The 57,671-nt window shown below is 53.2% G+C and carries 41 protein-coding genes and 1 pseudogene (1 of these 42 running past the window's edge); 32 read left to right on the forward strand and 10 right to left on the reverse strand.

Annotated features, from left to right (window positions below):
• Window positions 1–217 precede the first annotated feature (217 nt).
• Entirely contained in the window at window positions 218–1,213 is a 996-nt protein-coding gene (locus R6H26_RS10840) for a cupin-like domain-containing protein (RefSeq protein ID WP_404790463.1), read from the reverse strand.
• A 118-nt stretch (window positions 1,214–1,331) separates the two neighbouring features.
• Between R6H26_RS10840 and R6H26_RS10845 the strand changes: the two genes are divergently transcribed.
• The 7 genes from R6H26_RS10845 to R6H26_RS10875 all read left to right on the forward strand — a co-directional run bounded on the left by R6H26_RS10845 (window position 1,332) and on the right by R6H26_RS10875 (window position 12,566).
• Entirely contained in the window at window positions 1,332–2,171 is an 840-nt protein-coding gene (locus R6H26_RS10845; RefSeq protein ID WP_404790464.1) for a thiopeptide-type bacteriocin biosynthesis protein, read from the forward strand.
• An 85-nt stretch (window positions 2,172–2,256) separates the two neighbouring features.
• Window positions 2,257–3,780 (forward strand): tryptophan 7-halogenase, encoded by a 1,524-nt coding sequence (locus R6H26_RS10850; protein ID WP_404790465.1) that lies wholly within the window; start codon window positions 2,257–2,259, stop codon window positions 3,778–3,780.
• A gap of 169 nt (window positions 3,781–3,949) precedes the next feature.
• Window positions 3,950–4,483 (forward strand): cyclic nucleotide-binding domain-containing protein, encoded by a 534-nt coding sequence (locus R6H26_RS10855; RefSeq protein ID WP_404790466.1) that lies wholly within the window; start codon window positions 3,950–3,952, stop codon window positions 4,481–4,483.
• 35 nt (window positions 4,484–4,518) lie between these two features.
• Window positions 4,519–6,003, forward strand: a complete 1,485-nt coding sequence (locus R6H26_RS10860) for an NHLP bacteriocin system secretion protein (protein ID WP_404790467.1) — start codon at window positions 4,519–4,521, stop codon at window positions 6,001–6,003.
• A 17-nt stretch (window positions 6,004–6,020) separates the two neighbouring features.
• The gene (locus tag R6H26_RS10865; protein ID WP_404790468.1) at window positions 6,021–8,252 is read left to right on the forward strand and encodes an NHLP family bacteriocin export ABC transporter peptidase/permease/ATPase subunit; all 2,232 of its coding nucleotides are present in this window, start codon (window positions 6,021–6,023) and stop codon (window positions 8,250–8,252) included.
• A 3-nt stretch (window positions 8,253–8,255) separates the two neighbouring features.
• Window positions 8,256–11,174 (forward strand): NHLP bacteriocin export ABC transporter permease/ATPase subunit, encoded by a 2,919-nt coding sequence (locus tag R6H26_RS10870; protein WP_404790469.1) that lies wholly within the window; start codon window positions 8,256–8,258, stop codon window positions 11,172–11,174.
• Window positions 11,175–11,513: 339 nt separating this feature from the next.
• Window positions 11,514–12,566 (forward strand): protein kinase, encoded by a 1,053-nt coding sequence (locus R6H26_RS10875; RefSeq protein ID WP_404790470.1) that lies wholly within the window; start codon window positions 11,514–11,516, stop codon window positions 12,564–12,566.
• A 3-nt stretch (window positions 12,567–12,569) separates the two neighbouring features.
• Here R6H26_RS10875 and R6H26_RS10880 read toward each other — a convergent pair whose 3' ends face one another.
• Window positions 12,570–15,236 (reverse strand): FAD-dependent oxidoreductase, encoded by a 2,667-nt coding sequence (locus tag R6H26_RS10880; protein WP_404790471.1) that lies wholly within the window; start codon window positions 15,234–15,236, stop codon window positions 12,570–12,572.
• 301 nt (window positions 15,237–15,537) lie between these two features.
• On the opposite strand from R6H26_RS10880, the gene R6H26_RS10885 reads away from it, so the two are divergent.
• Genes R6H26_RS10885 through R6H26_RS10895 form a run of 3 tightly spaced genes read left to right on the forward strand, consistent with a single transcriptional unit; the run spans window position 15,538 to window position 21,139 of the window.
• A complete protein-coding gene (locus R6H26_RS10885; RefSeq protein WP_404790472.1) occupies window positions 15,538–17,310 on the forward strand; it encodes an MBL fold metallo-hydrolase in 1,773 nt (590 codons plus the stop codon).
• An 8-nt stretch (window positions 17,311–17,318) separates the two neighbouring features.
• Window positions 17,319–19,649: a lantibiotic dehydratase gene (locus tag R6H26_RS10890; RefSeq protein WP_404790473.1), complete on the forward strand. Its 2,331-nt coding sequence runs from the start codon at window positions 17,319–17,321 to the stop codon at window positions 19,647–19,649.
• On the forward strand, window positions 19,637–21,139 hold the full coding sequence (locus tag R6H26_RS10895) for an MBL fold metallo-hydrolase (RefSeq protein ID WP_404790474.1): 1,503 nt from the start codon (window positions 19,637–19,639) through the stop codon (window positions 21,137–21,139). Before R6H26_RS10890 ends, R6H26_RS10895 begins: the two co-directional genes overlap by 13 nt.
• A gap of 177 nt (window positions 21,140–21,316) precedes the next feature.
• Here R6H26_RS10895 and R6H26_RS10900 read toward each other — a convergent pair whose 3' ends face one another.
• The gene (locus R6H26_RS10900; protein WP_404790475.1) at window positions 21,317–21,721 is read right to left on the reverse strand and encodes an AbrB family transcriptional regulator; all 405 of its coding nucleotides are present in this window, start codon (window positions 21,719–21,721) and stop codon (window positions 21,317–21,319) included.
• Window positions 21,722–22,187: 466 nt separating this feature from the next.
• Between R6H26_RS10900 and R6H26_RS10905 the strand changes: the two genes are divergently transcribed.
• The gene (locus tag R6H26_RS10905) at window positions 22,188–22,979 is read left to right on the forward strand and encodes an S-adenosyl-l-methionine hydroxide adenosyltransferase family protein (protein WP_404790476.1); all 792 of its coding nucleotides are present in this window, start codon (window positions 22,188–22,190) and stop codon (window positions 22,977–22,979) included.
• A 40-nt stretch (window positions 22,980–23,019) separates the two neighbouring features.
• Here the strand turns inward: R6H26_RS10905 and R6H26_RS10910 are convergent, their stop codons facing one another.
• On the reverse strand, window positions 23,020–23,850 hold the full coding sequence (locus tag R6H26_RS10910; protein WP_404790477.1) for a dienelactone hydrolase family protein: 831 nt from the start codon (window positions 23,848–23,850) through the stop codon (window positions 23,020–23,022).
• Between the two features lie 288 nt (window positions 23,851–24,138).
• Between R6H26_RS10910 and R6H26_RS10915 the strand changes: the two genes are divergently transcribed.
• From R6H26_RS10915 to R6H26_RS10940, 6 genes are all read left to right on the forward strand, one after another.
• The gene (locus R6H26_RS10915; RefSeq protein WP_404790478.1) at window positions 24,139–26,883 is read left to right on the forward strand and encodes a PAS domain S-box protein; all 2,745 of its coding nucleotides are present in this window, start codon (window positions 24,139–24,141) and stop codon (window positions 26,881–26,883) included.
• Window positions 26,880–27,326: a response regulator gene (locus tag R6H26_RS10920; RefSeq protein ID WP_404790479.1), complete on the forward strand. Its 447-nt coding sequence runs from the start codon at window positions 26,880–26,882 to the stop codon at window positions 27,324–27,326. The genes R6H26_RS10915 and R6H26_RS10920 overlap by 4 nt, the downstream gene beginning before the upstream one ends.
• A gap of 5 nt (window positions 27,327–27,331) precedes the next feature.
• Entirely contained in the window at window positions 27,332–29,245 is a 1,914-nt protein-coding gene (locus tag R6H26_RS10925; RefSeq protein WP_404790480.1) for a response regulator, read from the forward strand.
• A gap of 215 nt (window positions 29,246–29,460) precedes the next feature.
• Window positions 29,461–30,039: a fatty acid desaturase gene (locus R6H26_RS10930; RefSeq protein ID WP_404790481.1), complete on the forward strand. Its 579-nt coding sequence runs from the start codon at window positions 29,461–29,463 to the stop codon at window positions 30,037–30,039.
• Between the two features lie 75 nt (window positions 30,040–30,114).
• Window positions 30,115–31,482 (forward strand): IS4 family transposase, encoded by a 1,368-nt coding sequence (locus R6H26_RS10935; RefSeq protein WP_404783463.1) that lies wholly within the window; start codon window positions 30,115–30,117, stop codon window positions 31,480–31,482.
• Window positions 31,483–31,496: 14 nt separating this feature from the next.
• On the forward strand, window positions 31,497–31,799 hold the full coding sequence (locus tag R6H26_RS10940; protein ID WP_404790482.1) for a fatty acid desaturase: 303 nt from the start codon (window positions 31,497–31,499) through the stop codon (window positions 31,797–31,799).
• Window positions 31,800–31,833: 34 nt separating this feature from the next.
• Here the strand turns inward: R6H26_RS10940 and R6H26_RS10945 are convergent, their stop codons facing one another.
• Window positions 31,834–33,081 carry an MgtC/SapB family protein gene (locus R6H26_RS10945; protein WP_404790483.1) on the reverse strand — a complete coding sequence of 416 codons (1,248 nt, stop codon included), beginning with the start codon at window positions 33,079–33,081 and terminating at the stop codon, window positions 31,834–31,836.
• A gap of 453 nt (window positions 33,082–33,534) precedes the next feature.
• On the opposite strand from R6H26_RS10945, the gene R6H26_RS10950 reads away from it, so the two are divergent.
• Complete coding sequence (locus R6H26_RS10950; RefSeq protein WP_404791286.1) at window positions 33,535–36,501, forward strand: UPF0182 family protein; 2,967 nt, start codon at window positions 33,535–33,537, stop codon at window positions 36,499–36,501.
• Between the two features lie 59 nt (window positions 36,502–36,560).
• Here the strand turns inward: R6H26_RS10950 and R6H26_RS10955 are convergent, their stop codons facing one another.
• On the reverse strand, window positions 36,561–36,860 hold the full coding sequence (locus R6H26_RS10955) for a type II toxin-antitoxin system RelE/ParE family toxin (RefSeq protein WP_404790484.1): 300 nt from the start codon (window positions 36,858–36,860) through the stop codon (window positions 36,561–36,563).
• Window positions 36,853–37,071, reverse strand: coding sequence for an addiction module protein (locus tag R6H26_RS10960; protein WP_404790485.1), 219 nt, complete (start codon window positions 37,069–37,071; stop codon window positions 36,853–36,855). Before R6H26_RS10960 ends, R6H26_RS10955 begins: the two co-directional genes overlap by 8 nt.
• A gap of 378 nt (window positions 37,072–37,449) precedes the next feature.
• Between R6H26_RS10960 and R6H26_RS10965 the strand changes: the two genes are divergently transcribed.
• Both R6H26_RS10965 and R6H26_RS10970 read left to right on the forward strand, forming a co-directional pair.
• Window positions 37,450–39,816, forward strand: coding sequence for a hypothetical protein (locus R6H26_RS10965; protein WP_404790486.1), 2,367 nt, complete (start codon window positions 37,450–37,452; stop codon window positions 39,814–39,816).
• Between the two features lie 52 nt (window positions 39,817–39,868).
• The gene (locus R6H26_RS10970; protein WP_404790487.1) at window positions 39,869–41,314 is read left to right on the forward strand and encodes a Dyp-type peroxidase; all 1,446 of its coding nucleotides are present in this window, start codon (window positions 39,869–39,871) and stop codon (window positions 41,312–41,314) included.
• On the opposite strand, the gene R6H26_RS10975 is transcribed toward R6H26_RS10970, so the two are convergent.
• On the reverse strand, window positions 41,277–44,999 hold the full coding sequence (locus tag R6H26_RS10975) for an NB-ARC domain-containing protein (RefSeq protein ID WP_404790488.1): 3,723 nt from the start codon (window positions 44,997–44,999) through the stop codon (window positions 41,277–41,279). The genes R6H26_RS10970 and R6H26_RS10975 overlap by 38 nt on opposite strands.
• Before the next feature lie 215 nt (window positions 45,000–45,214).
• Between R6H26_RS10975 and rpsB the strand changes: the two genes are divergently transcribed.
• The 6 genes and pseudogenes from rpsB to R6H26_RS11005 all read left to right on the forward strand — a co-directional run bounded on the left by rpsB (window position 45,215) and on the right by R6H26_RS11005 (window position 51,346).
• Window positions 45,215–46,000, forward strand: coding sequence for a 30S ribosomal protein S2 (rpsB, locus tag R6H26_RS10980; RefSeq protein ID WP_404790489.1), 786 nt, complete (start codon window positions 45,215–45,217; stop codon window positions 45,998–46,000).
• Window positions 46,001–46,168: 168 nt separating this feature from the next.
• Window positions 46,169–46,909 carry a translation elongation factor Ts gene (tsf, locus tag R6H26_RS10985; RefSeq protein ID WP_404790490.1) on the forward strand — a complete coding sequence of 247 codons (741 nt, stop codon included), beginning with the start codon at window positions 46,169–46,171 and terminating at the stop codon, window positions 46,907–46,909.
• A 142-nt stretch (window positions 46,910–47,051) separates the two neighbouring features.
• Window positions 47,052–48,002, forward strand: coding sequence for a HEAT repeat domain-containing protein (locus tag R6H26_RS10990; protein ID WP_404790491.1), 951 nt, complete (start codon window positions 47,052–47,054; stop codon window positions 48,000–48,002).
• 1 nt (window position 48,003) lies between these two features.
• Window positions 48,004–48,924 carry a ribokinase gene (gene rbsK, locus R6H26_RS10995; protein ID WP_404790492.1) on the forward strand — a complete coding sequence of 307 codons (921 nt, stop codon included), beginning with the start codon at window positions 48,004–48,006 and terminating at the stop codon, window positions 48,922–48,924.
• A gap of 24 nt (window positions 48,925–48,948) precedes the next feature.
• Window positions 48,949–49,887 (forward strand): annotated as a pseudogene (locus tag R6H26_RS11000) (nucleoside hydrolase).
• Window positions 49,888–49,990: 103 nt separating this feature from the next.
• Window positions 49,991–51,346, forward strand: coding sequence for a cytochrome P450 (locus tag R6H26_RS11005; protein WP_404790493.1), 1,356 nt, complete (start codon window positions 49,991–49,993; stop codon window positions 51,344–51,346).
• Between the two features lie 694 nt (window positions 51,347–52,040).
• On the opposite strand, the gene R6H26_RS11010 is transcribed toward R6H26_RS11005, so the two are convergent.
• A complete protein-coding gene (locus R6H26_RS11010) occupies window positions 52,041–52,190 on the reverse strand; it encodes a hypothetical protein (RefSeq protein WP_404790494.1) in 150 nt (49 codons plus the stop codon).
• A gap of 174 nt (window positions 52,191–52,364) precedes the next feature.
• On the opposite strand from R6H26_RS11010, the gene R6H26_RS11015 reads away from it, so the two are divergent.
• The 6 genes from R6H26_RS11015 (at window position 52,365) to R6H26_RS11040 (ending at window position 57,436) form a co-directional block, all read left to right on the forward strand.
• Window positions 52,365–53,189 carry an SDR family NAD(P)-dependent oxidoreductase gene (locus R6H26_RS11015; RefSeq protein WP_404790495.1) on the forward strand — a complete coding sequence of 275 codons (825 nt, stop codon included), beginning with the start codon at window positions 52,365–52,367 and terminating at the stop codon, window positions 53,187–53,189.
• 47 nt (window positions 53,190–53,236) lie between these two features.
• A complete protein-coding gene (locus R6H26_RS11020) occupies window positions 53,237–54,070 on the forward strand; it encodes an aldo/keto reductase (protein ID WP_404790496.1) in 834 nt (277 codons plus the stop codon).
• 581 nt (window positions 54,071–54,651) lie between these two features.
• Window positions 54,652–55,734, forward strand: coding sequence for an LCCL domain-containing protein (locus R6H26_RS11025; protein ID WP_404790497.1), 1,083 nt, complete (start codon window positions 54,652–54,654; stop codon window positions 55,732–55,734).
• A gap of 265 nt (window positions 55,735–55,999) precedes the next feature.
• Window positions 56,000–56,377, forward strand: a complete 378-nt coding sequence (locus R6H26_RS11030) for a GIY-YIG nuclease family protein (RefSeq protein ID WP_404790498.1) — start codon at window positions 56,000–56,002, stop codon at window positions 56,375–56,377.
• Window positions 56,378–56,381: 4 nt separating this feature from the next.
• On the forward strand, window positions 56,382–56,588 hold the full coding sequence (locus R6H26_RS11035; protein WP_404790499.1) for a hypothetical protein: 207 nt from the start codon (window positions 56,382–56,384) through the stop codon (window positions 56,586–56,588).
• Between the two features lie 278 nt (window positions 56,589–56,866).
• The gene (locus tag R6H26_RS11040; RefSeq protein WP_404790500.1) at window positions 56,867–57,436 is read left to right on the forward strand and encodes an NADPH-dependent FMN reductase; all 570 of its coding nucleotides are present in this window, start codon (window positions 56,867–56,869) and stop codon (window positions 57,434–57,436) included.
• A 185-nt stretch (window positions 57,437–57,621) separates the two neighbouring features.
• Here R6H26_RS11040 and katG read toward each other — a convergent pair whose 3' ends face one another.
• Window positions 57,622–57,671, reverse strand: partial view of a catalase/peroxidase HPI gene (gene katG, locus R6H26_RS11045; RefSeq protein ID WP_404790501.1) — the 3' end only. 2,143 nt of this gene lie beyond the right edge of the window; only the last 50 of its 2,193 coding nucleotides appear in the window; its start codon lies beyond the right edge, outside the window — the gene reads right to left on this strand; its stop codon occupies window positions 57,622–57,624.

The raw sequence follows: 57,671 nt of genomic DNA on the forward strand, positions 1-57,671 counted from the left end.
GGTTCGGGAAAAGGCTCTAAAAGTTAGGGCGTTTTTCTTGTTCCTCACGATTTAGAAAGGCTGACTTACTGCAACGTAAGTCGAGCTCTAAAAGCTAACATACTGAGGGATTTAGGCTTAATCAAGACTTTGTTGCGATTCTTTATGGGAAGGGGGATGGGTCGGTACGCTGCGCTACATCGATCGCAATTGCGGGTATGGGAGCGGACTGCCGTGCTTAAAGTCCTAAAGCTCGCTGGCGTCCCCATTCGCGGATGCTGTAGGTCGGCTCGATGCCCAGATATCGCTGGCGGGTTTGCAGGCACAGACGTTCTAGCGCTGAAGATTGCTCTGCTAGCGTTCCGGTGGAGGTTCGAGCTGCTGTTTCGAGGCGTTCCAGCCACTCAGTATGGTTTTCGCGAGCTCGTTCGGTGTGGATGAGAGCGATCGCCAAGGCCTGTACGTCAACAGAAGGCGCTGGAAACAGCGCTGCCAATCGCTGATTGTAGGGATTTCGCCCCAGCCGATAGCCGATCGACATAGCAGGTTCTAGATATTCGATGTAGTGCCAGCACATGGCTGGCATGTAGATGGTTTCGCCGGGGTGTAACAGGGTGTCCCAGGCTTGAGCGTAAGTCAAAAAGGCTGCTTTTTCCGCTTCAGACATGTTTTCCAAGAAAAAGCTGCTGGTCCGGCGCAGGTCGGCGCGATGAATGGGATCGAGCTTTTGGGTCTGTTGCGGGTGAATGATGGCAACGCGCTTGACGCCAAAACACTGATACAGCAGAACCTCTCGCTGATCGGCATCGTAGTGGAGATGGGCGTAGTTTTTGGAGCCCGCAACAAACAAGTTGGAGTAGAGATCTCGCTCGTCTTGAAGATGGCGATAGCGTTTGAGCGGAAGTTGGGCGAGCAATTCTGGTGGGGTTGGATATTCGGAGCAAGCATCCATCGTCTCTGGATTTGCCTCGAGTTCGTCGAGAAAGCCCCCGATGCCGATCTGGCGATCGCCTAATCCAGGGGTTGGACTTAGGAGTTGGGCGATGTAGTTGGGGCGAACCTCAATGGTTGCGTCTGACAGGCTTTTTTTGACTTGGGGGAGCGTTGTCTGCGATCGCAGGGGAGCCTCGTCAAACAGGTTGGTAATGATGACAGGCTGTTGCGGCAAAATGCAGTCGCGGAAGAAGGTCTCGCTGGACGGGACGGGAATGCGTTCGACGTTGTTTAAAACCATAGGCTTATCCTACGGGTCGTTTTCTGCGAGCGGGCTAATTTTGAGAAAAATTAAAGGGGCTTGGAGATGTAGTGTTTGATAGGTAGCCGTTTCGCCTTTGACGTCGATCGGAACTTTTATGGAAACGCTCGAACAAAACTGGCAATGGCTTCAGCTCAATGTTGGGTTGATGCGCTATCAAAATCAGGCTCGGTTTAGCGCCCGCAAGCTTTTTGCTGAAATCGATCTCCTCACCCAACAGTGGCGAGAAGACGGACTCCTCCAATGCTTTTTTTTCATGCGAAAGCCGCCTGACGTGAGGCTTCGGTTTTTCACGAACCAGCGCCAAATGGTCATCCAGCAATTGACTGACTTGATGGATGAACTCGTTCGGCAAAATACCATTCGCCTCAGCTTTTTTAGCGAGTACGAGCCTGAAGGCGATCGCTTCGGCGGATTGGCCTCTCTGGCGCGGGTGCATGATTACTTCGATATCGATACCGCTCAATGGCTGCGGCTCGATCGGCGGAAGCAGCCATCCGACCCAGCGATCGGAGATGCCGCGCTCTTGAGCGCGATCCTGCACGATTTATTTCAGTCAACGCTGTCAGATCCCGATCGCGTTTTGAACGCTTGGCAAACACTGGGTCAACTGTTCGGTACGGCACAGCCTTCAATGCAGTCTCTCGTTCTGCCACTGGTTCCCCTTCAGGTACTTCAAAAATCCGTCGGGCTGGATACCGCGCTCGGACAGATTCTCGATTGCTATCTCAGCGCCAATGCCGAGCTGTCGCAACAGCTCAAGGAGCTTTACAATACCGGGCAAATCCACTGCGATCTACCCGACCTGCTGGCAAACGTGGGTCAGTTTACGCTGCACCGTCACGGATTCGACTGGCAACGGGCCGGGCCGTTGATTGAGGGGGTGGTAGAAGCACTCCAATCGGGGCGATCGCCCGCGCTCGATACCCAACTTTGAATTTGAACTTTTTTATGGAGACCTCAAGATCGCGGAGCGGGGCTGCTATTGTGCCCTTAAGAACATCCTAAGGACCTAAAACTTTATGGGCGCGCCTATCCAAACTGTCGTCATCTTGGGTGGAGGCAGTGCCGGGTTTCTCTGTGCTTTGGCGCTCAAAACCAAAATACCTCAGCTTTCGGTTACAGTCGTTCGCGCGCCCGAAATCCCGATCGTTGGCGTGGGCGAGGCGACAACCGCTTGGATGCCCTGGTTTTTACACGAATATTTAGGTTTGGATCGGCAGGAATTTTACGATAAGGCTCAGCCCGTTTGGAAGCTAGGCATTCGTTTTATTTGGGGGCCAGACAATCGGCCCTATTTTAATTATCCATTTGACGCTGCTTTGACTGCAAAAGCCGGAGCGCTTTCTAAAAATACGGGTTACTACTGTCTCCATTCGACTCAAGGGTCTAGCCTCTACAGTCACCTCATGGCTCGGGGCAAGTCTCCTTGCTTTAGAACAGCATCTCAAGAACTCTACATTGATGAAAAATTTGGCTACCACATTGAAAATTCCACTTTTGTTGCCTATCTGACCTGTCAAGCGGCCAAGGTAGGCGTTCGAGTCCTGAATAAAACCTTTGTAGAAGCCAAAAGGAAAGAGAGTGGAGCTATTGAAAGCCTATATTTTAAAGATGGAACGACGCTTCCCGGAGATTTATTCGTAGATTGTTCGGGATTTCGCTCCGTATTGTTGGGTGGCACGCTCCGGGAATCTTTTACAAGTTTTGCCAATAGCTTGTTCTGCGATTCTGCAGTAACAGGAACTTGGATGCGCGAGGATAGCATTCAACCGTTTACGACGGCAGAAACGATGGAAAGCGGGTGGTGCTGGCGAATCGATCTCACAGATCGCGTCAATCGCGGGTATGTTTATGCTTCTGCCTTTGCAAGCGATGAAGCCGCCGCCGCCGAACTAAAACATAAAAACCCTCAGCTCGAGCTAGATGGCAAGCTGATTCGGTTTAAATCGGGAAGGTATGGCAGAAGCTGGGTCCAAAATGTGGTGGCCGTTGGCAATGCATCGGGATTTGTAGAACCTCTAGAGTCCACGGGGTTACACATGATTTGCGAAACGGCCAAAATGGTTTGCGATGTGCTGCTAGATTCCGATCGCAATCCATCTGAGTCCTTGGTGGGGACTGTCAACCGATCTCTAGGTAAAAAATGGGATGATATCAGAAACTTTCTAGCCATTCATTTTAGATTGAATCGAAGGGTTTCTTCAGAATTCTGGAAGCACTGCTGGAATGATGTAGAGCTTGACTCGGCGCGGGAACTGATCGATTTTTTCCAGGATAACGGTCCTTCTTTACTAGCGCAATCTTTGCTGCCCTCAGAAAGTGTTTTTGGCTTGAATGGCTATTTTAACTTGCTGATCGATCAAGGGATAAAACCGCGCGTCCTTCCCTTTATTTCTGCGGAAGAACGGCAAGTATGGCAGCACATGCTCCAGCAATTAGAAACGGTAAGTCACAATGCATTGACCGTGAAGGATGCGTTTCTCCTCATTCAAAACCGTCAGGGCAAATGGTTGGTGCCGCAGCTGACGAGCGGCGTGCGGTAAAGGGCCGCCCCGTGAAGTTTCTTTTCTGGACCGAAGAGTAACTTTTATAGCTGATAGCATCACAACAGTTCGAGACTGAGTCTTGTATGGGTTGGGGTTGTATCGGCCAGTATTTTGGGCCTTGGCGGGGCCGACAGAACGTTGGGATTCCACTTGAGGATCGACACAGATGAGAAACGTACTGATCGCGCTAGGTGCCCTCAGTGACAGCGATATTGATTGGATATTGGACGTTGGTGCCAAACAGAAGATTCTCAACAGCGAGTCGTTGGTCGATATGGGACAACCGATCGACGCGCTTTACCTTCTCTTAGAGGGACAGTTTGGAGTTTTTGTGAACCATCAAATGGTCGCCCAATTGAGTTCGGGCGATATTGTGGGGGAAATGTCCCTCGTGGATAGTCAACTCCCATCAGCAACGGTAACGGCGTTAATTGATTCTCTGGTGTTCTCTATTCCGCGATCCCAGCTCAAGCAGCATTTGAGTGCAGATTTAGGGTTTGCAGCTCGGTTTTACCGGATGACTTCTTTATTCCTATCCAATCGACTTCGCGTGTTGAACGCTCAGGCTAGCGGCGCTCAAAGTGCTTCGCTCCAGGCTGAAGACTACGACGCCGATGAGATCGCGCCGGATGTATTAGAAGATCTGGCCTTAGCCGCATCCCGGTTTGAGTGGATTCTCAAGCGCTTAAACCTGAAATAATTCCTCTGCGTTAACAAGGACAGTTGGCAAAATCTATGGCGGATTCCTCTAATCCTGAAGGTCTGTTTCGCAAAGAGGCGCTAGAGAGGCTCTCTTCTCCAGAACAACTCGACCAACTGATGCAAATTGTAAAGCCGCGCAGTTGGCTCATGCTGGCAAGTTTGGGCGGTTTGACGGTGGCGGCTTTGGTTTGGAGCGTGTGGGGACGGCTTCCGGTTCGAGTTTCAGCCCAAGCCGTGTTGGTGTATCCCTACCAAATTCGAGAGATTCAGTCTCTAGGGGCGGGGCAGCTGACTCAACTCAATGTGGCGGCGAACAGTCTCGTCAAGCAGGGGCAACTGCTGGCAACGATCGATCGGCCAGAACTGGAAAAGCAAATTCAGCAGGAACAGAGCAAACTCGTCGAGCTGCAGCGGCAAAACACCACGATCGAAGATACGGAAGATCGGCGCGATCGCTTCGAGTTGGAATCTCTGGTCAAGCAGCGGCAGAACCTGCAGCAGCAGATTCGCAACACTGAGAGGCTATTGCCCCAACTTCAGCCCATTACCCCCACCCTGAGAGCGAAGGAGCTGGAGTCAGCGCGCCAACAGCAAATCAGCCTCGGCTCGAGGCTCAAGGATGCGAGACGGTTAGATTCTGTTTTAAAGACTCGGCTAGACAATCGCCAGCGGCTTTTTACAGAAGGCGCTTTAACCCAAGATGCCGTGCTCGAAGCCGAGCAAACTTACTTAAACAATTTACGCAGCATTTCAGAGCTGGAGAGCCAGTTGAGTCAGGTGCAGGTTAAATTGGTGCAGGTCGAGCGAACTGCGATTGAAGATCGAAATCGGCTGTTGGAATTGCAAATTCAAAAGGCCGATTTGCAGCGGAAACTTCAGGATTTAGACACTCGCGCCACAAATATTCAGCAGCAAAAACTACAGACCGACGCCCAACGCACGAACGCGCTTGAAGACACGCGGCGATCGCTCAATCTGCTGAGGGTGCAGATGCAGCAGCAGCGCGAAATTCGCAGCCCCATTTCGGGCAAAGTGCTGGAATTGCCGGTCAAGGTCGGTCAGGTGGTTGCTGTGGGCACGCAACTGGGTCTCATTGCTACTAATGCTAGAACCCAGGAACTCCAAGGCCTCGCGTTTTTCCCCGTCCAGGACGGTAAAAAAATTCGCCCGGGGATGGCAATGCAGATTACGCCCACCACGATTAAGCGAGAGCGCTTTGGCGGGATCGAAGCGACGGTTGCCTCCGTGACGGAATTTTCCATCACTAAACAAGAAATGGCGGCGCTTATCGGCAATGCGGACGTGGTCCAGTCTTTAGGCGCTGGACCGTTTATTGGCGTTTACGGCAAGCTTCAGGCCGATCCCAAAACCTTTACGGGTTACGATTGGTCTTCTTCAAAAGGGCCGCAGCTCAAGTTAACGCCCGGCACGACCGCCACCGCCCTCGTCACCCTTGAAAACCGATCGCCGCTGAGTTTTGTATTCCCTATCCTGCGAGAGTTTACCGGACTTTACTAGGGCCAAGTGTATACGTCATGAATGCCGTTTCCAGCCTGCTCCAATCCATCCTGCCCCCTAACGTCGCGCTACCTGCCTCCCATCCATCTCCTCGCACTCGGACCCCTACTTTGCTGCAAATGGAAGCCGTCGAGTGCGGTGCGGCAGCCCTCGGTATTGTTTTGGGATACTACAAACGTATTGTTCCACTGGCGGACCTGCGACAGGCTTGCGGTGTTTCGCGGGATGGCAGCAAAGCCTCTAGTTTGGTCAAAGCCGCTCGCAGCTATGGGTTATTGGCAAAGGGCTATCAGAAAAACCTGGATTCAGTCCAGAAAATGCGCTGCCCGCTGGTCGTGTTTTGGAACTTCAACCACTTTCTGGTGGTGGAAGGATTTGGCAAGAATAAGGTTTACTTAAACGATCCGGCTACAGGACCGCGTACTGTCTCGCTGCCTGAGTTCGATGCTGCCTTTACAGGAGTGGTATTAGCCTTTGAGCCGGGCCCGGAGTTTAGCCCAGGCGGAAGTAAGCCCAGCACCCTTGCGGCCCTATACCGCCGCCTTCAGGGATCTTGGGGTGTTTTGATCTATGCCATTATCATCGGGCTGTTTTTGATAGTGCCGCGCCTGGCGATCCCGGTGTTTACCCAGGTGTTTGTAGACAATATCCTGATCGAAAAAATGCAGGATTGGGTGCGTCCGCTGCTGATTGCGATGGCGGTGGCGGCTGGGTTGAAAGGAATGTTGAAATACCTACAACTCAAGCATCTTCGGCAACTCCAGGTCAAGTTAGGGATACATTTCTCCGGGCAATTGCTTTGGCATATGCTGCGGTTGCCCGTGAGCTTCTACGCCCAACGATTTGCGGGTGAAATTGGGAGCCGCTTAAATTTGAATAACAACGTGGCGCAATTGCTTTCGGGTCAGCTCACCACCACCAGCATTGATGCGCTAGTCATGCTTCTATTTGGTATCGTCATGTGGCAGTACGACTGGGGACTGACGCTGATCGTCTTTGGCTTTGCTGCCCTCAATTTCTTGGCAGTGCAGTGGGCCGCGCGGGCGCGGGTGGATACGAGTTTGCGGCTGGCAACGGAATACGGCAAGGCGAAGGGGGTGGCGATCGCCGGGTTGATGAGCCTTGAAACCCTTAAAGCCTCGGCTTTAGAGTCCGATTTTTTTGGTCGATGGAGCGGCTACCAGGCTAAGGCGCTCAATGCCCAGCAGTCTCTGGGGTTGCAAAGTCAATTCTTGAATTTGTTGCCCGCGCTGCTGTCTACCGCGACAACCCTGCTGGTGCTGGTTGTGGGTGGACTTAAGGTGATGAACGGAGACCTCACGATCGGGATGCTGGTGGCCTTTCAAAGCTTGACGGGCAGCTTTTTAGAACCCATCGCGAGCTTGGTGGGCTTGAGCAGCTCGCTCCAAGACTTAGAAAGCGATCTCAACCGCCTCGACGATGTGCTTGCGAACCCCATTGATGCGGCGTCGGATCGGGCTGAGACAGAACGCACGGCATTGATGGCTGACTTTCGCCTCAAAGGAGCGCTGGAATTGAGGGGGATTACCTTTGGCTACAATCCGATCGAACCGCCCTTAATCGAGAATTTTAGTTTGACTCTTCGTCCGGGCCAGCGCATTGCCATCGTGGGTAACAGCGGCTCCGGTAAATCCACCATCGCCAAACTCATCAGCGGGCTGTACGACCCTTGGGCGGGGGAGATTTTTCTAGACGGTCAGCCTCGAGATGCGGTGCATCGGCGATCGCTCTACGAATCGCTGGCCCTCATCGATCAGGACATTTTCCTATTTGCCGATACGGTTCGTCAGAATCTCACCCTCTGGGATGCCACGGTGCCCGATGACAATCTGATTCGGGCCTGTCGCGACGCCGATATCGAAGATGTGGTTTTGGATCGGGCGGGCGGGTTTGACGCGCAGTTGCTAGAGGGCGGGGTCAACTTGAGCGGCGGGCAGCGGCAGCGCTTAGAAATCGCGCGCGCCTTGGTCAACAACCCATCCATTTTGGTGTTGGATGAAGCCACCAGTGCCCTAGACGGCGAAACAGAGGCTAAAGTGATCCAAAACATTCGGCGGCGCGGATGCACTTGCGTTGTGATTGCCCATCGGCTGAGCACCATCCGCGACTGCGACGAGATCGTCGTGCTAGAGCGGGGTAGCGTCGTTCAGCGGGGTAGCCATGAAGATCTGATCGCGACCGAGGGTGCCTACGCCAAACTGATCCGTAGCGAAGCTGCTCAGGAGTAAGAGATGCCTCAAGATCTAGATCGATCGAGCAGTGAGAATACCGGATTGCCTACCGTGCTGAAGCTAAACCAAGCGCTAGTTCTGGCAACTCAACAGGTTTGGCGGGTAGAAATGGGGGAACTATCCTTGTTCTCTGTGGTGCTCAAGGACGGCGAACCTTCAGGGAATCGTCGGTTTCTCTGCACCGTCAGGACGGGAGAGCTGTTTTGCGGGGTTCCACCGACGCCGGGACGACAGCAGTTGGTGCTGATGGCGATCGCCGCTACCACCGCGAAAGTCGTGCAAATTTTGGCCGATGAGCTTGCCATTCAACTCAAGCAAGGTGCTGATTTATTGCTTGCGGGCATTGAAGGCTGGGTCGAAAAACTAGGGCAATTTGCGGCACCCCTGGCCCAGACTGTACTCCAATGCGCCCCGACCCTTGCGCTCCAAACACAGGGACAGGGCGAATCCCACTTCTCGCTCAAGCGGGGGCAAAGTTTACAGGCCCGACGGGGTTCAGTGGTATGGCTGCAAGTTCAGCGGGGGAGTCTGGCTTGGAGCGGCTTGCCAGAGCTGACTTTACTCGATGCCGATAGCTGGTTTCCCCTCAGCGGGCTTTGGGTCGAAGCCCTGGAACCCACGGAACTACAAGTGATTTCGAGTCGGGAGCTACCCGATGCAGAGACGCTCTTGACGGGGCTATTCCAGATGTTGTCCTACTTCCTCGACTTTGTGGAGCAACTGGAACAGCAGGAACAGCTAGAAGCCTATATCCGCTTTCGGGAACGAAAACGCCTGAGTCTGGAATCCCTGGACCACACCCTGGAAGAACTCGCAGATGTTTTAAACCCTGGAATGCGCGAGGCATTACGGGAAGGGAGTCCGCTCGCGATCGCCGCCCGTGCGGTTGGGCAGTCCTTGGGTGCATCCATCGCAGAACCCGCGAAGTCTGAGAATCTCAAGCGACTCAAAGTGCCCCTAGAGGCGATCGCCCGTGCCTCTCGGCTGCGGATGCGGCGCGTGCTGCTGCGCGGTAACTGGTGGAAACAAGACGTCGGGGCGCTGGTGGCCTTCCGTGCCGCTGACGAGCAACCCGTTGCCCTGCTGCCCTCCCATGAAGGACAGTATCGGCTTTTGGACCCGATGGAGCAGGGCAGTCGTCCCCTCACCCAACGCTTAGCCGAGACCCTCTCTCCCATTGCCTACACCCTCTACCGAGCGCTTCCAGCAAGACAGCTTCAGGCCGCCGACTTGCTCAAATTTACCTTGGGCAAACGCGTCAAAGATCTGTGGATGATTGCCTTCAGTGCAGTGGCCGCAACCTTGTTAGGAATGGTGATTCCTCAGGCAACCGCCATTTTAATTAACGATGCCATTCCAGATGCGGATCGGGGGCTGTTGATGCAGATTGGATTGGCGCTGATTGCCACCACGATCGGCACCATGCTGTTCCGCATGGCCCAGACCCTCGCAACCCTGAGGCTAGAAACCCTGGCAGAGGCGGATACTAGCGCTGCCATTTGGGATCGATTGCTGAATGTGGAAGTCCCGTTTCTGAGGCAGTACGCCACGGGGGATCTAGAACTGCGGGTTTCGGCGATCGATCAAATCCGCCGTCGTCTCACCGGAACCACCCTGCAAACGATCCTCAGCAGTTTCTTTTCAGTGCTCAACCTCGGACTGCTGTTTTACTACAGTCCGCCACTGGCATCGATTGCCTTGGTGGTGGCGTTTCTATCTATTGCCTTTACCACCACCATAGGAGTGCTCATCTTTAAGCTGGTGCGTCGTCTGCAAACGCTTCAGGGAGAAATTGCCGGATTCATTGTGGAACTGATTTCGGGTATTGCCAAGCTCAGGGTTGCAGGGGCAGAAGCCCGTGCTTTTTCCCATTGGGGCAAGCAGTATGCCCAGCAGCAGCGGCTTTCCCTTCAGCAAGAAACCCTTGGGGATGGGTTAATGCTGTTTAACGAGGTGCTGCCGATCTTCAGCACCGCAATCCTGTTCTGGATTGCCTCAGCGCAGCTTGCCACAGAGCAGCTCAGCATTGGTACTTTTCTGGCCTTTAACATTGCGTTTGGGAGCTTTGTGGGCGGGGCCACCAGCCTGAGTAATTCTCTGTTAACGCTCTTGGAAGTCAGCATTCTGTGGGAGCGAGCAAAACCGATTCTAGAAGCCAAACTGGAAGTGGATGATACGAAGGCCGATCCAGGTCGCTTAACGGGACGGGTCGCGCTTGACCACATCAGCTTTCGCTACCAAGAAGAGGGCGCGCTCATTTTAGACAATGTGAGCATTGAAGCAGAGCAGGGGGAATTTATCGCCCTCGTGGGACCTTCAGGAAGCGGTAAGTCTACAATCTTGCGGCTATTACTGGGGTTTGAGATCCCGCAATCGGGAAAAATTGCCTTTGACGGTCAGGATTTGGCAGGGCTGAATCTCCAAGCCGTGCGCCGCCAGATTGGGGTCGTGATGCAGAATGGCAAATTGACCGCAGGCACTATTTTGGACAACATTGCGGCTGGGGCGCTACTCAGTATGGATGAAGCGTGGCAGGCCGCCCGTAATGCGGGTCTCGAAGCCGACATTCGCACCTTCCCGATGGGGATGCACACCACGATCAGCGAAGGGGGTGGCAATTTATCGGGGGGACAGCGGCAGCGGCTGTTGATTGCGCGCTCCCTCGCGCTTCAGCCTAGAATTTTGCTCTTTGATGAGGCCACTAGTGCGCTGGACAACCACACCCAGGCGATCGTGAGTAGCAGTTTAGAGAAGCTGCACGTCACTCGGATCTTGATTGCCCATCGCCTCAGTACGATTCGCCATGCCGATCGAATTTACGTGCTCAAGGCAGGGCGCGTGGTGGAAAAAGGGACTTTTGAAGAATTGATGCAAAAATCCGGCGTATTTAAGCAGCTCATGGCGACTCAACAGCTTTAGAGGGTGTTGTTACAGGAGGTTCTAAGTTCGCTGATGCATACTTTTCTGTTAAGTCTTTTTCTCCCTGCACTCGCTCCCCCCGACCCGCGCCACTTTCCTCAAGTCGGCGGGAGTTGCTTCAACCGGGGGAACTCCGGCAACGCACTCCCTTGGAAACCCGCCCACGGAAGTGGCTTCCCAATTCTGGGGGGAGAAAGCCAAAAACTAGGGTCATTTCCCCCCAGAATTGGGGGGCTAGGGGGGCGAGTGCAATGTCTTTGCCTCTTAACCGAGCAGTATTGTTCGCTGATGGACAAAGCTTGTTTGCTAAATTGATGAAGTGCAAAGTAGGTAAGTGTTTTGTCTGACGGGAACTGGCTCATTTGTAGTGTTGCATTTGTAGGGTTAGCGGGTCTCACCGCAGTACTCGTGTGGCTGGTGGCGATCGCCGCAATCCCTTCCATTGCCCTCATCCCCATTCTGGGTGGATTGCTGCTGGGCATTGCCGTTTTTTATCGCCAGCGTAGGACGCAGCGGAAACCCACAGGTTCAGAAATTAAACCCGCCCATGAATCTGAGACACCCACTCTGACGAGCGCGCACTCTCAAACCAATGACATTTTCAAAGACCGCTATCGATTGCTCGAACGTTTGGCATCGGGTAGATTTGGCAACACCTACGTCGCTGAAGACATTACCACTAAATCGAAAGCCCTGTGGGTAATTAAGCATTTTGTGCCGCAACCTGACAGCGATCGCGACCTTGCCACCACGCAGCGGTTGTTTAAGGGCGAGGCCCTGATGCTCGAAAAACTCAAAACCTTAGACTGCATTCCCAAACTGCTGAGCTATGCCGAAGCCGAACAGGAAACCTGGTTTATCCGCGAATACGTGGTGGGACACCCCTTAAATGAAGAGCTGATTCCAGGCAAACCTGTTTCAGAGCCGCAGCTTAAGGCCCTGCTCCAAGGCATTCTAGAAGACTTGGCGGCAATTCAGGCGTTTCAGGTCATTCACCGAGATATTAAACCCTCCAATATTATTCGTCGCAAACAAGATGGGCGCTTGATTCTGATTGATTTTGGGGCGGCTAAAATCTGGAATCCTCAGGAAGAACTCCAGCCCATGATGACCGTGGCGATCGGAACCGCCAGCTATGCGTCCTACGAGCAAATGAGCGGTCAACCCGTGCCCAGCAGCGATATTTACTCTGCGGGTGCGATCGGGATTCAGGCAATTACGGGGCTAGAACTCAGTCGGGTTCCGCTTTTGCCCACGGGTGAATACGACTGGCGCAGGCACGGCAAGCTCAGTCCCAAGCTGGGTGAGATTTTAGACAAAATGACGCGAACCCGCGTTAATCGCCGCTATCAAATGGCGACTGACGTGCTAGCCGATTTGGTGCAGCTCTAACCATCAGGACGGGAGCCAGCGGTGAATCCAGCTATCGGGATGCCGGACAAATTCATAGAGCAGGTCAGGCCGTTCGGCTTGGAGCCATTGCAGGGCTTCATGCTGTGGGAGCGCTTGACGGGCCATGTGCCGCAAAATCGAGATTTGTCGCTCCCAATTGGCTTTATCCAAAGTCGGGTTTGCGAATCGAGCGGGAACCTGCTGCCCCATGAGTAGCGTATCGAAGGAATGATCGTCGGAGAAAAATTCTGGCGGCACTAGGGTGTAGAACAAAGAATTTTGGTAGGAAAGCGGCGCACGATCTTGAAAGCGGGCGACTTTCATCTCCGCCCCTGAAATATTCGCCTCATGATTGGCTGCTTTCCAAAAGGGGGTATCGAGCCGGCGGTTGAACCGATAGTGAATGCCTAAAAACCACCGCAGGGCATCCCAGCGTTCGTTCATTTTGCGATTGAGGATGGGCTGAAGGGAACGATCGTGGCGCGATGCGGGGAAGTGGGTGGCGAGCAGATCTAACTCCAGCACGATCGCGTGCAGTGCGGTGGACTCCAAGGGTTCCACAAAGGCATAGGAATTTCCGATCGCCACGACATTGCCTTTCCAAAAATGCTCGTGACGACCGGAGCGAAATTTCACGAAGTGCGGCTCCCCCATGCCGGGATTTTTGGCCTGCATTTCGGCGATCGCCGCATCTTCACTCATGAATGCGGAGGAATAGACGTAGCCGCGATGGTCGGTGTCCGCAAAGGGAATATTCCAGCACCAGCCGCTGTCCATCGTCTCTGCAAGGGTGTAGGGTTTGATCGTGCCGTTATGGGGCACCGTGGCCGTGATGGCGCGATCGGTAAAGAGGGTATCGCCGTAGCTGACAAAGGGAGAACCCAGGGCCTTGCCCATCAGCACCGACCGAAAGCCAGAGCAATCAACGTAAAGGTCGTAGGAAAGCCGCTGTCCATCTTCTGTTATCAGGGTTTCAACCGTTTCACCATCGGGCGCGCGCAGCACGTCCGCCACCTTCGCGTCGATATACTTCACGCCCACTTCAGCGGCAGATTTTTGCAGGTAGCGCACGAAGCGTTGATTGTCGAGGTGATAGGCCCAACGCATGAGGTGCAGCCAAGATTGGCGATCGCCCGTGCCATCGTCAAAAATAGGGGTGCGATCGCCGCTCATGAGGAGGGAACCCAAGGATTGCTGGTTGAGGGTCGATTCGTAAAGCTGAGATTCCAACAGTCGTCCCCGCTGGAAAGGGAAGGTGAAAAAATCGTCCCCTGGTGAACCCCAGGCAAACTTAATCCCCAGCTTCCAGGTGGGCTGCACCTGCCGAAAGAACTCGCCAATGTCCCGATTCAGAAAGCGAGGACTGTGGAGCCAACGTACTAGCTCCGGTGTTGTGGCTTCCCCCACGCCAATGATGGGGATATCGCTGGATTCAATTAGCGTCACTTCCAGCTCTGGCCTTAACGCCCGTAACGTTAACGCTGTCAGATAGCCCGCCGTCCCTCCCCCTAAAATTCCCACCGTTCGATAGGCATCGGGGTCGGGTTGCTGGGTGGAGGTCGGAGAAAGCGTCCACTGGCCCATAATTTCTGTCGCGGCAGCAGCAGCGGCAGCATGGGCGTGGGAGGGCAAAGGCGATTCAGTTAAAGGGCTACAAGCGGGACAGTCCCCCTGGGGCAATAGCGACACCGACGAAGATTCCCCCAAAGCACCGACATGACGCAGGTGCGCGGCGTACTGAGTCCGAGGAGGATGGCTCAACAGGGCGATCGCCTCTTCTGTCGCACGCTGGGCAACGGTTTCTAACAGGTGCCGATCCTGTCCGAGGGAAAGGGGCGTCCGGAGGTGCGGCAGCAGGGGACGGAACGGAGCGGGTAACTGGGCGATCGCCATCGCTCGACATCTAAAGCAGGCCGACAATCCCCCTACGACCGTAGGCCCTACGGTTCCCGTCGATGGGGTTGCCGTGACAAAAAGGCAGGGGGTTGCAGTTGATAACGCGACGCGATTCACATCAAACAGCGCTTGGAACGGCATCCCTTCTAACGCACAGATCGCCAGCGCCGCCCCTTGAAATATCTCCTGCAAATCGGACTCGTTCGCCTCGGAGAGCGTGCGATCCGGGGAAAATGATGCGCTAGGGAAAACTGGGGCTACGGGTTGAGTGGATGAGACAATTGTTTCCTGCTGTTGCTGAAACGCTTCCGTAAAGCAGCTTGCGAACCGTTCTGCATAGACCGCTCTAACTTGACGAAAGCCCGATCCCTTCAAGCCTCGAACCATTGCCGCTAGGAGTTCGCGGTTCCCTAGCACGACAATAGGCCGATCTAAAATCGTTGAATCTCCATCAGCCCTGCGAGACGCTGGCCCACCGACACTATCCTCAAAATCGATCGCATCCCCTCGATCTGAAATAAGACATTGAGCCTTCGTCAAAATTTCAATAATCTGAGCGACGTAAGCCGGAGGATAGCGATCTGTTAGTTGGGTCTGAATTTCTTTTGCCGTTGCGGTTTTATCTGCCAACGCTGCAATATCTCGCAGAATAGGGCCGCTGATGCCCGTCAGGGTGAAATGGCGATCGCCGATCCAGCCATAGGTTTGTTTACCCTCCCCCAACAGAAGCTGGACATTGAGATTCAGCTTCAGGCGCAAATCGACGTTAGACATACGGCTAGGATGGAATTTGGAATAGCTATCGACGGACGCACAGTAACGGCTGTCGCTCACTTCATTGATAGCATCTCGATCTCCCCAATCCCAGACAAGTAAAGGTTTTCGACAGAATCAATTAAGTTTTATCGCTTCGTTCCGCTTCTTGAACCCAGAGAAATACGCTGCAAAGGCAGTCTGAAAAAGGCTTTGCAGGATTTTGTCAGACCCTTTAGGGACGTATTTCCGATTTTGACACCGCTTTGCGCTTGTGCAACAGTCAATTCTGTGACCAATGGTATGAAATGGGGTGGCAGTAATGCGGGTTACGATTTGCGGTCATGCAGCTTTATATGTTGAAACCAGCCAACACCGCATTCTGATCGATCCCTGCTTTAGTAATACGATATTGGATGGGGTCTTGCGCTACAATCCCCCCCGCCACTTTCGCCTCGATCGGATGCTCCCTCCCACCCTTCTGGTGGTTACCCACGGGCATTTCGATCACTGGCATCCCGATTCTTTGAAACAGTTGCCGAAGGATATTCCGGTCCTGACGGCCCCAGAACCCCATCTGGTCGAGCAACTTCAAGCCCTGGGATTTGCTAGCGTAACGACCTGTCACCCTTGGGAATGTTTAGAGTGGGGAACCACTCGGCTGTTGACGACCCCCTCCGACCACGATGAGCCAGAATTCGGCCTCGTGGTTCGAGATGAAACGGGAACCTTTTGGCACATGGCGGACGCTGAGGTGACGCCCGATATCAGCCAGCAAGTGCTGCAACAAATGGGGAAAATCGACCTCATCTCCGTGAAATATCAGCCTGTGGTGCGTGCCAGCATGGGATATCAGCGCAATCGAGGGGCTGCCTTCGATAAAGTAGAAGTCCTCGCGTGGCTGGAGACCGCCTGCGCCTGCCGTCCGGCAATGGTATTCCCCTACGCCTCTGGACTCAGCTTTCAAGGGCGGCACGCCTGGTTTAACCGCTATGCATTTCCCCTAGCCCCCGAAGAGGTGACGCGACTGTTGCAAAAGCGTCTGGGAGGGTCGGAGCGCGCCATTACAGTTTTACCGGGGGATGCGATCGCCCTCCAGCCCGATCGATCCCCCCAGCACCAACCCCAAGCATCGCCCTTTGTTCGAGCAGCGGAGACCGATCCTGTCTGCTGGGAGCCAGTCGATCTCCAAACCCTGGCTGGGCTGACCCGTGGAGAGGATAGTTTCATCCTTCAGCAGCAGTTGGAGGCCTTCTTTCAAACGACGTTTCAGCCGTGGTTGACCCAACAGATGCAGTCGAGGGACAGCGGCTGGCAATGGCTTCGATGCTATGAAGTCGTAGTGCAATGGGTCGTCCATACGGCACCCGACTGCCGTCTCGCCTATTGGATCGATTTTCGCACCGATCGCCTGACAGCAACGCTGGGGGAACACCCAGAAGCAAACTTCTTTACCCACTTTTCGGGGCAAGGATTGTTCGAGGTCTTGAATGGCGATCGCCCGGCCCTCTTGTTCTGGCTGTCGGGGGACGTGCGCAACTACGAGAAAGTGATGGGGGTACGGGACGGCCAATTTTGGAGTTTGCCAGTCCTGCCACCAGAAGACGCGTTTTGCGATCCGCTTTCTTGCTACCTGAGGGTTTCTCCCCCTCTCGAACGCGTCAAAACCGAAGAAGGCCCCCCCTCTGCACTGCCCGATCCCTACCCTTCGAAGCAAATGCAAAGCCTTGAAATCTTGGGCCGTCGCGGGGAAAACGATGGAGTCATTTCTAAAAAAGTGTTGCTGGCTTATCTGGCGGTGCGAGAAGCAGAGCGCATTGGCTTAGAGATCGCGCCAACGCAGATTCAGGCCGTAGGGAACGCATTGCGATCGCAGCTCGATCTAGACCCCGCTCAATCGACTGAGAAATGGCTGCAATCGATCGGTTTGACGCCCGAAGACTATACCTCGGTTTTGCGGGACTTTACCGCAACGATCGAACTAGAACAGCACTACGCCCAAAAGTTAAAACCCATGCAGGAAAAACACGCCCGTATCTTGAAGGCCAGAGTTGCCCCAACGTCGATCGCGCCAGAACAGCAGGGGATAGGCTAGCGCAGCGCATGGGTAACTCAGTCCAAGACTATGACTTAGCGCCCGTCGGGATTTTGCGGGCCGCAGCTTGGCCGTTGGAAAGCTTGCGCGAATTTGGTGACCCCGCGCTCGCCGAGTTAGCGCGTCAAGATTTGTCGGATCCCCAAGCCTGGGAACGATACCTGAATCTTTACGAGCGAGTTTTCCAGCGAGAACGGGCCGCCCTGTGGCGGCAGACTGCCGATAACCCTCGATTCATGAAAGCACTAGCGCTTTCTGCGGCATTGGTTGCCCGACGCACGACCTCGCTCCAGTCTCGGCGGCACCTTTGCAGTAAAGCCATTCGCCGCCTCGACCGCACGCTCTATCGATATCTGGCCCGCGCGGTGGGACGCACGACTCCTCAAGGTTTGTGGGCTGGAGTGACGGCTGTGACGAGGGGGGAGCGCACCCAAGTTCGGCCCCAACCGGCGCAGTATGTCTTTACCCCAGATCTAAGACCTTTTCAGGCGATACTCAAGACCATAGGACGGCGATCGCCGTACTGGGAACGCACAGTCTGGCACGTCAATCCCACGGCGGCGCGTCAGCCCGATGGAACCTGGCAATGGTGGGCTAGATCGGCAGCGGGGCAAGTCGATCGCCGCGCTCTCTCTCCGACGGGAGCGGAAGCGTTTCTCGAGGCACTGACCCAACTGACGCAGGGCACATTTGCAGAATTAACCTCAGCGCTATCCCAGCAGCTAGGCTCGACCGAAGCCGTTGCAATTACCACAGCCCTCGATCAGTTGGTAACGGGAGGGTTGCTCTTAGGGGGATTGGACTTACCCGCTCGATTTACAACCCCTTGGGAGGTATTGCACGCAGCAGAATCGGCCCTCGTCGAACCCGATCGCACCGCTTGGTCCCGGACGACTCGCGCCTTGCAAGACCAATGCGACGCTTTGGCTACCAACTTAGAAAACTGGCCCTACGAGATCGTACTAGAAGCCCTGGATGCTGCGGCTCGACAAATTGCAGATTTAGGAACGACCTTGGGGATCGAAGCGCTGCAACTTCCCGAACCCGTCCTGCACTGCGATTACGGACTTCCATTTCAGGTCGAAATCGGTCCTGACGAGGCACAAAGCCTTCGAGAAACGCTAGCCGCCTACGAACGAGAGTGGTTGTTGGGTTGGAGTCCCGCTACGGCCTTTCGCCAAAATCGGCATCGGAGCCAGCAACAGCTCTATCGAGACGGTCTGGACATCGCTGACATTCAGATGCCCGTTCCCGCTCCCCTGCTCGCCACTTGGGACAGTCTGACCCAGACCCATGCTGCCATCGTTCCCGCCCTCGCTGCTTGGGAAAAAATCCTGAACCTTCCAGAAGAAAAGGTAACGCTCCCAGCCGTCGAAGTTGCCCGATCTCTTCCCCTAGCGCCTTGGGGCTGTCTTTACACTCAACTGCATCGCGACTGGCACCAGACAGTACAGGGTACTAGCGATTACGCAACCCAAGCCTTTGCTCGCGTCTCTACCCTGGTCGACCCCCAAGGACAGTTGACGCAATGGTGTAATGCTCAACTGCTGGATTTTAGGACGCGCTATGACTTGCTGATGGGGGATTTGCAATCTCCCTTAGAAGCGAACCCTAACGTTCTCGCTCGGCCTGCCCTAGACACCCAACCCATTTCCCTCTGGTGCCTGGATGCCAATACCTTGAGTCTGAAGGGCGCTTTCTTAAAACGAGATCCCTCCACTCAGTTGCCGCTCTTGTACGTGCCGGCAGTGCCTCAGGCAATCGCCGTTTTTGGATTCTCTTCAGCTCACGTTGCGGGAGGAGATCCCATTGCCGCCTCTCTACTAGAGACTGGATTTCAAGCGAATCCCGGTGCAATTTTCCAAGCTACGGCCCTGCCCGTTCCTTGCGAAGTGAGCCATCCTCGGTTTTCGCCCAGAGTCCTGCTATCGAACGAGGCTGGTATTCGCAACCGAAGAACCGTTCTGATTGGCGCCGAGTTTGCAGATCTGCTCCAAGCTGCTCCAGACCGTCGCTTTGTTCTGTGGCAGCAGATTGCGTCAGCATACGGATGGCCTGTTTTGCTGAACGTCGCGGCTGCCGCTGAAGCCCCGCTGCCGATCCACCGAGACAGCCCTCTCGCGCTGTCTGCATTATTCAAAGGACTCAACATCAAAACGCCCTATTTGATTGTTGAGGCGGTCGATCGATTCCCCTGGCTGGTCGATCGGCACGGAGCTGGCTACCAAGCCGAACTGGCGCAACCTTTTCGCCGTAAAGAACACGGCTGGACGCCACGCAGTGGCGAAGTTAGCTTGACGTTACATGCCGACCCCGAACCAATGTCATGCCCCAACTGAAACTCTCTGAGAAATTTCGCTGGTATCCGGTCTACGAAGATACAACCCGATTTGGCAGTGCCGTGACAAACCGGTGCGATGCGAGCGTTCGCAATGCCTGCGCTGATATTGTCGCTTACCGCCAAGCCCGCGGACTGTCGTCCGTAGTGGCCCATACCCGCGAACTTTTGAACGCAGCCATGTCCGACGGCTTAGTCGAATTTTACGAGCGTCCGGGTATTCTGCATCGAGATTGGCTCTACCCGCATCCACCGTCTGTCCAGCCTGCGGCCTTGGCCGTAGAAGATGAGATGGGACAGGCGATCGCCCGTATCCCACTTTCTGCCGAACTCCTGCCAGATCTCGCTGGGTATCTGGGGGAATGGTCTCAAGGCGCCGCGCCGCCCAGTCAACCCTCAGCCCTCAACCTATGGAATGCATTAATAGACTTGGGCGCGTTTGCAGAAGCGGTACCTCCCATTGCTCCCTTCCCTGGAAATGCAACCTTTGTGGGTCATTCCACCGTTTGCATTCAGAGCGCTGCCGCCAGAATTTGGGTCGATCCCTTTTTACTGCCTAAATCGAGCCAATACCCCAAAACCTACCAGCCTTTGGGACTCTCGGAATTAGGGCAACCCGACGCGGTTTTCATTACCCACTCCCACCCCGACCACTACGATCTCGCCAGCCTCCTGCGATTGGGTGCGGATACGCCTATCTACGTTCCTGACGTGCGGCGGGAATCGGTCTTGGCCATCGATATGGCCTTCCGACTCAGGCAGTTGGGATTTCGGCAGGTTAGAACGCTTGCTTGGTATGAAGAAGCGACGGTTAAAGATCTGCGCGCGATCGCCCTGCCGTTCTACGGCGAGCAGCCCACCGTCTTCCACGCTCTGCATCCTGAAGTACGGAATGCGGGCAACACCTACTTGTTTGAATGGGGCGATCGCCGCATTGCACTCGCGGCTGATTCTGGGCAAGATGGGCAAGGCAATATCAAAGCCTTGGCGGCTGAGGCTTTACAACGCTATGGCGTGCTAGACGTACTATTCGGAGGTTTTCGAGGATTTGCGCTCTATCCCATTCAGTATTTATTTTCCTCCGTCGCTCGGTATTTAACCTTCGTACCCCCATCCCTTTGGTCTGTGCGACAGCAAATGATGTGCGATGCCGACGATCTCCTCGATGTTGGAGAAATTTGGCAGACTCAAACCATCATTCCCTATTCCGATGGCGGTGCGCCTTGGTACTGGCTTAGAGGGCTAGGTCCCGCCCTCGATGGTTCTTCCCCCGCAATTTTAGCTGTAGATCCGACTCCCGCACATTTGGTAGAAGTTGCTGCTCGGCGATCTGGGACCATTCAAGATGGCGCGATCGCTTCGCCAGTTCTTTTAGAGTTCTTGTACCCAGGAGATTCGTTGGCATGGACCCAAAATGGAATGGATGTACTGCGCCCGCAATGTTGGCCTTACGGAACGCAACCCTCTCATCAAACCCGAGCAAATCCGTGAACGTGCTGCTGCCGCGCTCTCAAAACTTACACCGCTAGAAGGTAAAACGCAGCTTTAGAATTTTCGCTGCCAGATGCCGAAATCTTCCGATCGCAGGCGACCGTCCCCTCAAGTCACTCGAACTTGGCCGCTTCTGGTCAGATGCCAGAGGCTAGCGCGGCGATCGCCCTCCCAGCGCTACTCTTCGGGTTCCTCTCCACCCAATTGCTTGAGGTGAATGTGCTTGTAGCCGAGCTTGATTTCAAACTCGTCGCCTGCTTTTAGCCCCATTTTCTCGGTATAGCTGGCTCCAATCACAATCGTCCCGTTCTTGTGAACGCTCACCCGATAGGTCGCCTCGCGCCCGCGTCCATCTTTGTCGCCCTCAGAATCCAGCGCAATTCCTTTTGCCGCGAGAACGGCGTTCAGAAATCCACCGATGTTGACTTGGTCTTGACTTTTCTTTGTGGTTTTAATATAGCCGCACTCGCGCGCTTTTTCGCGTCTGGATAGATTGGGAATTTCTTTCAACTTTTGCAGTAAAGCTTTCCCAGTCAAGGCTTCCACTTTTCCATTTTCTTCCGAATTCACTGCAGATTTCACTCTTTTTGCCATTTAGAACGTTACCTTCTTGGACCATTCATTTTGAAGTCAAACAAATTCTAGCTTAAATCAAGTAACTCTAAGCCCTTTAAATTATGAATCTAAAATAATTTGTAAAATCCCGTTCGAGTCGAACGTGCGGCTGCCAAACGCCACTCTGACTGGATGGCAGATATTGATCCTGGATTAAGGATTGTAAATACTAAAGCAATAAGCTTGACAGCTTGCCCCGTAGGGATGGGTAAGCAGGCCGTCGATCTCGGTTGAAGTGGCTCGCCCCCTTGGATGGCGATCGCCGCGGCCAGCGTTGACCGACTTCGGGATGCGCCAAAAGACCTTAGATCTATGCCGTTGGCTGTTTCTTTTTAGCTCGGGCCGGGGCATTGCTCGTTTGTCGTTCGTCTATCCCTTCGTTTTGAATGAAAGTAAGCGATAGAGTAGAACCAGATATCCTCGCTAAGGCCCTATGTTTATCGAGCTGATTGCAGATTACGGCACGGGCGACCCAGCTTTCTCTGAGGTTTCGCAGCGTTTGCAGATGGCACTTCCCCAGGCACGCATTAATATGCTGTCAGTGCCGCCTTTCAGCACGCTAGCCACGGGGTTTTGGATCGCTCAACTGAGTCTGAATCCCGGCCCTGCCGACCGCGCGATCTATCATAACTGCGCTCCTCGCCAAGACGACCCCGAGGCGAGACAGAACAATGAAGGCGAGGGATTGACCTATGCTTTGCTTTCTAATGGGGTCAAAGTCATCGGTGTAAACGCAGGCTATACGCTTTCCTTTATCAAACACCATGCTAAAAGCATCCAAATCGTCAATGTTTCGCGGGGCGGCTCGCAGTTCCGCTCGCGGGATATCTTTCCAGCCGCAGCCGCAGCTATTCTCAACAATGATTTGAGTTTGCTCGGTAATTTCCTCTTGCCCGAGCAGGTTCCAGATATTCCTTTAGATCGAGTTGCCTGGATCGATGGCTACGGAAATATCAAAACGACCATTCCCGCCCATCTCGTACACGTGGAACCGGAAACAAAAGTCGCGATTCGCGTTGGCGACGTGGTCAGCGATGCAATCTACTCTGATGGAAGCTTCCGCGTGTCTGAGGGGACTCTCGCTTTTGCGCCAGGCAGCTCGGGTTGGCCTGCGGTTGCAGGAGAAGTGCCACAACGTTGGATGGAGCTTTTTCTAAGGGGCGGGAATGCTTGGGAGCGTTTTGGCAAGCCTCGCGTCAATCAAAAAGTGACCCTTTTGAGCTGACTGCGACTGCGCCCTCCAGCTTTTTTGACGGACCTTGAATTTATAAACCCTGCCGCTTAAACCATTTCTGCAGGCGTTCCCAACCCTCTCGGGCTTCTTTTTCGCGGTAGGAAGGGCGATAGTCGGCAAAGAAGGCGTGGGGCGCTTCGGGGTAAACGACAATTTCCGATTTGCTGCGACTGGTCTTGAGGCGATCGCGGACTTTTTCCACTGACTCTAGTGGAATTCCAGTATCCTTTCCGCCATAAAGTCCTAGGACGGGGACGCTCAACGCGGATGCAATCTCTACGGGATGCTTGGGGGTCAGGGCTGTAGACTCTCCCACCAGTCTGCCATACCATGCCACTCCAGCCTTTAGCTTTGGATTATGGGCCGCATAGAGCCAGGTGATGCGACCGCCCCAGCAAAACCCCGTGATGCCCGCTCGACCTGCATTGCCCTTTGATGTTTTTTCCGCCCAAGCCAGTGTTGCATCCAGGTCCGATAACACTTGAGCGTCTGGTACCTTTGCCACAACTTTCCGAATCTCTTCGATGCTGCTCAGTTTTGACACATCTCCCTGACGTACGAACAGCTCTGGGGCGATCGCCAAATAACCCAATTTGGCAAAACGGCGCACGACATCTTGGATGTGTTCGTGAACCCCAAATATTTCCTGAATCACCAGAACGGTAGGAAAATTAGAGCCGGTTGCGGGTTGCGCTCGGTAAGCCGGGATCGATCCATCCTCGACCGGGATTTTGACAGCACCTGCGATTAAGCCCTTTGTATCGGTTGAGAGGGTTTTGGCACCCACTGGACGAACGGCCATTGCAAATCCAGTTGCCAGAGATGCATTAACCACAAACTCGCGACGGGTCAACTTGTGCATAAACTTTACCGTAAAAAGATCGTCTGAAAAGCGGGATTTAAATCGCATTATCGCTGATTTGACTTGATTTGGCAGGTGCAGCTCCGGCTGGTAGTGCGAGCCGGGTTTGTGCGATTAAAATAAAGCTGGAGCCGTTCGGATTTGCGATGCTTGCATTCGAGATGCTCGACAAGCAGACCTACAGGCTTGCGTGGAGTTGCTTCAAAAACTTCTCAGTCTGAATACAGCCTTATACTGGGTTGTGAATGGCTTGCTGTTTGTCATCCTGCAAATTTGTTGGAATAGATAATGACCGTGCTGCCCGAACTGCGCGATTGCGAACAACATGGCCTTGAATCGTCGAGCGATCGACATCGCTTGGAAGCATTCTTTTCCCAATCGCCAGATGGGTTTTTCTTCATGATGTTGGATCGCCCGATGCACTGGGACGATTCCGTGGATAAAGAAGCCGCATTAGACTACGTTTTCGACCATCAGCGCGTTACCCGAGTTAACGCGGCTATGTTGGCCCAATACAACGCCTCCGAAGCCGATTTCCTGGGTCTGACGCCCAAAGATTTCTTCGCCCACGATTTAGAGACGGGCAGGCAGCTCTGGCGCGAAATGTTCGATCGAGGACGGTTGCGTGTCGAAACGCTCCAGCGCCGACTAGACGGAACTTCGATGTGGATTGAGGGCGACTACAGTTGCCTGTACGACTCGGAGGGAAACTCGATCGGACATTTTGGCATTCAGCGCGACATCAGCAGTCGCAAGCAGGAGGAAGAAGAACTCAGAGAAATGAATGCTGCGCTGAGTCATACCGTGGAAGGGATTTCGAAACTCGATGCCAGTGGACGATATCAGAGAGTCGACCAAGCCTATGCTAATACGATCGGGTATCGACCGGAAGACACGATCGGGATGGAATGGCAGCGAACGGTCCATCCCGACGATCTCGATAAGTTGACGGCGGCGTATCAAGAGATGCTGAGCGCTGGCAAAGTGAAAGTTGAGGCCAAGGGAATTCGCAAAGACGGTTCTACCTTTTACAAGCAATTGACGATGGTTGCGACCTACGACAAGCAGCAGCAATTGACGGGACACTATTGCTTCATGAAAGATATCAGCGAAAGCGCGCGCATCGAAGCCGAACGCGAGGAAATAGCAGCTGCTCTGCGCGAGAGCGAAGAAAATTTCCGCATTTTGGCGACCCACGCTCCCGTCGGTATTTTTCAAACCGATCCAGCGGGCGATTGCGTATTCGTCAATCGCAAGTGGATGGAACTGACAGGATTGTCCTTCGCGCGGGCCATGGGTCGCGGTTGGACGGAGGCGCTTTATGCAGAGGATCGCGAACGTGTATTTGAAGAGTGGTACGAAGCCGTTCGAGAGGATCGCGCGTTTTTTTTGGAATATCGTTTCGAGACCCCTCAAGGAGAAGTGAATTGGGTTGTCGGCAGTGCCGTGGCCATTCGCAATGGGGATGGCGTAGTAACGGGTTACTTTGGCACTGTCACCGATATCAATGCAGCCAAGCAAAATGAAATCGCTCACAGGCAGGTTGAAGAAGATTTAAGGCGAAGCGAACAGAAATTTCGCGCCATTTTCAATAGTACGTTCCAATTTATCGGACTCCTGACTCCCGAAGGAATTGTCGTCGAAGTAAACCAAGCTGCACTAAGGGTTGTTGCCGCCGAACGAGCAGATGCGATCGGAAAACCGTTTTGGGAGACGCCGTGGTGGACGCATTTTCCTCAATTACAAGAGCGCTTAAAACAGGCGATCGCCGATGCCGCCAATGGGGAGTCAGTGCGCTTCGAATCCGAACATATTTGGGCGGACGGATCGACCGCATTTGTCGATTTTTCCCTCAAGCCCGTTTTGGATGAAGTGGGGAACGTCGTCATGCTAATCCCTGAAGGCCGGGATATTAGCGATCGCAAGCAAGCGCTAATGGCGCTCCAAGAGAGCGAGGAACGGTTGCAAGCCCTCATCGATAATGCAGGCTCGGTGATTTATATCAAAAATCCTCAAGGGCAGTACATCTTAATTAACCGCCAATACGAAACGTTATTTCATCTCGAGAGAGAAAATGTCAAAGGAAAAACGGATCGCGATATTTTCCCGGAGTATATCGCCGATGCCTTTCGCGCAAACGACTTAAAGGTTCTCGCAGCTGGCATTCCTATCGAATCCGAGGAAATTGCGCCCCAAGACGACGGCCTTCACACCTTTCTTACGATCAAATTTCCGCTCCTAGATGCATCGGGAGTTCCCTCGGCGGTGTGCGGAATTTCTACGGATATTACGGAGCGCAAGAAGGCCGAAGTAGAATTACAACAACAGAAGCAGGATCTCGCTCGTTCCAACGACGAATTGCAACAATTTGCCTACGTGGCGTCTCACGACTTGCAGGAGCCGCTGCGGATGGTTACGAGTTATTTAGAACTGCTCGAACGCCGCTATAAAGGCCAGCTCGATCCCAAAGCCGATCGGTTTATTGCCTACGCCGTAGATGGCGCGACCCGGATGCAAATTCTCATCAACGACCTGTTGGGGTATTCGCGGGTTGGTTCGCGGGGGCAATCCTTCGGGCGGGTCGATTGCGCGGCGATTTTAAAAAATGTCCTTCGCAACCTTCAAGTGGCGATTTCGGAAAACAATGCTATCGTCACCCACGATCCTTTGCCCGAAGTTAATGCAGATGCCACTCAACTGACGCAATTGTTTCAAAATTTAATTGGCAACGCCATTAAATTTCGCGGCGAGGATCCCCCTCGCATCCAGATAGGGGTAAATCGGTCAAATGGCAAGTGGTTGTTTTCGGTCTGCGACAATGGTATCGGTATTGAATCGCAATACATCAGTCGCATCTTTGTGATTTTTCAGCGATTGCACAGTCGAGCAGATTATCCGGGAACCGGCATGGGCTTGGCCATTTGTAAGAAGATTGTAGAACGGCATGGCGGAAAACTCTGGGTAGAATCGTTGCCCGGAGAGGGTTCGACATTTTATTTTACGCTTTCTGATGCGGGAGCGATTCCGTCATGAACGTTAGCGTCCTCAGCAGGCCGATCGAAATCTTACTGGTTGAAGACAATCCTGGCGATGTGGAGTTGACTGCCCTTGCCCTTGAAGAAAGCCAATTGTGGGTTCGTCTCAATGTAGTCGAGAATGGCGTTGCCGCACTTGATTTTTTATATCGGCAAAGCGGCTATGCCAAAGCCCCTCATCCAGATCTCATTTTGCTGGACTTAAACTTACCCAAGAAAAGCGGCCACGAAGTCTTAGCTGAACTCAAAGCCGACGAACGTTTCAGACGGATTCCAGTGGTCGTTCTAACTACATCCGTGGCGGAAGAGGATATCCTGAGAGCCTACAACTTTCATGCAAACTGTTATATTCAAAAGCCTGGGAGTTTTAGCGAATTTAACGAAGTTATAAAGTCTCTCGAGAATTTCTGGTTCGAGATCGTGAGGTTGCCGCCCGTCTAAATACCATGGATAATCATCCTATCAAGATTTTATTGGTTGAAGACAACCCTGGAGATGTTCTCCTGCTCGAGGAAACGCTGTCAGATATCGCTCACTTTAGATTGGAACTGTCCCATGCCGAACGACTATCCCAGGCTCTCCATCGCCTGGAGGCGGAAACCTTCGATGTGATTCTTCTAGACCTGCTTTTGCCCGATAGCGAGGGGCTGGAAACTTTTCTCCAAATTTACGATCGAGCTCCCCTGACGCCTATTGTCGTGTTGACGGGGATGGCAGATGAAACCCTGGCCCTTCGCGCGATGCAGGCCGGAGCGCAAGACTACCTGGTCAAGGGGCGCACGAGTAGCAGTGATTTATTGATGCGCTCCATTCGCTATGCGATCGAACGCAAACGTAATGAAGCTGCTTTATACCAGCGGGAACAGGAATTCAGAACCCTGACCGAAAACGCACCCGACATCATTGCCCGTTTCGATCGGAATCTGCGGCACCTCTACGTCAACCCGGCAGTAGAAGCGGTAACGGGATTGTCGGTGCGGGACTTTTTGGGTAAAACGAACCGAGAGTTAGGCATGCCTGAGGCTTTAGTAAAGCAGTGGGAAGAAGCTTTGGAGCAAGTATTTGAGACCGGAGAACAGGTCTCGATTCAATTTGAATTTCCCACATCGAGCGGGCTCAAATACTATCAGTCCCGTTGCGTGCCGGAATTTGCCTTGAATGGATCTGTGGAGTCCGTATTGGCCATTACGCGGGACCTCACCGAGCAAAAGCAGCTAGAATCGCAACTCCTTCGCGCTCAGAGGATGGAGAGTTTGGGTACCCTCGCCAGCGGCATTGCCCACGACATGAACAATATCTTGACCCCCATTCTGGCGATTGCTCCCCTCCTGCCCCTCAGCCTTCCGCCCCTCAACGAACAGAGTCGACAATTACTGAACATACTGGAGGAGAATGCCAAGCGGGGAGCTGACTTGGTCAAACAAATTTTGACCTTTTCTCGCGGGTTGGAAGGGGAGCGCGCCCCCATTCAGGTCAAACACCTGCTTGGGGAGCTAGAGCAAGTCATGCACAGTACCTTTCCCAAGTCCATTACAATCGTTTGCAACATCGCCACGGAAGATTTATGGTTGGTTTCAGCTGATGCGACCCAATTGCATCAGGTTTTTATGAACTGCTGCGTTAACGCTCGCGATGCGATGCCCCAAGGTGGCACCTTAACCATTTCTGCCGAAAATAGGGCGATCGATGAAATCTACGCGCGAATGAATCTGAACGCTAAGGTGGGTCCCTATGTCGTCATTACCTTTACAGATACGGGTACGGGAATCTCTGCCGAACACATCGATCGGATTTTTGAGCCATTTTTTACGACCAAAGCCTGGGGAGAGGGGACGGGATTGGGGCTTTCTACCGCCATGGGAATTATTAAAAACTATGGCGGATTTATCAGCGTCAATAGCGAGGTTGATAAAGGGACGCAACTTCAGGTCTTTTTGCCAGCCATTGAAGGAATTGAAACGCCCGTGCCAGAAAAGCAAAACCGTTCTTTGGGTCGAGGAGAACTCATTCTTGTGGTAGATGATGAAGAAAATATTCGCGAAACCCTCAAAATAACGTTAGAAATTCAGAACTATAGAGTGCTAACGGCTAACGACGGAATCGAGGCGATCGCCGCTTACGCCCAGCACCGGAATGACATCGAGGTCGTGTTAATCGATATGATGATGCCTTTGATGGGAGGGGCTGAAGCGATTCGAGCGCTACAGCAATTCAATCCTCAGGTCAAGATTATTGCCTGTAGCGGGGTAGCCGTCAGCGATAGTTTTTTGAAAACGACTGGCGTAAAAGCCTTTTTAGCAAAACCTTTTACTGCCAGCGATTTGTTGAATGCCTTACATGGTGCGATCGCAGCAGAATAATGGATGGCGACGAGGTTTCAGCTTTTTCCGAACTCGCGAACCCAAACGACGAGATTAATTCGTTATAATAAGCCGATATGCCGGACTTTCGTCTTCTCCTTCCAATGTCGTAGTTTTCTATCGTCAATGCTAGTTATTACCTGATTAAAGAGGCAGAGAACGATTGGTTCCTAAATTCTGATACTGATTTCTTTTCCTCGATTTTCAGGTATTTCATGATCTTTAATTCCACTCCATCCGGCTCCGAAGCTGGAAAACCTCTGGCTTTTAACTGGGTAACGATCGCATTTGTTTTGACAATTCACGTACTGGCGCTTCTTTCTTTCTGGTTTTTTTCGTGGCCCGCCCTTGGATTGATGCTTTTCCTTCACTGGTTGATGGGCAGCCTTGGCATTTGTTTGGGCTATCACCGTCTCTTATCTCACCGAAGTTTACGAGTTCCTAAGGCGATCGAATATTGCTTTGCTACTTTGGGTGCGCTTGCGTTGCAGGGCAGCCCGATCTCCTGGGTAAGCGCGCACCGATTGCATCACGCTCACACCGAAGATACAGAACGAGACCCCTATTCAGCTAAACGCGGTTTTTGGTGGAGCCATATGTTTTGGATGTTTTATCGCCGACCGCAGTTTTTCGATTATAAATTCTACAAACGATACGCTCCCGATTTACATCGGCAAGCTTTCTACCGCTGGCTGGATCGCTATCATTTCTTGCTGCAGATTCCGTTTGGAGTTGGGCTGTACCTCCTCGGCGGCTGGTCTTTCATAATCTATGGATCAATGCCACTGAAATAAGGAGACAAAAAAATCTGCAAGGCATGATTTAGAAGCATCATAGCCTTACAGACCAAAATAATACCTCCTTATCTTATGCTGAATCGTGCCGAAATTCTCAAGCAGCAGTTCAATCAGAGTATTGGATTACCTTGGTTGAAGATATTGCCAGCGTCGCGGATTGAAGAAATTTTAGTAGAAGAAAATATTCAGTATCGAAACTGTGTGTATACGCCGATTGTGACGCTATGGGCACTCCTGTCTCAAGTTTTAGACCCGGATAAAAGCCTCAGCAATGCCGTCAAACGGATTACGGCTTGGGTGGGAGCGGCAGGCGGAGACAGCCCCTCCCCTGATACTGGAGCCTATAGTAAAGCCCGTCAACGATTGAGCGAAAGCGTCTTGCAGCGTCTGATTCCCGATACGGCGGAGTCGTTAGAACAAACGATTCCCTCGACCGAACAATGGTGTGGACTTCGGGTGCGGGTCTATGACGGTACCACAGTGCTGATGAGCGATACGCCTGCCAACCAAGCCGATTATCCTCAACACAGTAACCAAAAGCCAGGGTGTGGATTTCCCATCGCCAAGCTTGTGGTGGTCTTCTCCTTAATGACAGGTGCGGTTGTGTCGGCTTGCGTGAGCTGTTTTAAGACCAGTGAGCTGGAATTGAGTCGTCTGCTGTATGCGGACTTAGTGCCTGGGGATGTAGGGCTCGGCGACCGAGCTTATGGAACTTTTACAGATCTGGCCTTAGTCCAAGCCCAGGGCGCTGATGGGGTGTTTCGTAAGCATCATGCCCGTCATAGCGATTTTCGTCGAGGTCAGAAGCTGGGTATTGGAGACCATGCTGTTCGATGGCATAAACCTTCCAAACCTCCTCAACACATGAGTGAGGAAGACTTTAGCCAGTTGCCAAAGTTTTTAGATGTTCGCGAGGTGTCTATCCTAATCCGTCGTCCAGGTTTTCGAGACCTACGAATCATTATTGTCACGACTTTACTCGATGCCAAACGCTATAGTGCCAAGCAGTTAGGTCAACTCTACGGTCTGAGATGGCAGGCGGCTGAGGTTAATTTACGACATCTCAAAACCACCTTGGGTATGGAGATGCTCAGCGCCAAAACCCCGCAAATGGTGCGCAAAGACCTCTGGGCACATCTATTGGCCTACAATCTCTTGCGAACCGTCATGCTCCAGACAGCGCAATCCTCAGAACAAGCCCTATCTCGACTGTCGTTGCAGGGAACTCGACAGCAGTTCCTACAAACAATAGGGTTGTTGGCAATTACAACGCAAAAGATACAGCAAAATTTGTATCGAGTTCTAATGGAGGTTGTAGCAAAGGACTTGCTGCCTTTGAGAGTTTTTCGGTCTGAACCCAGAGTGCTAAAACGTAGGCCAAAGCCATTTGCGCGAATGAATAAACCTCGTGCTGTTCTCAAAGCTGCTCTAGTAAATTGATTTAGCTTATTTCAGTGGCATTGATCTATGGATTGTTCCTTCGCGCCGTTTTGCTGTGGCACAGTACTTGGTTGATCAATTCAGCCGTTCACATGACTGGATATCGCACTTTCAACACGAATGATAATTCCCGCAATCTCTGGTGGGCTGCGCTGCTAACCTACGGGGAAGGATGGCACAACAATCATCACGCGCATCCAAATGTAGCGAAGGCAGGGCTGAAATGGTGGGAGATCGATGCCACATGGGCGGTAATTCAGGTCATGATGTGTGCGGGATTGGCAAAGAGTGTCGTACTTCCATCGCAGTTAATGTAAATCAAAAAATGCGACTTTTTCGGATTTGGAATTGTTAGAGATTTACAGCCAAAGCTGCTGCAAAACTGGCCAGTAGGGCTATTATCAAAATCGAGGCGCACCAACGAGCGAGCTTCCACCCGCCAATTAAAGCTGCCAGTAAGGCTTTGACTGCCGTATTGACCATCGCTGCAATCAAAATGCCCGTTGCACCTACCGACAACGGTAAATTTCCCTTGGTTGCTTGTGCCAAAGAAAGACTCACCGCATCGACATCGCTAATGCCGGAAAGCGCAGAGAGTCCGTAGATTCCAGCATTCCCAAACCAGGCTTCAACGGCACGAATGAGAATAAACAACAAGGCGAGAAATCCCGAAAAGCCCAAGGCCGAACCTAATTCAATCGGATTTCTGAGGGGAACGTCTGCTGTTGTTTCTTCCGCTGGCTTGCGGAGGGCGATCGCTGCGGCTGCAAGCAGCGGAACTGCGGCCAACAAGGCAATGGGCGCCGTAATGAGGGGCATCAGAGCTGAGTTTACGACTGAAACCTCTAGCAAAATCCGCAGGGCCATCGTGCCGGAGGCGAGAGAAATGCCCGCGCCCAAAAGTGCCAGGGAACCCTGACCGCGCTTTGCCATGCGGCCAAAACTGAGGGTAACGGCAGTGGAAGAAACGAGTGCCCCCAGCACGGCGGTTGCTAGAATACCCGCGCGGGGACCCAAAAAACGCATGGCAAAATACCCGGCGTAGGAAATACCAGCAATTAACAACACGAGTAACCCAATCGAGCGAGGATTGACCGCTTGCCAAGGGCCAAGGCTGCGGTTTGGCAACAGCGGCAGCGCCACAGCAGCAATCAGTAACAGTTGGATCGTGGCAATCAACTCCGAACGATCGAGGCGCTTTAAAGACTCGTGCAGTTCTTTTTTGAACCCCAGCAAAGCGACCGTCGTAACCGCAGCTGCGGCAGCTTCTGCGGTATGGCCTTTCCCGGCCAAGGCTCCTAGTACAAATGTAATTAACAACGCCAATTCCGACGTAATGCCATAGTCGTTTCCCTGCCGAGCCGTTATCACGTAGGCGGCAACGACCGTGGCAGCAAAGCCCAAAAAGGTAATGCCCAACAGAAAAATTCCGGTTTCCCCTGCCAAGAGCGCCGATAGTCCGCCCAATAATCCAGCGAAGGCAAAACTTCTAACTCCAGCGCTATTGATACCGTCGGGGCTTTCCCGGTCTTGCCAGCCTCTTTCCATGCCGATGATGAGTCCTAGGGCAAGGGCGATCGCAATTCTGGTTGCCACCATCAGATCCATCTCCACCTCCGAGGGACTCCCTACACTGAATTAATTGCACCAATATCCCATAGATAAATTGTATTACTGCGAGGTGGTACAGCTTCGAGCAAGCTATGATGCTGACTTAGCTCAGATGCGAGACATCGATCTAGAACCCCACGACACGCTGCGGTCATTGCGTGCATCGCTCGCGTGGGGTGACAGACCATTGCGACGGCATTGAAGCAGCGGAGCGAGAAAAATTGAGATCCCTGAGTCAATTTTGGCTAGATATATCTCACAATAAGGGTAGAGTTTAGTCGGAGCGACCGTTAGGCGATTTCTAGAAAAGAGAATACCGACTCTAGGGGTGCAAGGCCTTGCGCCCCTACAGAATGGTTGGTAGTTTCTATTTTGGAAATAGCCATTAAAGACTGGAATTGGGAGTACTGGTATCAGCCGAACCCTTCTAAAGCACCCTTAATGAAGCTGTTCCCTCAACTTAAATCGAGAACTGTCTCCAAATACGCAACCCGCAGCCTCGTCGCGATCGCAGGGTTGTGGTTCGGGCTGGATTTATCGGCCCGGCTGGGGGCAGAGTTGCTCTGGTTTCAGGAAGTCGGCTACCTGAGAATGTACCTGCTCAGGCTGACCGCCCAAGGGGTGCTGTGGCTCGTTACGTTTGCCCTCAGCCTTGGCTATCTATTCGGCAATCTCGCACTGGCTCAGCGCCTCAAATATGCCTACCCCAAGGAGCGCGATTTACTCCTTATAGAACGATCGCCCGCATCGACCCTCCGATTGCGATGGTTGCTGTTCTTCGTCTTGGGGCTGAGTCTGCTGGCGGGAACGATTTTGCTGCACTACGGTCAGGCATTGTTCGGCCAGTGGCATCCCGCCCTAGATCGGCCTACCGTTTCCCCCTCGATGCCCAGCTTGTTGAGACCTGAAACGCTTTGGCATTTAGGTGTTCAGAGCGTCTCTCAAGGATGGATCGCGATCGCGTTACTGGGGTCGGCGATTGCCGTTTTACGTTTCCCTCGATTTTGGCTGGCGGCCACTTCCATTGCCTTGAGCGGTTTGGTTAGCGTGACGCTGTCCCGCCAGTGGGTCAGGGTATTGCAATCGCTGCACGCGGTCCCGTTCGATCGAACAGAGCCTGTTTTTAACCAAAATATCAGCTTTTATATTTTTTCTCTCCCCGCCTGGGAACTCCTAGAGTTTTGGCTGGTGGGGGTGCTTCTGTACGCATGGATCGCTGCAACCTTAACCTACCTGCTGTCCGGTGACAGCCTGAGTCAGGGAAAGTTTGCCGGATTCTCCCCCGCGCAGGGAAGGCATCTGTGCGGGCTGGGCAGTGGCTTTTTGCTGGCGGTCGGCCTCAGCTTTTGGCTCGGTCGCTATCAATTGCTGTACTCTTCCAGAGGGGTTGCCTATGGAGCCAGCTTTACGGACCTTGCCGTACTGTTGCCCGCCTACACCGGACTTGCCGTCTTAACCTGGGCGATCGCGATCGGACTGTTCTGGCAATCGATCCGTCGCGGATCCAAACCCTTGACCGCAAAGTCGATGCTTTATGGCGCGGGGATTTACCTCGGTTCGATTGGCATCTCGATCGCGATTTTACCGATGGCGGTGCAGTCTTTTCTGGTGCAGCCTAACGAATTGGCACGGGAGCAACCCTACCTCCAGCGCACCATCGCCTTTACGCGTCAAGCCTTTGGCCTGGAAAATATTGAAACGCAAACCTTTAACCCCGCCGGACAGCTCACCTACGCCGACATCGAAGCCAACGACCTCGCCATTCGCAACATTCGCCTTTGGGACCAGCAGCCCCTCCTGGAAACCAATCGCCAGCTCCAGCAAATTCGCCTTTACTATCGCTTCCCCGATGCCGACATCGATCGCTATACCCTGCAGGTAGAATCGCCCTCCAATCCAGCCTCAAAGGCGACAGCGGCAGGTACGCCCCGCCCGCAGCCCCCCACTGCCGAGAGCCAGCAGGTTTTAATTTCTGCCCGCGAGCTGGACTACAGTGCGGTTCCGAAGGAAGCGCAAACCTGGGTCAACCAGCGAATGATTTATACCCACGGTTACGGGTTCACCCTCAGTCCGGTGAATCGTGCCAGCCCGGAAGGGTTGCCCGAATATTTGGTCAAGGATATCGGCGTGACCGAAGGCACTCCCCTGACGACCAGCAGCCCTGCGGTCAGGGCGAGCATTCCCATCGGGCAGCCCCGCATTTACTACGGCGAGCTATCCAATACCTACGTCATGACGGGGACAAAGGTGAAGGAGCTGGACTACCCCAGCGGCGACGAGAATGTTTACAACATCTATGACGGGCAGGGCGGCATTTCAGTTGCTTCGCCTTGGCGGAAATTTTTGTTTGCCAAATACTTGAACGACTGGCGGATGCTCCTGACACCGGAGTTTACCCCCAACACCAAACTGCTGTTTCGGCGCAATATCAACCAGCGAATCCGCGCGATCGCCCCGTTTCTGCGTTACGACAGCGACCCCTACCTCGTCGCCGCCAATGCCACCCCCGATCGCCCCAATAACCCCAGCCGCCTGTTCTGGATCGTGGATGCCTATACGACCAGCGATCGCTATCCCTACTCCGATGGCGGTAGCAATTCCCTCAACTACATCCGCAACTCCGTCAAAGTGGTTGTAGATGCCTATCACGGTTCCGTTGCCTTTTACATTGCCGACCCCAGCGACCCCGTGATCGACCGTTGGACGACTATCTTTCCCGATTTGTTTCAGCCCTTGAGCGCTATGCCTACCGCACTGCGCCAGCATCTGCGCTATCCCGTCGATTTTCTGAAGCTCCAGTCCGAGCGGCTGATGACTTACCACATGACCGACGCTCAGGTTTTCTACAATCGCGAAGATCAGTGGCAAATTCCTACGGAAATCTACGGCGACAAGCCGAGGGGCGTGGAGCCTTACTACCTCATCACCAGTCTACCCGGCGTTCAAACTGAAGAATTTATCTTACTGCGTCCGTTCACGCCAAAGGAACGCTCTAACTTAGTGGCGTGGTTGGCAGCCCGTTCTGATGGGGAGAATTACGGCAAATTGCTCCTCTATACCTTTCCCAAGCAGCGGCTAGTCTACGGGCCAGAACAGATCGAAGCGCGCATCAACCAAGATCCGGTCATTTCCCAACAAATTTCGCTTTGGAATCGCCAGGGTTCGAGAGCCATCCAAGGCAATCTACTGATTATTCCGATCGAGCAGTCTTTGCTCTACGTGGAGCCGCTTTACCTGGAAGCCACTCAGAACAAGCTGCCGATTCTGGCGCGGGTCATCGTAGCTTACGAAAATCGGATTGCGATGGCTCAAACTTTAAATCAGGCACTTCAGGCAGTTTTCAAAGTCAAAGAAACGCCTGTGGCTCCTCCTATCGTGAGATCGGTGGATGAGGCGATCGCGCCTTGATGTTCGATTCAGGCGCCTTGATGCTCGATTCAGTAACTCAAAAGAGGTTGTGGGGGTTCCTATTGCAATCTTTCTCGCCATTTATCGGGGGCTTGACGACCGTCAAAGATGGCGTAGACCACAACTTCTAAATCCGTTTCTTCATAAACAACTGAAAAGGGAAATCGCCGAACGACAGCGCGGCGATAATCTTTATAAATTGTCTGATAAAGCTTGGGATTGCGGCCGATCGATTGAAGACAGGCATCAACCGCTGTGATAAATTCGCGTCCTAATCCTATGCGTCGGCTCTCATACCATGCATAGCCTTGGTATGAGTCGTCTTCCGCTTCCGGGGTAAAGCGAATACTCTTAACCATGCCGTTCGATGATACGGCGTTGAACCTCTTCCCACGACCGACCTGATGTAGGGTTTGCTTGATATGCTGCCTTTCTGCGGTCAAGCTCCGCTTTTTGCCAGTCAGCGATCGGGATATCCTCTGGATTCAGGCTATCCCAAAGGTCTTGTGCAAGCAAAATTCGCTCAGAGGGACTGAGTTTAAGCAGATCGGCATGTTCAGTACTCAGCATGTTACTCGCCTTGTTATCTGTCTTTGTTGTAGCTCAAAAATGCTTACAGCTCAATCTTGTTGCTGGATAAAGAGCTGAACGTGCTTCAGAACTATCGGTAACGGGAGTGTCATCGCTGGATTTCGCGCCCGCGTGTTGCTGGTTTCGGCCCTGGGCTCGATCGCCCCATAACACTTGAAGAGATGAGTCAGGCAAGAAAGAATGATAAAAACGCTCATTTCTTTACACAATTCTGTTCCAAAAAGACTCAGTGCTACTTAATATTGAGCCATATTTATTTTTTGTACGAAGATAAATTTATTCCAGTAAGATTTATCTTGATGGCTATAATCTCAGCCGTCATTGTCAGCACGTCCATTGCATAGAAAGGGGATGGGGATGACTGTTCAAAACTCGGATGCAGATACCATAGAGGCGATCGCCACTCTCATCACCCGCCACATCGATCGACAGCAGGATAGCCTCAAACGGCGCGATCAACATCCCAAGCAGCACGGTTGCTTGATGGCTCGTTTTTGCGTGGAGCCGCACCTTTGGGAAAAACTGCCAGAGGCTTGCCGGGTCGGACTCTTCAGTCAGCCGCACACCTTCCCGGCTTGGGTGCGCTTTTCTACGCTCAGGGAACAGGATGATACGAAAGGCGATATCCACGGGATGGCAATTAAGGTCGTAGTGGAGGAAAATTCTGACGGATCGGAATCAGAAAGACAGACTAAAATCCAAGACTTTGTTTTCATCGACGCGCCGCGATTTTTTATAAAAGGAGTCCGACCTTACTTAGAACTGTTTCAGTTACTAGATTTGGTTGCCGCCTTAAAAGACCCCTCCATTACCGATCCGCCCGCTACAAACAAGCTCGTTTTGCGACTTAAGATTTTGATGGGTTTGCTGGCGTTTCTAATTCCCAGTCCGTACCCCCAGCAATGGCGCTTTCGAGAGGTTTGGATTCTAGTCAGCGCCAGGCTCCAAAAAAGGCTGTTTCGAATGTCTAGTCCCCTCGATCAGTCCTATTGGAGCACCACTCCTTACCGTTTGGGCAGTGCCGCCCAAGCCGTCAAGTACGTCGTGCGACCCAGCGCGATTAATAAAGCATCCAAACCCAAGCGTTATACGCCGAACTATCTGCGAGAAGCATTGATAGAACACCTCACCCACCACCAACAACAGGCTCGATTTGACTTTTACATCCAAGTTAAAGAAAATCCCACCTTGACCGATCTAGACGATTCCACTATCGAATGGAAAGACGTACCAGAGTATAAAGTCGCCACCCTTCAAATTCCACCCCAACAATTTTATGCGGAGCTAGAGCCTGTCTTCGGCGAAGATTTTTCCTTCACGCCCTGGCATTGTCTGCCGGAACACGAACCGCTGGGCAGCATGAATACCATACGCCAGCGCGTTTATTTCCAGGCGGCTGGGTACCGCAATAATCTCAACCAGGCAGCGGGGTTGCCTTCGCCCAAATCGCCCAAAGAACTCCCACGGAAGTTGCCCGTCGGACAAACTCCCCTCACTGTCATTTGTCCCTTGCGCCCCAACGCGCTTAATGCGCTCGAAGCCGAACTAGAGAACGTTTCCCAGCAGATAGAAGATCGCCGCGAGACCTATTTTGCAAAATCTCCCGCCACGCACTTTGCCCGCTGGGTGATTTTGGATGCTCCCGAGCAAAACGTCGCACCCCATCTGCTCTTTACCAGCAATCACGATGGCCCTGTGACAGACTACCTTCAAGAATTGGTCGAAACCATGGGTGCTGAGATGGATGCCATCTGGTGCCATTGCGAAGGCTTTAACCCCGGCGATGCCCTAGATGTCGAAACATTCGCGCAGTTCGTTCAGCGGTATTCCCTCAAGACCCAGGCCTTTTATGTGGGCTGTCGAGACGTTACAGCTCGGGAAATTTTAGCTGCCAAAACCTTGCGCCAGCGCGTCGATCGCCTGGCCCAAACCCACGCCGCCGCTCTGGAAGCTCCCCTCAAAGAACTGTCTGCCCTCACCCCAAGGCGATCGCCGGAACCGCCCTTTCCCTCACTGCTCTTGTCTTCGATCGGGCTTTTCAAAGCCCTCGCCTCTGGCTTGCAGGCTTGGGTCGGCATTTTCCCCAAACGCAATAACCCCGGCGATCGCTTCCCGCCGCAGCCCAGCCAAGTTGCCCGAATGCAAGCCTGCACTCAGGTCGAGGATCGCCTCGTCGCCAATGGAATTTTGCCCAATCAAATGACCACGCTCTCTCCCATTAAGTCCGAGTTTCATAAGCTGATCCTCAAAACAGTCCTGTGGTTGGTGAATCAGACCGCTAAAACCTCGCGGGGCACGCTCGTGGGAATTTCCACAATTCATTTTGCACGGTGGGTCATTGTCGATAAGGGTATTTTGAACGATACCCGGACTTCCTACCTCATTTTTGAAAGCAACTATCGGGGCAGTTGGGATAGCTACCTCGACGATTTTGTCTACAAAACCCTCATTCCGATGAACCTGATTTGGGGGAATTTAGAAGGCTTTCCCAGCAACGGCTGTCAGGATATTGAAATGTTCAAGCAGCACCAGCGCCCCCGCCAGTTTCCGGCCCAGGTGTATTACTGCGCCTACCCAGAACTATCGGTGCAGAATATTTTGTGCGATCGCGCCCTAGCCACAGCGATTCGGGATCTCAAAGACTACCTCAGCGGCGCTTACAGCCTTCTGTCGGCAGTCCAAGATCCCCTCTTGATGCGACTGGTGAAATCGATCGGTCAATAAATGCTTTTCAACAAACTTTCCCTAATTGCAGTGCAGTATAAAGGAGTTCTCCATGCCGAGCGCAGAGACTAAGAACCCGCCGTCAGATATCGCTCTGGACTTGTCGGACATTCAGGGTATTATCGCGAGCGGCTACGGGCACTTGTCCCACTCTCGGTATTTATTTCTGCAAATTGAAGAGGCTAGTAAAGCCAAAGGGTGGCTGCGATCGCTCCTTCGCGATCGGCACATTACCAGTTCGCTATGGGGCGAAAAACCGCCCACAGCAGTTAACCTCGCCGTCACCTATGCTGGATTGCAAGCCCTGGAAGCCCCGGCAGAATTGCTCCAGAGTTTCTCCAAGGAATTTATCGAAGGCATGACCGAACCCAATCGTACGCGACAGCTTGGGGATTTTGGCATCAACGCCCCCGATCGATGGGAGCAACCGTGGCAACCCGATACAACGGTCGATTTGCTGTTGATTTTGCAGGCAACGGCAGCAGATCTTGGCGCGCTCGATGACGCGTACCGAGCCCAGCTCGGCCCAAACGGGCTAAAACTCCTCGCCGTAGAAACGGGCTATATCCCAGTGGATAGCAGAGAGCATTTCGGCTTCCACGACAGTATTTCTCAGCCCGCGATCGAGGGGAGTCCCAAAGCAGAGAAAACCCGCATTAACGCGCAAGATCTCATCAAAGCCGGAGAATTTATCTTGGGCTATCTCAACGAGGACGGCAACTATCCCTCGACTCCAACCGTTCCCGTTGCCCAAGACCCAACCCACAGCCTGTCGCTCCTCCCCCAAACGGCGCTCAAAGATTTCGGGCGCAATGGCAGCTACTTGGTCTATCGCAAAATCGCGCAGGATGTGGCTGGCTTCCGGCGGTACTTTCAAGATACCTTCAGCACCCCGGAAGAAAGGCTCCTGATGATGTCTAAGATTGTCGGACGCTGGCCGAGCGGCGCGCCCTTGGTGCAAGCGCCAGATGCCGATCCCCTCGGCGATCGCCTCCCTGACAATGACTTTTTAGCCAATAGCAATGACTTTGCCTACGGTCCAGAAGACCCCCAAGGGTTCCGCTGTCCCTTCAGCAGTCACATCCGCCGCACCAACCCGAGAGATTCCCTGGGGCAAGATGCTAGCGAATCGATTAAAAGCTCGCGAAGGCGGCGATTGTTGCGCCGAGGAGCCGTTTACGGCGATCCGCTGCCAGAAGGCGTTATAGAAGACGACGGACAACCGAGGGGGCTGCTGTTTTTTTGCATCAACGCCAATATTCGGCGGCAGTTTGAGTTCGTGCAGCAAAGTTGGGTGAATGCCCCGACGTTTAACGGTCTGTACGACGAGCGCGATCCGTTGGTGGGCTACAATCCCGATGGTTCCCTTCGCACGGCGATCGTTCCCAAAGAGCCGCTTAGCCAGAGCCTCAGCTTACCTAACTTTGTCACCTTGAAGGGCGGAGCCTATTTTTTCTTGCCTAGCCTCTCAGCGCTAACCTTTCTGGCGACAGAATAGATGCGGACTCCGTACTGAAATCATCCCCGGCGATCGCCCCTAGGGTCATCAAGGACTCTTTTTGTGCCTCTGTCAGCCCCGTTACGCCTTCAATATTCATCCGGTCGTAGGGTTTATCTTCCTGAAGGGTTTGAAGGCACTCTCCCGTCGCGGGATTCCAGCGCTTGATGGTACCCTCTTGGGCCGCGCTCAGAAGCTCTAGGGTTTGCGGGTGAAACGTTACGGCCCAAACCTCTCGCTCGTGGCCGTGCAGCGTCCGAAGGCAATTTCCATCGGGGACGGACCACAGCTTCACGGTGGTATCGTTGCAGCCGCTGGCAAGGGTGTTGCCCTGGGGACTAAAAGCGACAGACCAAACAGAACCCGAATGTCCTTCCAAGGTTTTCAGGCAGTTACCCGTCTCGACATCCCAAAGCCGAATGGTTTTGTCATCGCTCCCACTCGCCAACAGGCGTCCGTCTGGGCTAAAGCTTGCAGTAAAAATCAAACTGGTGTGCCCTGTCAACACGCGCAGGCAGGTTCCTGCTGCAACGTCCCAAAGGCTGACCCACTGCTCTCCATTCGCGCAGGCCAACGTTTGGCCGTCCGGGCTAAAGGTGACGGTCCACACCCGTCCGCCTTGGGGCAGGATTTTAAGGCATTCTCCCGTGTGGACATCCCACAGCCGCACCGTAGTATCGTCGCTAGCGCTGGCCAAGGTGCGTCCGTCGGGACTAAAGGTTACTGCAAATACCAGACTGAGGTGGCCCTGGAGGGTTTTGATCGGTTTCCAGGAGGAGGTTTGCCAAAGTTTGATCGTGTTGTCGTTGCTGCTGCTGGCCAAGAGATGCCCGTTGGGGCTAAACACGACGCACCAAACCCAGCTCGAATGACCTTCCACAGAGCGCAGGCATTCTCCAGCGGTTAAGGACCAAAGGTTAATTTTTTTATTGTCGCCACTACTGACCAGATATTGCCCGTCGGGACTGAAGGCGAGGGATTTGATCCCGGTACTGTATCCCTTTAAGGTCCGCAAGGATTGTCCGGTTTGGGGGTTCCAGAGCTTGACAGTGCTGTCGTTACTGCCGCTCACCAACAGGTTGCCGCTGGGATGAAATGCGACGGACCAGACCCCATTAGGATGGCCTTTGAGGGTTTTAACGCACTGACCGGAGGCAATATTCCAAAGACGAATGGTGCAGTCCTGGCTGCCTGTCGCCAAGAGCGGTAGAGGTGCTTCTCGATCGACAGATCTGCGTTCGACGGGGGGAGAAGGGGCAAACGCGACGCAGATGACGGGCTGGAGGTGTCCTTTGAGCGATCGCAGGCATTCCCCGGTTTTCACCCGCCAAATATCCACCGTACAGTCAATTCCACCCGTCGCCAAAAAGTCGCCATCGGGGCTGAAGGCAAGGGATCGCACGCGATTGATGCGTCCCTGGAGCAATTCCGTCGCGTTGCCCGTGGCTAAGTTCCAAAGCCGAATGGTTTTATCGGCGGAACTGCTGGCCAGGGTCTGACCGTCGGGATGATAGGCCAAGGACCAGACGGTGCTCTCGTGGCCTTCAAGGCTAGCAAGGCAGTTGCCGCTGGCGACATCCCAGATTTTTGCGGTGTGGTCGTCGGCTCCGCTGGCGAGGGTTTGGCCGTCGGGACTAAAGGCGATCGCCCACACCCAGCCCCCATGACCCGACAGGGTTTTGATGCATTGCCCGGTGGCCAGGTTCCACAGCTTGACTGTTTTGTCAAAACTGCCGCTGGCCAAGAGCGACCCATCGGGGCTGAAGGCCACCGCGCACACCCAGTTGCTATGCCCCTCGCAGGTCAGCACTTCCTTGTAGCCATCCACCTGCCAAACGCGCACCTTATCGTCGGCACTGCCCATGGCAAAACGCTCTCCGTCGGGGCTAAAGGCGACAGAGAGCGTCGCGCTCAAAACTGCCGTAAATGAAGAGCGAGATAAATCGGCATGGGCAAAGTTCGTATGTGATAAGTTAGCATCGACCAAATAAGCCTGCCAAATGGTCAGATAGGAGCAGTCCAACCCGCTGAAATCAGCCCCCAATTCTCGTAAAAGATTGAGGACATTCCCCCCCACGTAACCCGCTTGCAAAGGAGCGTCGGCCCTAGCGCGGGCCAGAATATTTTTCAGACTTTGCTCGATGCGAAGATTGCTCTGTAGCAGTTCTCGCAGGCGCCATAGGATGGGCCGCAGTACGAACTGAATTTGCGCTTGGCGCACGTAGTCTTTGGCCTGCGCTTTGACGAGCGCGTAGGTTCTCAATAGCGCCATCTGCTGGCTCAAGATTTCGTCGCAGACGCCCATGACCAGACGATGGGTGACGTACTCCATCACGACTGGCTCCAGGGAAAACAACCGATCGTGCTGGACGACCAAGCTGCGATTTCGCAGAGAACGGATGACTTCGGGCAGCGGACAGGACAGGCTATCCTGCACGATATCGAGTTCTAAATCGGCGATCGCCATGGGTTCGCGATTGATGGCCAGCCAATAGACCGCCTGCCGTTCTGCCGCCGAGAGTCGGTTAAAGTGCCGCGCCAGCAGATCGTTAATGTCGTCAAACTGAAGTACGCCCCGCCGCAAATAAGGAATCACATTGGCGAGGTCGCCGTCCACGAGGTCGAAAACGGCAGCTGCAATAATCTTGAGGGCGAGCGGATTGCCCGCGTAATGGCTCAGCACTTCCGCGAGGGCTTCCGGCTCGATATCGACCAAACCTTTGTCTGCAAAAAGCGCCTGGGCGTCGAGAGAACCCAGCCCTTGTAAGGCCAGCGATCGCACGGGTAAGGCATTACCTTCCCGTTGGGAGAATCCCTTCGGCTTCTCCTGGCTCGTAACGATGAGGCAACTTTGATGCTGGGCTTCGGCAATGCAGCGCAAAAGCTGACCGTAGCCTTCGTACCCCGGGTTGTAAGCCCCGGACGTGCCGCTCTGGAGTACGGATTCCCAGTTATCTAGCAAAATCAAGCAGCGATGCTGCCGCAGGTAGTTCAGGAGGCATGCGAGCTGAGCGTCTGGGCTGTTGGGGAGTGCTGCGTCTTGTTGTAAGGACAGGAAATGAATGAGGGACGCGAGCAAGTCTTCAAAAGCAGGCACGTTGCGGAGCGATCGCCAAAATACAAATTCGAACTGTCCCTGAATTCGCTCCGCCAGCTTGACCGCCAGCGACGTCTTACCAATGCCGCCCATCCCCAATAGCGCGACCAAACGGCAGCGATCGCGCAGGATCCATTGTTCTAAAGTCTTCAGTTCCTCCGCGCGACCGTAGAACGCAGAAACATCGATGACGTCACCCCAATCCGTTTGGGCAGCAGATAGGACTCGAACGGATGTCTGAGGTTCGCTCCGATTTTCGAGATCGGAACGCGCTAAGCGAGGCGAAAAATCTTTTTCATTAGCTTGCGATTTCGGTTCTAAATGCTTGCGTCCGTAGCGCTCTAACGCCGTCCGAAAACTCGTTTTGCTGACTTTTTCTCCGATAACCTGGGACAGCAGTTTCCACAGCTTCGGTCCGATATCTTGACGCACGTACTGCGCTGTATAGTGATGGGCTTCTGCAATTTCCTCATAGCCTTGACCCAGCCAAGAACCGCGAAGAACTAAAACTTCTGTGTCCTTGAGATGTTTTTGCGTGCGTTCGTAAACCGCAGCATCAATGAGGATGATTAGCTCATCAAAATCCACGATTTTGCGCTCAGCTTCACTTCACCTTTAAGAATACCGAACAATCCCAATATAATTGCTATTTAATTTTAGGCAAAGTAATAACATCCAAAATATGCTATCCTAGCAAAGTTGTCTAAAACCGCACATCTGAGCGTTCGGGTGTTTCTTGTTTGCCGAGTTAGGCGCTGAAATCCCCTCAGGTGGAGGATAAACCCGAATAGGAGAAATTTAACATGCCCGTAATTGGTCTAGCTCAAATGCTTGAGGCCGGAGTTCACTTCGGCCATCAGGCGCGGCGCTGGAATCCGAAGATGTCTGGGTACATCTTTACCGAGCGCAATGGCGTTCACATCATCGACTTGGTGCAAACCGCCCAGCTCATGGATGATGCTTACTACTACGTTCGTTCGGCAGCGGAGTCTGGCAAGCGTTTTCTGTTTGTGGGCACCAAGCGTCAGGCTGCTGGGATCGTGGCGCAAGAAGCCGCTCGCTGCGGCAGCTACTACGTCAACCAGCGCTGGCTGGGGGGAATGCTCACCAACTGGACGACGATCAAAACCCGGATCGATCGGCTCAAGGACTTGGAGCGGCGCTACGAGAGCGGTATTTTCGAATTGTTGCCGAAGCAGGAAGCCTCTAAGCTGCGGCGCGAGTTAGAGAAGCTGCAAAAATATCTCGGCGGGCTGAAGCAGATGTCGAAACTGCCGGATGTGGTCATTATGGTAGATGTCCGTCGCGAATATAACGCCGTCCAAGAATGCCAAAAACTGGGCCTGCCGATCGTATCTTTGCTGGACACCAACTGCGATCCAGACTGGGTGGATATCCCCATCCCTGCCAATGACGACGCGATCCGCTCGATCAAATTGGTGGTGGGCAAATTGGCAGATGCCATCTATGAAGGGCGACATGGCGAAGTGGATGGCGGTGCGGACTACGACTACGACGAAGACGATGCAACCTACGATGATGATGTAGCCTACGACGCCAGCGAAGGCGACGGAGACTCAGAAGAGTAGGGGTGTTTTCTCGGGGCGGTCATCGGACTGCCCCTCAAAGAGAACTTCGGTTGTGAAGGAGTGGTTCGGTTGAGTTGAGTAAATCGCGGGTGCGGTCGGTTTCGATCGCAACACCAGACGGCTCCTGCTTAGAGTATTTTGACGTTAGAGAACACCTGAGGCAGCATCATGGCAGAGATTTCAGCATCGGTTGTGAAAGAACTGCGCGAAAAGACCGGCGCAGGGATGATGGATTGCAAAAAAGCGCTTGTCGAGTCCGAGGGCGATTTAGAAAAGGCAGTGGACTACCTTCGCAAGAAGGGGCTGGCTTCTGCGGGCAAAAAGGCAGGTCGGGTGGCTGCTGAGGGATTGGTTGGTAGCTATATTCACTTTGGCGGTCAGATTGGCGTGCTGGTTGAAGTCAACTGCGAAACGGACTTTGTGGCCCGCAATGAGGAGTTTAAGGCGCTGGTGCAGGATATTGCCAAGCAAATTGCAGCTTGTCCCAATATTTCCTACGTTCACGTCGGCGAAATTCCTGCGGATTTTGTGGCGCGCGAAAAGGCGATCGCCCTCGAGTCCGATACGCTGAAGGGCAAGCCCGAAGGCGTGAAGGAAAAGATCGTGCAGGGGAAGGTGGACAAGGTCATGCAGGAGCTGTGCCTGTTGAATCAGCCCTACATCAAAGACCAAAGCATTACGGTCGAGGAGCTGATCAAGCAGAGCATCTCCAAGCTCGGCGAAAATATTCAGGTGCGTCGCTTCAGCCGCTTTGTGCTGGGTGAAGGCATCGATAAGCCCGTCTCTAACTTGGCTGAGGAAGTTGCCGCAACGACTGGGCAAGCTGCTCCAGAAGTGAAGGTTGAAGAGAAGCCACCTGAAGGCAAGCCGCTTGCACCAAAGGGTTCTGGCAAAAAGCCAAAGAAATAGTTGCAAAATAATCAATTGAATGAGAGGGGGTTGCCGATCGCAGCCTCCTTTTTATTTTTGAAGCCAATACACTGAAAGAATGACCGGGGCGTCAATCGGTAGGGAACTGTACGGTCGAGACAACGAAGAACTCTTAAGGCCTATGGCAAAATCGCTCAAGCTCGAAGAAACCCTTGCCCTGCTCGATCGGATCGATCTGGATCTCGCTCCAGAGGAAGCGATCGCGCATCTAAAGCAGGCGATAGGAAGCAAACACGCGATCGCCGCCGCCAGAGCCGCCAAGCTTGCCAGCAAAGCAAACCTGCACGGGCTAATTCCCGATCTCGCAACCGCCTTCGAGCGATTCATGCTAAACGCTGCCGCAACCGATCCGAACTGCATTGCCAAAAAGCAAATTGCCGAAGCCCTTTATCGTCTGGAATACAGTCAGGAAGACCTGTTCCTAAACGGGATCGGGCACGTCCAGATGGAGTCCGTCTGGGGCGGCAAGGTGGATACAGCCCCCGGACTGCGCGGCATCTGCGCGTTGGGTCTGGTCCGCATGAACTACAGCGAAGTCATGGTCGAGCTAGCAGATCTGCTGGCTGACCCGGAACCGGAAGCCCGCATTGGATCTGCTCGGGCGATCGCTTACGCCGAAAACCCGCAGGGTGTGCCGTTGCTGCGCCTCAAGGTCAAGGTGGGCGACAAAGATCCGCAGGTCCTGTCCGAATGCTTTATGGGTTTGCTGCAACTCGCCCCAACTCAGTCTTTAGACCTGATTGCGGAATTTTTGGACCGCCCGGAGGCGCAGGTTTGCGAAATGGCCGCGCTGGCCTTGGGCGAATCTCGCCTGCCAGCGGCCTTCCCCATTTTGCGCGATTGGTGGCGGCGAACCCGCAACGCCGAACTGCGGCAAAGCGCGCTTCTGGCGATCGCCATGCTCCGACAGGATGAAGCATTGGCGTTTCTGCTCGCCCTTGTCGCGGAGGGCAAGCTGGCAGAAGCCAAGGAGGCTGCGATCGCCCTAGACCTCTATCGCCAAGACCGCCATGTGTGGCAGCGGATCTGCGAGGCGATCGAACAGCGGGGAGACGATAAAATACAGTTTTGATATGGCCATCTGTGTCTTCGGCAGCCTCAATCTGGATCTCGTGTTGCGTACCCCCCATCTGCCCAAAGCTGGGGAAACGCTCAGCAGTTCTACGTTCGAAACGGTTCCGGGCGGGAAAGGTGCCAATCAAGCGGTTGCTGCCGCTCGGTTGGGAACTCTAGTCCATCTCGTCGGTCGCGTCGGTGCTGACGGCTTCGGGCAACAGCTCGTTGCAGCGCTGCTCGGTCAAGGCGTTGCGTGCGACGGCATTTTTGAGGATGCTTCGGCTCGTACGGGGATTGCGGCCATTACCGTTGCGGACGGCGGCGAGAATCAAATTGTCCTGGCCGCAGGTGCCAACGGTCTGGTGGGTGCCGCAGATATCGAGCGTCTAAAACCCAAACTCCCAGGCGCGTCGGCCCTTCTGCTCCAGTTAGAAATTCCGCTGCAAGCAGCGATCTCAGCGGCAAAGGCAGCCCGAGATGCAGGCGTTAAGGTCATCCTCGATCCGGCCCCGGCCCCAGCCGAGTTTCCAGCCGAGTTCTATTCTCTAGTCGATATTCTGACGCCCAACCAAACCGAAGCAGAGCAGCTCCTGGGACAGCCCATCCGCTCCGTTGCCGATGCCTTACAGGGCGCTCGATCCCTGCAACAGAAGGGAGTCGAAAGGGTTATCTTGACCTTGGGCGATCGCGGAATTGCAGTTGCGGACGGATCAGACCTGCAACATTGGCCCGCCTATCCCAGCTCCGTTTGCGATACGACTGCGGCTGGCGACGCCTTTAACGGCGCGCTGGCTGCTGCTTTGGATCGAAATCATTCCTGGACGACTGCCCTACAGTGGGGTTTAGCTGCGGGTGCGTTAGCGGTCTCTCAAGCGGGCGCTCAACCCTCTCTCCCAACCCGAGCGTCCTTACTCGACTTTCTTCAAGCCCATTCCTGACTTGCCCATCCCTGATTTGGATCTATGCAAACCCATCGTCTCGTCATTGACTGCGATCCGGGGGTGGATGACGCGATCGCCCTGTTGATGGCGCTTGCCTCCCCAGCGCTCGAACTCGTTGCCATCACGACCGTCGCCGGAAATGTGCCCGTCGAAACGACACATGCCAACGCGCGCCGGATTTGCGAACTCGCCCATCGCCTCGATGTCCCCATTTACGCCGGATGCCCGCGACCCTTGGCGTGATCGCCCATTTTTGCAGCAGAGGTGCACGGCGACAACGGACTCGGCGGCGTTGCGCTACCCGATCCTCAAATGCCATTCCCGTCCGAACGCGCTGTCGATTTTCTGATCCGGCTGTGTCGTTCTTCCCACGAATCGCCGCTTACGATTGCCGCGCTCGGTCCCGCGACCAACTTGGCCGCAGCGTTGCTTGAAGCCCCGGATATCGTTCGGGGGATCGAGCGGATCGTATGGATGGGTGGGTCGATCGCGGGGGGAAACATTACCCCGTTTGCTGAATTTAACTGCTATGCAGATCCCCATGCAGCGCGCGCGATCTCAAGCAGCGGCATTCCGCTCGTGCTGGTTCCGCTCGAAGCGACTCACCAGGTCATCGCCACGCCCGCATGGCGATCGCAGTTGGAGTCCGCCCAAAGTTCAGTTGCTCGAACTGCGGCGCGCATGTTGGGCAACTACGGAGTCCGAGAACAGCGCGAGCGCGGATGGAGCGGCCCTCCCATTCACGATCCTTGCGTCATCGGCTATTTGCTCGCGCCCGAATTGTTTTCTACGGCCCGAGCTACCGTCAGTATCGACATTCGCGATCGGGAGACCTGCGGGCAAACCAGCGTCCGTTGGGACTCTTCGAAGCCGATCGCGAATTCCATTGCGATCGCCCATTCCATTCAGTCTGAAGCGTTCCTACAGCTCCTCTATCAGAAGCTAACTGCTTTTGAGTAGGATAATGGATTGGTCTGCTGAGCGATTCCCGTCATAGGGAATTGCTTCTACGAACTCAATTGAGTTGCACGCAACTGAATGTCATTCGCACGGGATAAAGCCTATGCCCCAGCTCGCCCAGTCATTCAAACAATTGCCAACCCCCAAAGCGCATTGGTTGTTGGGCCACTCCGGCCAGTTTTCCAAAAATCCCCTCCAGTTTCTGTGCGACTGCGAAAAGCACTATGGCGGGATCGTCCCGCTGCGTTTGGGCCTTTCTCAAGCCTGCTCGATCTCCCGGCCCGACTACATTGAGGAAATTCTCAAAGAACGGCTTGTCTTTGTAAAAAATACGCCCGGCTGGCGCGCCATTCGAACGTTGGTAGGAACTGGCCTACTCACGAGCGAAGGCGATTTTTGGGCCAAGCAACGACGGCTGACCCAACCCGTGTTTCACCACCAGCGGATTAGCGACTATGCCAGCACGATGGTGCGGGCAGCCGAACAGCTGTTGGAAATTTGGCAAGATGGCGCCACCCGCGACGTGCATCAGGACATGATGCATCTCACCTTAGATATTGTCATGCAAACCCTTTTCAATATCGATATTGCAGGTCCAGAAGCTCAGAAAATCTCCCATGCCTTGGATTTGTGTATGGTCTGGTTTTCTCGGCGGCAAAAGCAAGGATTTGCGATCCCTCCCCGCTTCCCGCTGCCTGCAACTCGCCGCTACCTTGCTGCCTTGGCGGAGATGGATGCGTTTATCTACCGTTTAATTCAGCAACGCCGAGAGAATTCTGGAGACTCGGGCGATCTGCTCTCAATGTTATTGCAGGTACAGGACGAAGATGGGAGCAAGATGAGCGATCGACAATTGCGCGATGAATTGGCAACGCTCATGCTGGCCGGTCATGAAACGACCGCGAATGCCTTGGCTTGGACGTGGATGCTCCTATCCCAAAACCCGGAGGCGGAACGGTGCCTTTGGGAAGAGTTGGATCGGGTACTGGCGGGACGCGTGCCAACCATGGCCGACCTACCGCGTTTAACCTACACCCAACAGGCGATCGATGAATCCATGCGGCTGTATCCACCAGTCGTGTTGCTTGCCCGTTCGGCGACGCAGGACTACGTGTTGGATGGCTACACCATTCCGCAGAATTGCGTGGTTCTCATGAGTCCCTGGGTGATGCATCGCAACGCGCGCTATTTTTCCGCGCCCAAATGTTTTCAGCCAGCACGATGGCAAGGTGATTTGAAAAAACAGTTGCCCAAATGTACTTACATTCCCTTTGGCGAAGGTCCGCGAATTTGTATTGGTAAAAGCTTTGCGCAGATGGAAGCGGTGTTAATTCTGGCAACGCTAGCACAGCGCTATCAAGTTCGCTTAGTGGAGGGTCAGGCGATCGTCCCATTCCCTTCCATCACGTTACGCCCCGCGCAGGGAATAAAGGTTCAGCTCGTTCGGAGGGGCGGATAATTAAGAGTGAGGTCGCTGGCGCTGGGGATTCCCTACTGCGATACGGCTGCAAGCTGTGGTCCTAGCAAATCTTCCTTGGGTAAGGCGATTTCCAGAAAAGGTTTTACCCGCCGAGATTGTACCCTTCGACTTCGCTTCCTTCGACAGGCTCAGGACACCGCAGGGCACAATCTCTAGTCTCTAGCTGGCTGAGCGAAGTCGAAGCCAGCGGTAGGTTATTTCCCAGAAATCACCTAAAGTCTTGCCTCAATTAGACGCGATCGCCCTGGCGGATATCGAGCGGCGAACTGCTACCGCTTGGGAAGACAATACGTTTTTTCGGGCGTGAGCGTAGCGCGGACGGCGCGGCAGCAGCGCTGGCGTTTTGTCCCATCCCGTCAAAAAACCGTCTCATAATCGGTCAGATCCTGCGGTGGGACGATTCTCAGAATCGCAGCAGAAAGCAAGAACCCCCCGTCCGATCGGGATCGATCGGACGGCTGCGGGCCGTCGATTTCGGCGAATTCTATCGACCTCGCGGCGATTCTGAAAGCCGTGTAGCGATACGTTACGATCGAGGTTTTTTGTTAATAAATGTTGCAGCCTATCGATCTCTTTGCTAACGTGTGCTGGTACAGCCAATCGTTACGATTGATGTTTTCATCGAGGAGATGTACGCCATGCAATACCGCCCTCTTCAAGCGGCAACCTGCTGTTAGTCCGCCCAGTACCCAGTCAGAACAGCGCGATTGTTCTCGTACTTGGCATCCAAAGATTTTGCCGTTTGTGGTTTCCCAATCGTTTTGCCTGACAGCGATGGCACTTTTGGGTCGAGTCCGATCCATCCTGAAGGGGCTTGAGGCATTAGCCTTCTGCGAGATGTTTCTTTCGATCTCGAACCAATCCCTTCAATTCCCCGCACGTTAAAGGCCGCATTAAAGAACAAGAACTCTCGCTACGCATCGAGCGCGACCGTGCTCGATGGGCTGTTGCCGCGAACTAATGCCGTAGCGAAACCTAAGTTTTGGAGGTTTCAAGAATGAACGTTAAAGGAAAAACCGCTCTGATTACAGGGGCATCTCGCGGCATTGGCCGGGCGATCGCCCTTGCTCTAGCCCAACAGGGCATTCATCGACTGCTGCTGGTGGCGCGCAATCCCCAGCGGCTCCAGGAAGTTGCCGACGAAATTGAGGCTATGGGCGTTGAAGCGATTCCCTTGGTCGTCGATCTGAGCGATCGGATTCAGACCAATGTGGTGCTTTCCCAAGCATGGCGAGATTTCGGTCCCGTCCATCTGCTCGTCAACTGCGCCGGAGTGGCCCATCAAGCGCCGTTTTTGCAATCTAAACTGCTCCACGTCCAGGAAGAAATTGCCATCAACCTCATGGGGATGTACGGCGTGACGCGGCTGATCGGGCGTCGCATGGCTTCCCAGCAAAGCGGGACTATCGTCAATGTTGCCAGCCTCATGGGCAAGGTGGCCGCGCCAACCATGGCCACCTATTCCGCGACCAAGTTTGCCATCCTCGGTTTTACGCAAGCCATCCGGGGCGAGCTGGCCGCGCACAATATTCGCGTGATGAGTTTGCTGCCCTCGCTGACCGATACGGATATGGTGCGGGATCTAGAATGGTTTCGATGGGCCGTCCCCATGACGTCGGAGCAGGTCGCGGAGGCACTGATCCGAGGGCTGAACCGAGATGCCGATGAAATTATTGTGGGATGGCAGGGACGGTTGGCTGTCTGGTGCAACCGTCTGATGCCGTGGGTGCTCGAAAAAACCCTTCAGTTTGCGGCTCCGAAATTTGAAGATCGCTCGCGGCCTGAGTATCATTTTAGACATGCTGGCGACACGTCTCTGTAATGGAGACCGAGCCAGCGGTAGTTTAGCTTGGCGCTGCGGAGCGACCGATGAAGTCGATACTTTTGCCATCCGGTCGACCGATTCCGGTACTGGGAATGGGGACTTGGAGAATGGGCGAGTCCGCGACCCAGCGCCAGCAGGAAGTGGCAGCTCTGCGTCGCGGGATAGACCTAGGCGCGACGCTCATCGATACGGCTGAAATGTATGGCGAGGGCGGGGCTGAGGTTGTGGTGGGCGAGGCGATCGCCCACCAGCGCTCTTCTGTCTTCTTGGTCAGCAAAGTGTACCCCCACAATGCAACGCGACAGGGGACGATCGCCGCCTGCGAGCGCAGTTTGCGCCGTCTCAAGACGGATTATCTGGATCTGTATCTCCTGCACTGGCGCGGTTCTGTTCCCCTATCAGAAACGCTGGAGGCTTTGCACGCCCTCCAGCAAGCTGGCAAAATTCGCGAGTATGGGGTCAGCAATTTTGACCTGGACGATATGGAGGAAGCAATGGCGATCGCAGATGGAAGGGCGATCGCCGCAAATCAAGTGCTTTACAATCTGACGCGGCGCGGCGTCGAGTGGGATTTATTGCCCTGGTGTCGGCAGCAAAATATCCCGCTCATGGCTTACTCTCCTGTAGAACAGGGGCGTCTGCTCCAAAATCCTACTTTGCGACGACTTGCCCAACAACAGGAAGTGACGCCCGCACAGGTTGCGATCGCTTGGCTGCTGCATCAAGATCGAGTTATCGTCATCCCTAAGTCCAGCAGCATCGCCCATGTCGAACAAAACTATGCGGCCTTGGCGCTTCAGCTCGGGGCCGATGACATCAAGGCTTTGGATGCTGCTTTTCCGCCGCCGCGCAAGCGCGTATCGCTTCAGATGTTGTGATTCGATTCATACCTCTCATCGTTGCTGCACTGCCAGATGACGATACAGGATAGGCATAGCGCTCGATTGCGGTGCATGCAGTAGGTCGGCAGGTATGGAGTGGTGCTCTGAAAAGCTGCAATTATTGTACTGCTGGCTCGATATATTTTATTTTCTTGATGCGAGCAACTACTAAATACGCAGAATAATGCAAAGGGGTTGGCGTTGATAGTAAAAAAATGGTGAGCGGAACCTCCGAAAGAATACTGAAATTATCCGTCTATATAGCCCGGATAGCGATATAGGCGGATACGTATCCGCCTATGTGCAAAAGGAGGATATAGGCGAATGCATCCACTTATATGACCAAATGGGCGATATGGGTGGATGCTAGCTGCCTAAATAGCCAAAACAGAGATATAGATGGACAACTATCCGTCTATATGCCAAATTGGATGATATGGGTGGACAACTATCCGTCTATATATCGTGTGGAGCTAAATAGGTGGGTGCTGTCCATCAATTCAGAGTTAGACCTACTGAGTCAATAACTTTTTGAATATAATTTCTCTGGTGTGAGTTGTGATTGAAGAAGAGTTTCTATGAGTCAATTTAATAAAAATTTCAATTATGTCAAGTGGGGTTTTATTTTAGCCTCAGTTGGAACTATTGCCACTGTCCTCACTGTTCCCGAATTTAGATGTGGCATAGGGTTGCTTTCAGATACATGCTCTATACTACAAAAGGAAGTTGAACTTATTACACAAACAGAAACTGGAGAAGCTCTAGCAGGTGTTAAGTTACAAGTCATTTCTAAGGGAGCACCTGAGAATCAATATACCGATAGCAATGGTTACGTTAAGGTTAGCATTGCAAGTAGAGGGGATGTTCGAGTCAATTTAAGTAAGTCGGGTTACCCTACTCAAGATTTTTTTGTTAACTTGGCAAACGATCAAAATACTGTCAGATTGATACGTTTTTCTCAGTCAGGTCAACCTGAGGTTATTTCTGCCCCAACAATTCCATCTACACCTCCAACATCTCCTTCTCCAAGTCAAGCAGAGGAAATTACTTGGAACGAGACAGCTTCTAGATTGACAGGAAAGGTTGACCAAGATTTTGCATATACATGTCCACCAAACGGCACAGTTAATAATGTATGGGGGACAGATTTTTACACAATTGGCTCTTCTATTTGTAGTGCGGCTGTTCATGCAGGAATAATCAATGCCAAGGATGGAGGAAATGTGAAAATCAGAATCCGTCCAGGAGAAGAGTTTTATAATAGTACAACTCGTAACGGCGTAACAAGTAATCGTTATGGTAGTTATAAAGGGAGTTTTACTTTTTTGGACTTAACAGGAACTCCTATATCTAAAGAACAAGTTCAGCTTTTAGAATGGAACGAAACAGCCTCAGCTCTCCAAGGGAAATTAGATCAAGATTTTACCTATGCATGCAACAAAAACGGTACGGTCAGAAATGTATGGGGGACAGATATATATACAATTGGTTCTTCTATTTGTAGTGCAGCTGTCCATGCAGGAATAATCAATGCTAAGGATGGAGGAAATGTGCAAATCAGAATCCGTCCAGGAGAAAAATTTTATAATGGTACAACTCGTAACGGCGTAACAAGCAACCGTTATAATAGTTACGATTGGAGCTTTAAGTTTATTAGGTGAAATTAAGAAAATCTGAAGACAAAAATAATTGGATCAGATGAAATCCAATTTTAGGCACATAGCTGGTTTGCTAACGTAGTCTAACAAGTGCGTACACCTGGAACGGGAATGTACGTTGTTAGCTACGATGCAAAATTATCGCGGTTTGGTGATGCGCATTCCGTTAGACCTCTAAATCTGATTTGGCTTCACTTTATCTGCAATATCATCAGCGATGACGACATTTGTGAGAACATAAGTGCTGTAAAATTCGCTTTTCTCCTGGATGCCAGCGCACGAACCTGAAATACAAACTCAAGCACGGACAATTTTAGATCGGATCGCCTCTACTCCCTTCGATCGGTGCCAACCATTGACCCGTGAGTTTCAGAGCATTCCTGCTCGTCCTGGAATTTACGCAGTTAGGCACAGAACTGATGGATTACTTTACATTGGTAAAACTAAGAGTCTAAGAGGACGTTTTAGCGGTGGACATAAGGCTTTTTTGTGGGCGTGGCTGGATAAATATCAAGATGAAGATGTACGCATCGCAGTCCAGCTTATTCCACATTCGGAGAACCCTGCGCTACTATTGGAACTAGAAGCAATCATTCTGAGGGCTACTGAGCCGCCTTATAACGTCCAAATCCCACCCGAAAGGTGAAGCTATGCAAACCAAAGTTCAAGAGCAACTTTCCCCCATTGATGCCAAAGTTATTTTGGAACGTTTGCCCGAGCGGATTCAAGAAGCCTTAGTTGCACGTGCTAGTGAAATTGAATATCCAATCGAAGCAGTTATTGAAATGGCGATCGCTAGCTTTCTTGACACAGAAGCGCTAGGTTTTGCAGATTGCAAACCGGGACGCGGACAATAAAACTACCTGGTGGTAGCAGAGGTCAACTAGTCGCTGAACCGAAACGCCGTAGTATGTCGGTTTGGTCTCAAGATTTATCTGCATCCGTTGAGCTTGGTCGTTAGCCCGACTTAGTTCGAGGTGCTGGGGTGTGGGTTGAGCATCATTTGTTCCTTACGTGACTTGGAGCTTTAGTCACGTAAGTTTGCTACTTTCTGTTTGCCGCGATGAAGTTGAGAAATCATCGTGAAGTCATTAGAGTGAAGATGCTCACAGATTAGGAACGGGTTGAGAAAACAGTGACTTTTGCAGACACCGCAAGTAAATCTCGAACTATACGTATTCTTGCCATCTCAGGCAGCTTGCGTCAGGCTTCATCCAATACTGCTCTGCTTCAGGCTGCAATCTCGCTATTGCCTGAAGGGGTTGAGATGAAATTGTACGGTGGACTCGGCGATTTGCCACATTTCAACCCCGACCTTGAACTAACGGAACCGCCATCCGTGACAGGTTTGCGAGCGCAAGTGAAATGGTCAGATGGGTTAGTGATTTCAAGTCCAGAATACGCGCATGGTGTACCGGGTGTGTTGAAGAATGCGCTGGATTGGTTGGTCAGTGGTGAAGAGTTTGTGGGGAAACCGATTGCATTGTTCAACGCATCGCCACGAGCCATTCACGCCCAAGCCTCACTAACTGAGATTGTGACCACGATGGCAGGGCGCATTGTTCCTGAAGCCTCAACCACGGTTTCTCTGCTGGGTAAAAATCTGAATGCAGCAGAAATTATCGTTGACCCAGAGATTTCGAGCGAACTAAAATCTGCCATTAGTTCATTTGCCAATGCAATCGAGCAATTCCAGAAGCAATAGTGTCATAGAGCGTAAGGATCTAAAGCTAGATTGGCGGTTCAAGATAAGTTGAACCGCCAACCTCATTTTTGTCTTTACTTCCACCCGCGCTCAGGATTTTTGCAGGTTTGCATAGCCTCAGCCTAGATCGCACGACGATCGCTTGACCTTAGGCTGAGAAACCCTCAGAGACCTGTTCGCTAAGACTAGGCGTCAAACCGATCGAGGTTCATCACCTTGTCCCACGCCGCCACAA

Source organism: Altericista sp. CCNU0014 (assembly GCF_044923475.1).
GTDB lineage: Bacteria > Cyanobacteriota > Cyanobacteriia > Thermosynechococcales > Thermosynechococcaceae > JAAURS01.

Coding starts and splice junctions, on each gene's coding strand:
- R6H26_RS10840 (WP_404790463.1), bottom strand. CDS start 1,213: ATGGTTTTAAACAACGTCGAACGCATTCCCGTCCCGTCCAGCGAGACC.
- R6H26_RS10845 (WP_404790464.1), top strand. CDS start 1,332: ATGGAAACGCTCGAACAAAACTGGCAATGGCTTCAGCTCAATGTTGGG.
- R6H26_RS10850 (WP_404790465.1), top strand. CDS start 2,257: ATGGGCGCGCCTATCCAAACTGTCGTCATCTTGGGTGGAGGCAGTGCC.
- R6H26_RS10855 (WP_404790466.1), top strand. CDS start 3,950: ATGAGAAACGTACTGATCGCGCTAGGTGCCCTCAGTGACAGCGATATT.
- R6H26_RS10860 (WP_404790467.1), top strand. CDS start 4,519: ATGGCGGATTCCTCTAATCCTGAAGGTCTGTTTCGCAAAGAGGCGCTA.
- R6H26_RS10865 (WP_404790468.1), top strand. CDS start 6,021: ATGAATGCCGTTTCCAGCCTGCTCCAATCCATCCTGCCCCCTAACGTC.
- R6H26_RS10870 (WP_404790469.1), top strand. CDS start 8,256: ATGCCTCAAGATCTAGATCGATCGAGCAGTGAGAATACCGGATTGCCT.
- R6H26_RS10880 (WP_404790471.1), bottom strand. CDS start 15,236: ATGTCTAACGTCGATTTGCGCCTGAAGCTGAATCTCAATGTCCAGCTT.
- R6H26_RS10885 (WP_404790472.1), top strand. CDS start 15,538: ATGCGGGTTACGATTTGCGGTCATGCAGCTTTATATGTTGAAACCAGC.
- R6H26_RS10890 (WP_404790473.1), top strand. CDS start 17,319: ATGGGTAACTCAGTCCAAGACTATGACTTAGCGCCCGTCGGGATTTTG.
- R6H26_RS10895 (WP_404790474.1), top strand. CDS start 19,637: ATGCCCCAACTGAAACTCTCTGAGAAATTTCGCTGGTATCCGGTCTAC.
- R6H26_RS10905 (WP_404790476.1), top strand. CDS start 22,188: ATGTTTATCGAGCTGATTGCAGATTACGGCACGGGCGACCCAGCTTTC.
- R6H26_RS10910 (WP_404790477.1), bottom strand. CDS start 23,850: ATGCACAAGTTGACCCGTCGCGAGTTTGTGGTTAATGCATCTCTGGCA.
- R6H26_RS10915 (WP_404790478.1), top strand. CDS start 24,139: ATGACCGTGCTGCCCGAACTGCGCGATTGCGAACAACATGGCCTTGAA.
- R6H26_RS10920 (WP_404790479.1), top strand. CDS start 26,880: ATGAACGTTAGCGTCCTCAGCAGGCCGATCGAAATCTTACTGGTTGAA.
- R6H26_RS10925 (WP_404790480.1), top strand. CDS start 27,332: ATGGATAATCATCCTATCAAGATTTTATTGGTTGAAGACAACCCTGGA.
- R6H26_RS10930 (WP_404790481.1), top strand. CDS start 29,461: ATGATCTTTAATTCCACTCCATCCGGCTCCGAAGCTGGAAAACCTCTG.
- R6H26_RS10935 (WP_404783463.1), top strand. CDS start 30,115: ATGCTGAATCGTGCCGAAATTCTCAAGCAGCAGTTCAATCAGAGTATT.
- R6H26_RS10945 (WP_404790483.1), bottom strand. CDS start 33,081: ATGGTGGCAACCAGAATTGCGATCGCCCTTGCCCTAGGACTCATCATC.
- R6H26_RS10950 (WP_404791286.1), top strand. CDS start 33,535: ATGAAGCTGTTCCCTCAACTTAAATCGAGAACTGTCTCCAAATACGCA.
- R6H26_RS10955 (WP_404790484.1), bottom strand. CDS start 36,860: ATGGTTAAGAGTATTCGCTTTACCCCGGAAGCGGAAGACGACTCATAC.
- R6H26_RS10960 (WP_404790485.1), bottom strand. CDS start 37,071: ATGCTGAGTACTGAACATGCCGATCTGCTTAAACTCAGTCCCTCTGAG.
- R6H26_RS10965 (WP_404790486.1), top strand. CDS start 37,450: ATGACTGTTCAAAACTCGGATGCAGATACCATAGAGGCGATCGCCACT.
- R6H26_RS10970 (WP_404790487.1), top strand. CDS start 39,869: ATGCCGAGCGCAGAGACTAAGAACCCGCCGTCAGATATCGCTCTGGAC.
- rpsB (WP_404790489.1), top strand. CDS start 45,215: ATGCCCGTAATTGGTCTAGCTCAAATGCTTGAGGCCGGAGTTCACTTC.
- tsf (WP_404790490.1), top strand. CDS start 46,169: ATGGCAGAGATTTCAGCATCGGTTGTGAAAGAACTGCGCGAAAAGACC.
- R6H26_RS10990 (WP_404790491.1), top strand. CDS start 47,052: ATGGCAAAATCGCTCAAGCTCGAAGAAACCCTTGCCCTGCTCGATCGG.
- rbsK (WP_404790492.1), top strand. CDS start 48,004: ATGGCCATCTGTGTCTTCGGCAGCCTCAATCTGGATCTCGTGTTGCGT.
- R6H26_RS11005 (WP_404790493.1), top strand. CDS start 49,991: ATGCCCCAGCTCGCCCAGTCATTCAAACAATTGCCAACCCCCAAAGCG.
- R6H26_RS11010 (WP_404790494.1), bottom strand. CDS start 52,190: ATGCCTCAAGCCCCTTCAGGATGGATCGGACTCGACCCAAAAGTGCCA.
- R6H26_RS11015 (WP_404790495.1), top strand. CDS start 52,365: ATGAACGTTAAAGGAAAAACCGCTCTGATTACAGGGGCATCTCGCGGC.
- R6H26_RS11020 (WP_404790496.1), top strand. CDS start 53,237: ATGAAGTCGATACTTTTGCCATCCGGTCGACCGATTCCGGTACTGGGA.
- R6H26_RS11025 (WP_404790497.1), top strand. CDS start 54,652: ATGAGTCAATTTAATAAAAATTTCAATTATGTCAAGTGGGGTTTTATT.
- R6H26_RS11030 (WP_404790498.1), top strand. CDS start 56,000: ATGCCAGCGCACGAACCTGAAATACAAACTCAAGCACGGACAATTTTA.
- R6H26_RS11035 (WP_404790499.1), top strand. CDS start 56,382: ATGCAAACCAAAGTTCAAGAGCAACTTTCCCCCATTGATGCCAAAGTT.